Annotated in this window: 49 protein-coding genes; 19 read left to right on the top strand and 30 right to left on the bottom strand. The window is 71.4% G+C overall.

Features of this window, described 5'->3' with window-relative positions:
- On the bottom strand, positions 1 to 517 hold a 517-nt coding region (locus ABT297_RS33565; protein ID WP_350556488.1), incomplete at its 3' end, for a dihydrofolate reductase family protein.
- Between the two features lie 306 nt (positions 518 to 823).
- Here ABT297_RS33565 and ABT297_RS33560 point away from each other — a divergent pair.
- The gene (locus ABT297_RS33560) at positions 824 to 2,401 is read left to right on the top strand and encodes an LLM class flavin-dependent oxidoreductase (RefSeq protein WP_350556487.1); all 1,578 of its coding nucleotides are present in this window, start codon (positions 824 to 826) and stop codon (positions 2,399 to 2,401) included.
- Here ABT297_RS33560 and ABT297_RS33555 read toward each other — a convergent pair.
- Entirely contained in the window at positions 2,386 to 3,327 is a 942-nt protein-coding gene (locus tag ABT297_RS33555; RefSeq protein WP_350556486.1) for an SDR family NAD(P)-dependent oxidoreductase, read from the bottom strand. The genes ABT297_RS33560 and ABT297_RS33555 overlap by 16 nt on opposite strands.
- 104 nt (positions 3,328 to 3,431) lie before the next feature.
- Between ABT297_RS33555 and ABT297_RS33550 the strand changes: the two genes are divergently transcribed.
- Entirely contained in the window at positions 3,432 to 4,001 is a 570-nt protein-coding gene (locus tag ABT297_RS33550; RefSeq protein ID WP_350556485.1) for a TetR/AcrR family transcriptional regulator, read from the top strand.
- Between the two features lie 10 nt (positions 4,002 to 4,011).
- Here ABT297_RS33550 and ABT297_RS33545 read toward each other — a convergent pair whose 3' ends face one another.
- The 3 genes from ABT297_RS33545 to ABT297_RS33535 are packed head-to-tail and all read right to left on the bottom strand — an operon-like array spanning position 4,012 to position 5,879.
- A complete protein-coding gene (locus ABT297_RS33545; protein ID WP_350556484.1) occupies positions 4,012 to 4,500 on the bottom strand; it encodes an LURP-one-related/scramblase family protein in 489 nt (162 codons plus the stop codon).
- A 28-nt stretch (positions 4,501 to 4,528) separates the two neighbouring features.
- Positions 4,529 to 5,269: a methyltransferase domain-containing protein gene (locus ABT297_RS33540; protein ID WP_350556483.1), complete on the bottom strand. Its 741-nt coding sequence runs from the start codon at positions 5,267 to 5,269 to the stop codon at positions 4,529 to 4,531.
- A 37-nt stretch (positions 5,270 to 5,306) separates the two neighbouring features.
- A complete protein-coding gene (locus tag ABT297_RS33535) occupies positions 5,307 to 5,879 on the bottom strand; it encodes a histidine phosphatase family protein (RefSeq protein WP_350556482.1) in 573 nt (190 codons plus the stop codon).
- 36 nt (positions 5,880 to 5,915) lie between these two features.
- Here ABT297_RS33535 and ABT297_RS33530 point away from each other — a divergent pair, with 36 nt between their 5' ends.
- Positions 5,916 to 6,605, top strand: a complete 690-nt coding sequence (locus ABT297_RS33530; protein WP_350556481.1) for a haloacid dehalogenase-like hydrolase — start codon at positions 5,916 to 5,918, stop codon at positions 6,603 to 6,605.
- On the opposite strand, the gene ABT297_RS33525 is transcribed toward ABT297_RS33530, so the two are convergent.
- From ABT297_RS33525 to ABT297_RS33515, 3 genes are read right to left on the bottom strand one after another with little or no spacing between them, the layout of a single operon-like run.
- Positions 6,586 to 7,032, bottom strand: a complete 447-nt coding sequence (locus ABT297_RS33525) for an Lrp/AsnC family transcriptional regulator (protein WP_350556480.1) — start codon at positions 7,030 to 7,032, stop codon at positions 6,586 to 6,588. The genes ABT297_RS33530 and ABT297_RS33525 overlap by 20 nt on opposite strands.
- A gap of 30 nt (positions 7,033 to 7,062) precedes the next feature.
- Complete coding sequence (locus ABT297_RS33520) at positions 7,063 to 8,199, bottom strand: acyl-CoA dehydrogenase family protein (protein WP_350556479.1); 1,137 nt, start codon at positions 8,197 to 8,199, stop codon at positions 7,063 to 7,065.
- Complete coding sequence (locus ABT297_RS33515) at positions 8,196 to 9,305, bottom strand: M24 family metallopeptidase (protein WP_350556478.1); 1,110 nt, start codon at positions 9,303 to 9,305, stop codon at positions 8,196 to 8,198. Before ABT297_RS33515 ends, ABT297_RS33520 begins: the two co-directional genes overlap by 4 nt.
- 162 nt (positions 9,306 to 9,467) lie before the next feature.
- Between ABT297_RS33515 and ABT297_RS33510 the strand changes: the two genes are divergently transcribed.
- Together ABT297_RS33510 and ABT297_RS33505 are read left to right on the top strand one after the other, a co-directional pair.
- On the top strand, positions 9,468 to 10,415 hold the full coding sequence (locus tag ABT297_RS33510) for an anti-sigma factor RsbA family regulatory protein (RefSeq protein WP_350556477.1): 948 nt from the start codon (positions 9,468 to 9,470) through the stop codon (positions 10,413 to 10,415).
- Positions 10,416 to 10,428: 13 nt separating this feature from the next.
- Positions 10,429 to 11,340 (top strand): 5'-3' exonuclease, encoded by a 912-nt coding sequence (locus ABT297_RS33505; protein ID WP_350556476.1) that lies wholly within the window; start codon positions 10,429 to 10,431, stop codon positions 11,338 to 11,340.
- Positions 11,341 to 11,369: 29 nt separating this feature from the next.
- Here ABT297_RS33505 and ABT297_RS33500 read toward each other — a convergent pair whose 3' ends face one another.
- The gene (locus tag ABT297_RS33500; protein WP_350556475.1) at positions 11,370 to 13,826 is read right to left on the bottom strand and encodes a glycogen/starch/alpha-glucan phosphorylase; all 2,457 of its coding nucleotides are present in this window, start codon (positions 13,824 to 13,826) and stop codon (positions 11,370 to 11,372) included.
- 209 nt (positions 13,827 to 14,035) lie between these two features.
- Between ABT297_RS33500 and ABT297_RS33495 the strand changes: the two genes are divergently transcribed.
- Positions 14,036 to 14,995, top strand: coding sequence for a transposase (locus ABT297_RS33495; protein ID WP_350556474.1), 960 nt, complete (start codon positions 14,036 to 14,038; stop codon positions 14,993 to 14,995).
- Between the two features lie 46 nt (positions 14,996 to 15,041).
- Positions 15,042 to 15,584: a transposase gene (locus ABT297_RS33490; protein ID WP_350556473.1), complete on the top strand. Its 543-nt coding sequence runs from the start codon at positions 15,042 to 15,044 to the stop codon at positions 15,582 to 15,584.
- Positions 15,585 to 15,743: 159 nt separating this feature from the next.
- Here the strand turns inward: ABT297_RS33490 and ABT297_RS33485 are convergent, their stop codons facing one another.
- Both ABT297_RS33485 and ABT297_RS33480 read right to left on the bottom strand, forming a co-directional pair.
- Positions 15,744 to 16,661 (bottom strand): MHYT domain-containing protein, encoded by a 918-nt coding sequence (locus ABT297_RS33485; protein WP_350556472.1) that lies wholly within the window; start codon positions 16,659 to 16,661, stop codon positions 15,744 to 15,746.
- Between the two features lie 132 nt (positions 16,662 to 16,793).
- On the bottom strand, positions 16,794 to 19,559 hold the full coding sequence (locus ABT297_RS33480; RefSeq protein ID WP_350556471.1) for a DEAD/DEAH box helicase: 2,766 nt from the start codon (positions 19,557 to 19,559) through the stop codon (positions 16,794 to 16,796).
- A gap of 54 nt (positions 19,560 to 19,613) precedes the next feature.
- On the opposite strand from ABT297_RS33480, the gene ABT297_RS33475 reads away from it, so the two are divergent.
- Together ABT297_RS33475 and ABT297_RS33470 are read left to right on the top strand one after the other, a co-directional pair.
- Entirely contained in the window at positions 19,614 to 20,321 is a 708-nt protein-coding gene (locus ABT297_RS33475) for an HAD family hydrolase (protein ID WP_350556470.1), read from the top strand.
- A 130-nt stretch (positions 20,322 to 20,451) separates the two neighbouring features.
- The gene (locus tag ABT297_RS33470) at positions 20,452 to 20,826 is read left to right on the top strand and encodes an Hsp20/alpha crystallin family protein (protein ID WP_350556469.1); all 375 of its coding nucleotides are present in this window, start codon (positions 20,452 to 20,454) and stop codon (positions 20,824 to 20,826) included.
- A gap of 53 nt (positions 20,827 to 20,879) precedes the next feature.
- On the opposite strand, the gene ABT297_RS33465 is transcribed toward ABT297_RS33470, so the two are convergent.
- The 6 genes from ABT297_RS33465 to ABT297_RS33440 form a co-directional block, all read right to left on the bottom strand.
- Entirely contained in the window at positions 20,880 to 21,770 is an 891-nt protein-coding gene (locus ABT297_RS33465) for a diacylglycerol kinase (protein ID WP_350556468.1), read from the bottom strand.
- A gap of 116 nt (positions 21,771 to 21,886) precedes the next feature.
- On the bottom strand, positions 21,887 to 22,810 hold the full coding sequence (tatC, locus tag ABT297_RS33460; RefSeq protein WP_350556490.1) for a twin-arginine translocase subunit TatC: 924 nt from the start codon (positions 22,808 to 22,810) through the stop codon (positions 21,887 to 21,889).
- Positions 22,811 to 22,890: 80 nt separating this feature from the next.
- A complete protein-coding gene (tatA, locus tag ABT297_RS33455) occupies positions 22,891 to 23,157 on the bottom strand; it encodes a Sec-independent protein translocase subunit TatA (RefSeq protein WP_350556467.1) in 267 nt (88 codons plus the stop codon).
- A 188-nt stretch (positions 23,158 to 23,345) separates the two neighbouring features.
- Complete coding sequence (locus ABT297_RS33450; protein ID WP_350556466.1) at positions 23,346 to 23,612, bottom strand: hypothetical protein; 267 nt, start codon at positions 23,610 to 23,612, stop codon at positions 23,346 to 23,348.
- 10 nt (positions 23,613 to 23,622) lie between these two features.
- Positions 23,623 to 24,582 carry a helix-turn-helix transcriptional regulator gene (locus ABT297_RS33445; RefSeq protein ID WP_350556465.1) on the bottom strand — a complete coding sequence of 320 codons (960 nt, stop codon included), beginning with the start codon at positions 24,580 to 24,582 and terminating at the stop codon, positions 23,623 to 23,625.
- A gap of 314 nt (positions 24,583 to 24,896) precedes the next feature.
- Positions 24,897 to 25,910: a helix-turn-helix transcriptional regulator gene (locus ABT297_RS33440; RefSeq protein WP_350556464.1), complete on the bottom strand. Its 1,014-nt coding sequence runs from the start codon at positions 25,908 to 25,910 to the stop codon at positions 24,897 to 24,899.
- Between the two features lie 105 nt (positions 25,911 to 26,015).
- Between ABT297_RS33440 and ABT297_RS33435 the strand changes: the two genes are divergently transcribed.
- Positions 26,016 to 27,116, top strand: a complete 1,101-nt coding sequence (locus ABT297_RS33435) for a DUF3866 family protein (protein ID WP_350556463.1) — start codon at positions 26,016 to 26,018, stop codon at positions 27,114 to 27,116.
- A gap of 15 nt (positions 27,117 to 27,131) precedes the next feature.
- On the opposite strand, the gene ABT297_RS33430 is transcribed toward ABT297_RS33435, so the two are convergent.
- From ABT297_RS33430 to rfbA, 4 genes are read right to left on the bottom strand one after another with little or no spacing between them, the layout of a single operon-like run.
- Entirely contained in the window at positions 27,132 to 27,344 is a 213-nt protein-coding gene (locus ABT297_RS33430; protein WP_350556462.1) for a hypothetical protein, read from the bottom strand.
- Between the two features lie 29 nt (positions 27,345 to 27,373).
- Entirely contained in the window at positions 27,374 to 28,732 is a 1,359-nt protein-coding gene (gene pafA / locus ABT297_RS33425; protein ID WP_350556461.1) for a Pup--protein ligase, read from the bottom strand.
- A 35-nt stretch (positions 28,733 to 28,767) separates the two neighbouring features.
- A complete protein-coding gene (locus ABT297_RS33420) occupies positions 28,768 to 29,367 on the bottom strand; it encodes a dTDP-4-dehydrorhamnose 3,5-epimerase family protein (protein ID WP_350556460.1) in 600 nt (199 codons plus the stop codon).
- Positions 29,368 to 29,423: 56 nt separating this feature from the next.
- A complete protein-coding gene (gene rfbA, locus ABT297_RS33415; protein ID WP_350556459.1) occupies positions 29,424 to 30,293 on the bottom strand; it encodes a glucose-1-phosphate thymidylyltransferase RfbA in 870 nt (289 codons plus the stop codon).
- 73 nt (positions 30,294 to 30,366) lie between these two features.
- Here rfbA and rfbB point away from each other — a divergent pair, with 73 nt between their 5' ends.
- From rfbB to ABT297_RS33395, 4 genes are read left to right on the top strand one after another with little or no spacing between them, the layout of a single operon-like run.
- Positions 30,367 to 31,359 (top strand): dTDP-glucose 4,6-dehydratase, encoded by a 993-nt coding sequence (rfbB, locus tag ABT297_RS33410; protein ID WP_350556458.1) that lies wholly within the window; start codon positions 30,367 to 30,369, stop codon positions 31,357 to 31,359.
- A gap of 2 nt (positions 31,360 to 31,361) precedes the next feature.
- The gene (gene rfbD / locus ABT297_RS33405) at positions 31,362 to 32,246 is read left to right on the top strand and encodes a dTDP-4-dehydrorhamnose reductase (protein WP_350556489.1); all 885 of its coding nucleotides are present in this window, start codon (positions 31,362 to 31,364) and stop codon (positions 32,244 to 32,246) included.
- Positions 32,243 to 32,626, top strand: a complete 384-nt coding sequence (locus ABT297_RS33400) for a DUF2304 domain-containing protein (protein WP_350556457.1) — start codon at positions 32,243 to 32,245, stop codon at positions 32,624 to 32,626. The genes rfbD and ABT297_RS33400 overlap by 4 nt, the downstream gene beginning before the upstream one ends.
- Positions 32,613 to 33,314: a glycosyltransferase family 2 protein gene (locus ABT297_RS33395; RefSeq protein WP_350556456.1), complete on the top strand. Its 702-nt coding sequence runs from the start codon at positions 32,613 to 32,615 to the stop codon at positions 33,312 to 33,314. The genes ABT297_RS33400 and ABT297_RS33395 overlap by 14 nt, the downstream gene beginning before the upstream one ends.
- 75 nt (positions 33,315 to 33,389) lie before the next feature.
- Here the strand turns inward: ABT297_RS33395 and prcA are convergent, their stop codons facing one another.
- The 5 genes from prcA to arc all read right to left on the bottom strand — a co-directional run bounded on the left by prcA (position 33,390) and on the right by arc (position 39,275).
- Positions 33,390 to 34,226 carry a proteasome subunit alpha gene (gene prcA / locus ABT297_RS33390; RefSeq protein ID WP_350556455.1) on the bottom strand — a complete coding sequence of 279 codons (837 nt, stop codon included), beginning with the start codon at positions 34,224 to 34,226 and terminating at the stop codon, positions 33,390 to 33,392.
- A gap of 40 nt (positions 34,227 to 34,266) precedes the next feature.
- Positions 34,267 to 35,106: a proteasome subunit beta gene (prcB, locus tag ABT297_RS33385; protein ID WP_350556454.1), complete on the bottom strand. Its 840-nt coding sequence runs from the start codon at positions 35,104 to 35,106 to the stop codon at positions 34,267 to 34,269.
- 143 nt (positions 35,107 to 35,249) lie between these two features.
- Positions 35,250 to 35,465, bottom strand: a complete 216-nt coding sequence (locus ABT297_RS33380) for a ubiquitin-like protein Pup (protein WP_350556453.1) — start codon at positions 35,463 to 35,465, stop codon at positions 35,250 to 35,252.
- A 70-nt stretch (positions 35,466 to 35,535) separates the two neighbouring features.
- Positions 35,536 to 37,053 (bottom strand): depupylase/deamidase Dop, encoded by a 1,518-nt coding sequence (gene dop / locus ABT297_RS33375; protein WP_350556452.1) that lies wholly within the window; start codon positions 37,051 to 37,053, stop codon positions 35,536 to 35,538.
- 455 nt (positions 37,054 to 37,508) lie between these two features.
- Positions 37,509 to 39,275, bottom strand: coding sequence for a proteasome ATPase (gene arc, locus ABT297_RS33370; RefSeq protein WP_350556451.1), 1,767 nt, complete (start codon positions 39,273 to 39,275; stop codon positions 37,509 to 37,511).
- A 210-nt stretch (positions 39,276 to 39,485) separates the two neighbouring features.
- On the opposite strand from arc, the gene ABT297_RS33365 reads away from it, so the two are divergent.
- Complete coding sequence (locus ABT297_RS33365; protein ID WP_502885690.1) at positions 39,486 to 39,773, top strand: ferredoxin; 288 nt, start codon at positions 39,486 to 39,488, stop codon at positions 39,771 to 39,773.
- Between the two features lie 24 nt (positions 39,774 to 39,797).
- Here the strand turns inward: ABT297_RS33365 and ABT297_RS33360 are convergent, their stop codons facing one another.
- The 3 genes from ABT297_RS33360 to ABT297_RS33350 are packed head-to-tail and all read right to left on the bottom strand — an operon-like array spanning position 39,798 to position 42,500.
- Positions 39,798 to 40,367 carry a hypothetical protein gene (locus ABT297_RS33360; RefSeq protein ID WP_350556449.1) on the bottom strand — a complete coding sequence of 190 codons (570 nt, stop codon included), beginning with the start codon at positions 40,365 to 40,367 and terminating at the stop codon, positions 39,798 to 39,800.
- Positions 40,345 to 41,295: a tRNA (adenine-N1)-methyltransferase gene (locus ABT297_RS33355; RefSeq protein ID WP_350556448.1), complete on the bottom strand. Its 951-nt coding sequence runs from the start codon at positions 41,293 to 41,295 to the stop codon at positions 40,345 to 40,347. Before ABT297_RS33355 ends, ABT297_RS33360 begins: the two co-directional genes overlap by 23 nt.
- Complete coding sequence (locus ABT297_RS33350; RefSeq protein ID WP_350556447.1) at positions 41,292 to 42,500, bottom strand: site-2 protease family protein; 1,209 nt, start codon at positions 42,498 to 42,500, stop codon at positions 41,292 to 41,294. Before ABT297_RS33350 ends, ABT297_RS33355 begins: the two co-directional genes overlap by 4 nt.
- 70 nt (positions 42,501 to 42,570) lie before the next feature.
- Here ABT297_RS33350 and ABT297_RS33345 point away from each other — a divergent pair, with 70 nt between their 5' ends.
- The 4 genes from ABT297_RS33345 (at position 42,571) to ABT297_RS33330 (ending at position 45,293) form a co-directional block, all read left to right on the top strand.
- Complete coding sequence (locus ABT297_RS33345) at positions 42,571 to 43,428, top strand: RecB family exonuclease (RefSeq protein ID WP_350556446.1); 858 nt, start codon at positions 42,571 to 42,573, stop codon at positions 43,426 to 43,428.
- Positions 43,429 to 43,902: 474 nt separating this feature from the next.
- Complete coding sequence (locus ABT297_RS33340) at positions 43,903 to 44,598, top strand: hypothetical protein (RefSeq protein ID WP_350556445.1); 696 nt, start codon at positions 43,903 to 43,905, stop codon at positions 44,596 to 44,598.
- Complete coding sequence (locus ABT297_RS33335) at positions 44,595 to 44,951, top strand: transcriptional regulator (RefSeq protein ID WP_350556444.1); 357 nt, start codon at positions 44,595 to 44,597, stop codon at positions 44,949 to 44,951. Before ABT297_RS33340 ends, ABT297_RS33335 begins: the two co-directional genes overlap by 4 nt.
- A gap of 84 nt (positions 44,952 to 45,035) precedes the next feature.
- Positions 45,036 to 45,293 (top strand): hypothetical protein, encoded by a 258-nt coding sequence (locus ABT297_RS33330; RefSeq protein WP_350556443.1) that lies wholly within the window; start codon positions 45,036 to 45,038, stop codon positions 45,291 to 45,293.
- A gap of 14 nt (positions 45,294 to 45,307) precedes the next feature.
- Here the strand turns inward: ABT297_RS33330 and ABT297_RS33325 are convergent.
- Positions 45,308 to 46,315: RNA-guided endonuclease InsQ/TnpB family protein (locus ABT297_RS33325; protein ID WP_350556442.1), on the bottom strand; the 1,008-nt coding region annotated here is incomplete at its 5' end.

Below are 46,315 nucleotides of genomic sequence, written 5' to 3'. Positions count from 1 at the left end.
CCACGCCGCTGTCGAACGTGGTGGAGTCGACGAACTCCAGCGCGGTGGCGCTCTCCGGCCGGAACAAGGGCTCGCCCTTGCCCTTGATCACCGGGAAGATCCAGACCCGGTACTCGTCGAGCAGCCCCGCCGCCGCGAGCGCGTCGGTCAGACGACCAGTCCCCCAGACGAGGATGTCCCCGCCATCCCCCTCCTTGAGCTGGGTGACCTCGGCGACGAGATCGTCCCCGGAGATGACCGTCGCGGGTCCCCACACGGCGGTGTCCACCGGCCCGTTGGCGACCACGTACTTCGCGATGGAGTTGACGTGGTCGGCGTAGGGGTTGCCGCCCCTGCTCGGCCACGCCTGCGCCATACCCTCATAGGTCACCCGGCCCAGCAGCAGGGAGTCCGCCTTGAGCGTCATCTCGAACGCGTACTGCTGGGCCTGCTCATTCGAGTACTGGAACATCCACTCGTGGGGGTTGTCGATGTAGCCGTCGAGGGTGGCGTAGGTCGAAGCGATGATCTTGCGCACGGAACTCTCCTGCAGGTATCTGGCTGGGGTCGCGGGGCTCGCTTCCGTACAGACTTCGAACAGGACAGGGCAGCTTCGACAACCAGCCCACAAGTTTTTTTCAAGAGCTCTACGCCCGTTGAGTTCTCCGAACGAATCGCGGCAGCCGACTGACAGGAGAGACCAAGCCCGTGACGAGCATATCGAGTCCGCGGCGGCGCGGGGCGCGGACTCGGCGTGATGGCCGGTCCAGGGCGACAGCTCGCGGGCCAGTGCCGTGAGGGGAGCCACTTTGCCGATAGATGTTCTGCATGACATATTATCTGCATGACCGACTATGGCCACGATCTGCGCTTCGGGACCTTTCTGCCGGCCGAGGCCGCCACCGCGGCGGAGACCCTGCGGCTGGCGGTGCGCACCGAGGAGCTCGGGCTGGACATGACCAGCGTGCAGGACCATCCGTACCAGGCCCGCTTCCTCGACGCCTGGACGCTGCTGTCGGTGGTCGCCGCGCACACCGAGCGGATCTCTGTCTTCCCCAACGTCGCCAACCTGCCGCTGCGCCCGCCGGCGGTGCTCGCCCGGGCGGCGGCCAGCCTGGACCTGCTCAGCGGCGGCCGGGTCGAGCTCGGGCTGGGCGCGGGCGCGTTCTGGGACGCGATCGCGGGCATGGGCGGGCCGCGGCGCAGCGCGCCCGAGTCGATGCGGGCCCTGGCGGAGGCGATCGCGGTCATTCGGGCCCTGTGGGGCAGCGATCGCTCGGCGCGGGTGGACGGGGAGCACTACCGGCTGCAGGGCACCCACCCCGGGCCCGGCGCGGCGCACGACATCGGGATCTGGGTCGGCGGCTACAAGCCGCGGATGCTCTCCCTCATCGGGCGGCTCGCGGACGGGTGGCTGCCGAGCTCGCCGTACCTGCCGCCGGATCAGCTCGCCGAGGCCAACCGGCGCATCGACGAGGCCGCGGCCGGGGCGGGGCGGCGACCGGAGGACGTGCGGCGGCTGTACAACATCGCCGGGACGTTTCGCGGCGACGGCCGGGAGTTCCTGCAGGGGCCGCCGAAGGTGTGGGTCGAGCAGCTCGCGGAGCTGGCGGTGACCGAGGGGACGAGCGCGTTCATCCTGATGGTGCCGGCCGGCGGGGATGGCGACCTGGAACGCTTCGCGCTGGAGGTCGCCCCCGCGGTGCGCGAGCTGGTGGCCGCCGAGCGGGCCCGCCCGGCAAGTCGCGAGGCAGCGGCAATTCCGGTTGTACCGCCGGAGCTCGCCGAACGGCCCGCCGCACCGCCCGCCGAGCGGGTCCGCAACGAGACGCTCGCGACGCCGACGCCCGATGACGGCACGCGGCGCTCCAGCATCCGGCTGTGGGACGAGGCCGAGCGCCCCACCGGCCCCGCGAGCGACCCCACCATCCGCTACAGCTCCCGGCAGCGGGCGTCGGGGCAGCACCTCATCGACGTACACAATCATCTGCGGCAGGAATTGGCGCAGCTGCGCGACCTCGTCGACCAGGTCGAGGCCGGCGCCCTCGACCTCGGCCGGGCCCGATCGATCATCAACACGATGACGATGCGGCAGAACAACTGGACACTGGGCACGTACTGCGAGAGCTACTGCCGCGTCGTGACCACGCACCACACGATCGAGGACGTCAGCCTGTTCCCGCGCCTGAGGGCGGCCGACCCCGGGCTGGTGCCGGTCGTCGACCGCCTCGAGGCGGAGCACCACGTCATCGCCGAGGTCCTCGAGCGGGTCGACGGGGCGCTGGTGGCGATGGTCTCGAAGCCGGAGGGCATCGCCGCGGTGCGGGAGGCGGTCGACCTGCTCACCGACACGCTGCTGTCGCACCTGTCGTACGAGGAGCGTGCGCTGGTCGAGCCGCTGAGCCGCTACAACGTGATGTGAAGGGTGGCGAGGCTGACGTCCCAGAGCCGGGCGGCCGCCTCGGGGTCGAGCGCGTACGCGGCGACGCCGGTGCGGGTGCCCGGCCGGTTGGGCTCGGCCTCGTGACAGTCCTCGTAGTAGCGCCCGCCCACGCCGGCGGTGAGCGGCGACGCGGCCAGCAGCGCGGAGGTCGCCGCGCCCTGCTGGGGCGTCTTCCACCGGATCGGCGCGCCGCCGCCGGCCGCCGTGACGGTCCGCACGACCTCGTCGATGTCGACGTGGCGCTGCAGGTTGGTCCGGATGCCGCCGGGGTGCAGCGCGTTGACCCGGATCCCGTCGCCGGCCCAGCGGCGGTCCGCCTCGACCGCGAAGAGCACGTCGGCGGTCTTCGACTGGCCGTAGGCGAGCCACGGATCATACTCACGCCGCTCGAAGTGAATGTCGTCGAACACGACCGGGGAGCGCAGGTGCGCGCCCGAGCTGACAGCGACCACCCGGGCGCCGCCGGCCGCGCGCAGCGCCGGGAGCAGCCCGGCGGCGAGGGCGAAGTGACCGAGGTGGTTGGTCGCGAACTGCATCTCCCAGCCCTGCGACGTGCGCGCGAGCGGCGAGGCCATCAGCCCCGCGTTGTTCACCAGGATGTGCAGCGGGCCCTCCCAGGCCGCCGCGAAGGCGCGCACCGAGTCCTGGTCGGCCAGATCGAGCGGGCCGACGTGGACGTGCTTGTTGCCGGTCGTGGCGACGATGTCCGCGGCGACGCGGTCGCCGGCCTCGGTGTCGCGCACGGCTAGCGTGACCTCGGCCCCGGCTCCGGCCAGGGCGCGCGCGGTCTCGACGCCGATGCCCGAGGCGCCGCCGGTGACGACGGCGCGGCGGCCCGCGAGGTCGACGCCGTCGAGCACTTCCGCGGCGGTCGATTCGAATCCGAAGGGTGTGGTGATCGGCATGATCGCCTCCAAGCGATGCCAGCGGTACCATTGAAACGGAGGAGCCTCCAGATGGCTCAACCATAACCGGAGGATCCTCCGCTTGTCGGCAGTTGGAGTGTGACGTGACCCACCCCGAGCGCCCGCTGCGCGCCGACGCGCGGCGCAACCGCGAACGCCTGCTCGATGCCGCCCTCAAGGCCTTCTCCACGGCGGCGGCCGCCGACGTGACCCTGGAGCGGGTGGCCCGCGACGCCGGGGTCGGCATCGGCACGCTGTACCGGCACTTCCCGACCCGGGAGGCGCTCATCGAGGAGGTGTACCGCGCGGAACTGGCCCGCCTGTGCGACGCCGTCCCGCGGCTGCTGACGCAGCTACCCCCGGCCGCCGCGCTGCGCGCCTGGATGGACGGCTACATCGACTACATGGCCGCCAAGCACGGCCTCGCCGAGGCGTTGCGCACGGTCATCGCCGCCGGCGGGCAGCCCTTCGCGCACAGCCGCGACCGCCTGGTGGGAGCGATCACGCGGCTGCTGGAGGCCGGCGCCGCCGACGGGCTACGCACCGACGTGGCGCCGCTCGACGTGCTCGTGGCGCTCAGCGGCATCTCCCTGGCCGCGGGCGAGCCGGCCCGCCGCGACCAGGCCGGCCGCCTGCTCGACCTACTCGTCGACGGGCTGCGCGCCCGGACCTGAGCCGCAGCGCTCAGTCGTCGTCCTTCTCGCGCTGCAGCGCCAGCTCCAGCGCGAGGACCGCGCACAGGATCAGCAGGTGGTTCTCGCCCTGCGCGATGTTCACCGCGTAGCTGTCGCGGATGCTCAGCCACCGCTTCGACACCGTGGCCACCTCGCGGCCGCCCCGCTCGACCGTGAACTCGCGGTCGAAGAGATCCCCGGACATGTCCAGGTCGTCCGGCCCCGGCACGTCGATGGTGAACTTGTCGCGGAACGGCGTGAACAGCTTCTTACGGACCTCCGCCGCCTCCTCGCCGTCGATCTCGATCCGGTACGTCGGGCGAAGCGCGATGAGCTTGCGGTACACGGAGGCCATCTCACGCCCGGACGGGTCCTCGATGACGAGCCGGTCCCGCAGGCTCAGCACCTTGCCGTCGACGTGCAGCACCTTGCGACCGTGCTCGTCGATGACGTCGAAGTCGTCGCCGATGTCGAAGAAGCGCTCTTTGATGACATACATGCCCTCGATTGTCGGCCCGCCGCGCCACTCATGCCCGCCGGGCGAGCGCCAGGGTGGTGCGAAGGTCGAGCACCGTGCCCCCGCCGAGGTCGTCGAGCGTCGCGAGCACATCCAGCGTGCGGGCCTGACCGGCGGCGCCCCTGGCGCGGAACGGGCCGAAGGTCCGGACCAGCCGCAGGTACCGCTCGGCGCTCATCGGCAGCGGCCGGTTGGTGCGCACGAGCCGGGCGTCGGCGAACAGGCCCGACGAGCGGATGTCGTCGAAGGCCCAGTCGTCGTGGCGCGGCACCGGCGGGGTCGGGTCGGCGGCGGCGAACGCCCGGGTGTGGGCGGGGTCCGCGTAGGCGAAGCGGGCGACGCCCAGTCTGGCTCGACGGAGCTTCGCGCGGGTCGACCCAGACCAGGCGCCGAAAACGGCGAGCGTGCCGCCGGGCCGCAGCGCGTCGAACGCCAGGCGGTTGCGGCGGGCGGGGTCGAGCCAGTGCCAGGCCATCGCGCACCCGACGACGTCGGCGGGGCCTGGCCAGGCCGACTCGAACGGCGCGACGAGCACCGTCACGTCCGGGAACCGGGCGCGCAGCACGGCCGCCATGCGCTCGTCGGGCTCGACGCAGGTCAGCGCGCCGCCCAGGCCCCGCAGCACTTCGGTACCCTTGCCGACGCCGGTCTCCGGCACGCGACCGGGCGGGCGCCCGTGGTACACGGCGATCGCCTCGGCGAGCCCGGGCGCGAAGCCCGGCCGCACGTCGTCGTAGACGTCCGCCACCATCGCACATCTCCGCACCGACCCCCCGCGCGGCAGCCTTTTAGACGGGCGGGGCGTTCCAGGCGCGCAGGGACGGGACGCCGTGCTCGTGGCCGAGGACGGAGATGGCGGCCGTGCCCAGGGTCAGATGGGCGCCGAAGGCCGTCGGCTGCTCCAGCCACCGCGCGGCCAGGGCGCGGGAGGAGTGGCCGTGGCTGATCACGGCCGCGTCGCCCAGGGCCAGCACCGGGCGCAGCCTCGTCAGGAAGCGGTCCAGGCGGTCGGTCACCCGCTGCGGGGTCTCGCCGCCGGGGCAGCCCTCGCGCCACAGGTCCCAGTCCGGGTCGGCGGCGAGGATCTCGGCGGTGGTGCGGCCCTCGTATTCGCCGTAGTCCCACTCGGCGAGGTCGTTGTCGACCTCGGTGACGGTCAGGCCGGCCAGCTCCGCGGTGCGCAGCGCCCGGCGGCGGGGGCTGCTCACGACCGCGACGAACGAGCGGTTGGCCAAGGCGCGGCTCAGGGCCCTGGCGCCGGCCACCCCGGCCGGGGTGAGGTCCAGCTCGGTCGTGGACGTGTGCCGGCCGTTCGCGCTCCACTCGGTCTGCCCGTGACGTACAAGCACGATCTCACCCATCAACACATTGTGCCGGTTACGGCTACGCTGCATAACGTGGACGGGGTACTCGTGCTCTGGGATGTTGACCACACACTGGTCGACGTGGACGGGCTGGGCCGGGAGGCATTCGACCTGGCGTTCCTGCGGCGGTTCGGCACCCCGGTGCGGCACCAGCCGCCGATGGCGGGGCGGACCGACCGGGCGATCGCCATAGACATGCTGCGCCTCAACGACATTCCGGTGACCGATGCCCACCTGGAGGACCTGCGGGCGGGCGCGGAGCTGGCGCTGGACGAGCTGGCGCACCTGCTGCCGGCCCGCGGGCGGGCGCTGCCCGGGGCGGTCGACGCGCTCGCCGCGGTCGGCGCACGCACGGTGCAGTCGCTGCTGACCGGCAACGTGCGGCGCATCGCCGAGGTCAAGCTCGGCCCGTTCGGCCTGATCTCGCACCTGGACCTGGACGCGGGCGCCTATGGCTGGAGCCATGAGGTGCGGGCGGAGCTGGTCGCCATCGCCCGGCGAAACGCCCATGGCCGGTATAACCGGAATTTCGGGAAGGTCGTGCTCGTCGGCGACACGCCGGAGGACGTCGGGGCGGCCCTCGCCAGCGGGGCCGGCGTGGTCGGCGTCGCGACCGGGAGGTACACGTCGGCCGAACTGAGCAGGGCCGGCGCGCACGTGACGCTCGAAGACCTCGCCGACACCGGCCGGGTCGAGGAGGCCGTCAGGACTGCCGCACGCTAGGCCGGTGCTCGTAGGGGGTGGACAGCACCACCGTCGTGCGGGTGGTGACGTTGGCCGCGGACCGGATCTCCTGCAGCAGCCGCTCCAGCGCCAGAGGGTTCTCGACCCGCACCAGCAGCATGTAGAAGTCCTCGCCGGCCACCGAGTAGCACGACTCGATCTGCGGCAGCTTCGCCAGCCGGTCGGGCGCGTCGTCGGGCTGTGACGGGTCGAGCGGCCGGATCGCGACGAACGCGGTCAGCGCCAGCCCGAGCGCGTCGTGGTCGACCCGCGCGGTGTAGCCCTTGATGACGCCGCGCTGCTCGAGCCGGCGCACCCGCTGGTGCACCGCCGACACCGACAACCCGACCCGCTCGGCCAGGTCGGTGTAGGATAGGCGGCCGTCGACGGCCAGGGCCGCGACGATCGCGCGATCGGTCTCTTCCACGGTCCGAACATTAGCCTGCCGTGCAACCCGCTACAGAGACCGGGAGATCACCAGCCGCTGGATCTGGTTGGTGCCCTCGAAGATCTGCAGGACCTTGGCCTCGCGCATGTACCGCTCGACCGGATGGTCCGACACGTATCCGGCGCCGCCGAGCACCTGCACGGCGTCGGTCGTCACCCGCATCGCGGTGTCGGTGCAGAACAGCTTGGCCTTCGCCGCCTCCGCGGTGTGCGGCCGTCCGGCGTCGCGCAGGCGGGCGGCGGCGAGGTAGAGAGCGCGCCCGGCGGAGATCTGGGTGGCCATGTCGGCGAGCATGAAGCCGACGCCCTGGAACTCGGCGATCGGCCGGCCGAACTGCTCACGCTCGCGCGCGTAGGCCACGGCGTAGTCGAGCGCGGCCTGGGCGAGGCCGACGGCGCAGGCGGCGATGCCGAGCCGCCCGCCGTCCAGCGAGCTCAGCGCAATGTTGAACCCGCGGCCGGGCTCGCCGATGAGCCGGTCGGCGCCGACGACGGCGCCGTCGAAGACGAGCTGCGCGACCGTGGAGGAGCGCAGGCCCATGGTCTTCTCCGGCGCCTGTGCCTGCACACCGGGGGTTGCCGCGTCGACGAGCAGGCATGAGATGCCGGACGGGCCGGGGCCGCCGGTGCGCACGAACACGTTGTAGTAGTCGGCCTGCCCGGCGTGGGTGATCCAGGCCTTGGTACCGCGCACGACGTAGCCGTCCGGCCCGGGCTCGGCCCGCGTGGCGAGGGCGGCCGCGTCGGATCCGCTGTGCGGCTCCGACAGGCAGTAGGCGCCCAGCAGCTCGCCGCCGAGCATGTCCGGCAGGTGCTTCTTGCGCTGCAGGTCGGTGCCGTAGGCCACGAGCGGGTAGCAGGACAGGCTGTGCACGGAGACGCCCTCGGCGACGGCGAGCCAGCGGGCCGCGAGCTCCTCCAGCACCTGCAGGTACAGCTCGTAGGGCACGCCACCGCCGCCGTACTCCTGCGGGTAGGGCAGCCCGAGCAGCCCGGCGCGGCCGAGCAGGCGGAACAGCTCGCGCGGGAAGCGCCGCTCGGCCTCGAACGCGTCGACGCGCGGCGCCAGCTCCCCGGCGGCGATCTCGCGGACGAGGCCGATGAGGGCGGCGCCCTCCTCACTCAAAAACGCCCGATCAACGGTCACAAGACCACCAGCTCTGTGTCGACGGTGTTGAGTCGCTCGGCGCCGTCGGGCGTGCAGACCACGATGTCCTCGATGCGGGCGCCGTGCCGGCCGGCGAGGTAGATGCCGGGCTCGATCGAGAACGCCATGCCGGGCTCGAGCGGGGTCTCGTTGCCGGCCACGATGTACGGATCCTCGTGCGCATCGAGGCCGATGCCGTGCCCGGTGCGGTGCAGGAACCGCTCGCCGTAGCCGGCGCAGGCGATGAGGTCACGGGCGGCGGCGTCGACGGCCTGCGCGCTCACGCCGGGGCGCGCGGCGGCGACCGCGGCGCGCTGGGCCTCGTGCAGCACGGCGTAGTAGGCGGCGAAGTCCGCGGGCGGCTCGCCGACGCAGTACACGCGGGTGGAGTCGGAGCAGTAGCCGTCGGGCATGCGGCCGCCGATGTCGACGACCACCGGCTCGCCCGCGGCGATCAGCCGGTCGGAGACGCCGTGGTGCGGGCTGGCGCCGTTGGGCCCGGCGGCGACGATGGTGAACTCGACGGTGGCGTGGCCGGCCTCGCGGATGCCGGCGGCGATGTCCGCGGCGACCTCGGCCTCGGTGCGCCCGGGCCGCAGCCACTCCCCCATCCGCTCGTGGACGGCGTCGATGGCCCGCCCGGCCCGGCGCAGCGCCTCCACCTCGGCCGGGCTCTTGCGCAGCCGCAGGCCGCGCAGCACCGCGCCGGCGAGGGCCTGGGTGGCGTCGGGCAGCGCGTCGCGCAGCGCGAGGACCTGCTCGGCCCACATCCGGTCGCCGAGCCCGACGGACTTGACCCGGTCGCCGAGCAGGTCCCGGACGATGTGGTACGGATCGGTCCCGTCGGCGTGGTCGACCAGCCGGACGCCGACGGACAGCGCCGGCGAGTCCTCGGCGGCCGGGCGCTCCAGCCGCGGGACGATGAGCGTGGCCTCGCCCTCGGCGGGCAGCACGAGCAGGGTGAGCCGCTCCAGGGCGTGCGCGTCGTAGCCGGTGAGATATCGCAGGTCGGCGCTCGGCCCGATGAGCAGCGCGTCGAGGCCGGCCTCGGCGGCGGCGCGCCGGGCGGACTCGAGCCGGTCGGGGGAATACAGCTCCACGATCATCAGCTTAACGCTCGTTTGGTTTCCTGTGGTACCCCTATGGCGCCCGCGGCGGGATACCGCCGGACAGGGTGATCGATCGCGGGTTGTGGCGTAGTCTGTGCGCGAAGATTGAGTAAAGGCCCGAACTACCCCTCTTCCAACCGAGATGAGCTGCGCATCTCCATGAGCCGCCCCAGCGCGCCGACGTCCAGCGACCGAGTCGCCGACCCGTTCGTGCATGAGGCGTTGCTCTACGAGGGGACCAACGGCTTCCTCGACGGCACCATGAAGTTCATCTACGAGGGCTTCTCGCTCAACGAGCCCACCGCCGTCGCCGCACCGCCCGGCAACGTGGCGCTGCTGCGCGAGCGGCTCGGCGCGTTCGCCGCCGGCGTGCGCTTCGTCGACATCACCCAGGCCGGGCGGAATCCGGGCCGGCTCATCCCGTGGGTGCTGAGCCGGTTCATGGACGACCACCCCGGGCGCCGGGTGCGCATCGTCGGCGAGCCGATCTGGGTCGGCCGCAGCCCGGAGGAGTATCCGGCGTGCGTCCAGCACGAGGCGATGGTCAACGTGGCCTTCGCCGGACGCGAGGCGTCCATCCTGTGCCCGTACGATGTCGGCCGCCTCGACCAGCGGGCGATCGCGGACTCCCACGCCACCCACCCGATCATGGCCGACGACACCGGCCGGTTCCCCAGCGGCGCCTACGACCCGTACGGCATCACCGACACTTACAACCTGCCGCTGTCCGAGCCGCCGCCCGGCGCCACCACGATGCGCTTCGAGCTGGCCGGCCTGGTCGACGTGCGCCGCCGGGTCGCCGAGGTCGGGCTGGACGCCGGGCTGCCCGCGGAGCGCATCATCGACCTGCAGAGCGCCGTCAACGAGCTGGCGACCAACAGTATCCAGCACGCCGGGGGTTCCGGCACGCTGCGCACCTGGTACGACGACGAGCGGGTGGTGTGCGAGGTCCGCGACTTCGGCCACGTCACCGACGTGCTGATCGGCCGGCTCCGCCCGCCGGACGGCCGCGGCCGGGGCCTGGTCATGGTCCACTTCCTGGCCGACCTGGTGCAGCGACACACCAGCGCGACGGGCACCACGACGCGCGTTCACGTGTTGCGCTGAGTAGTCTTGCCGGGTGGACCGCCCCCTGTTGCTGATCGACTCGGCCAGTCTCTACTTCCGCGCGTACTTCGGCGTCCCCGAGGTCGCCGCGAAGGCGCCCGACGGGACCCCGGTCAACGCCGTGCGCGGGTTCCTGGACATGCTCGCCACCCTCATCCGCGGCCGCGGCCCCGACCGCATGGTGTGCTGCCTCGACGAGAGCTGGCGCCCGGCGTGGCGGGTCGCGCTGCTGCCGTCGTACAAGGCGCACCGGCTGACTCCCGCCGGCGGCGAGGACGTCCCGGCCGCGCTCGAGGCCCAGGTCCCGATCATCCTGGAGTTCCTCGCCGCGCTGGGCATCACCGCCGTAGGCGCCCCCGACTTCGAGGCCGACGACGTCATCGGCACGCTCGCCGCCCGCGAGCCGGGCCCCGTCGAGGTCACCACCGGCGACCGGGACCTCTTCCAGCTCATCGACGACCACAAGCCGGTCCGGGTGTTGTACTGCGGCCGGGGCGTCGCCAAGCTCGAGGTCCTCGACGACGCCGCGCTGCACGCCAAGTACGGGGTGCCCGCCGCCGGATACGCCGACCTCGCGGCGCTGCGCGGCGACCCGAGCGACGGCCTGCCCGGCGTCGCCGGCGTCGGCGAGAAGACCGCCGCCCGGCTCGTGGACCGCTACGGCGGCCTCGACGGGATCCTGGCCGCGCTGGAGGATCCCGCGTCCGGCTTCGCACCCGGGCTGCGCGGGAAGCTCACGGCCGGCAAGGAGTATCTCGCCAGCGCCCGCGACGTCGTCGCCGTCTCCCGCACCGTGCCGATCCCGCCGTTGGACACGAAGCTGCCGTCCGTCCCCGCCGACGCCGACCGGCTCGTCGAACTCGCCCAGCGGTGGGGCCTGGCCGGCGCGGCCAAGCGCATCGTGGACGCGCTCGGCCGCGGTTAGGGTTCAGGCGCCGGGACCGGGCGGGACACTCACCCCTGCGCGGTGACCCGGACCGGGTCCACCCGCCAGATGAGGTCGCAGTAGTCGCGCACGGTGCGGTCGGAGGAGAAGAAGCCGCACCGGGCCGAGTTCAGCACCGACATGCGGGCCCACGCGTCCTGGTCGCGCCACGCCCGCTCGACCCGCTCCTGGCACTCCAGGTAGGCGCGGTAGTCGGCCAGAGCCAGGTACTCGTCGCGGCCCAGCATCGCGTCGACGACCGGCGCGAACAGGGTGCGGTCGCCCTTGGCGAACACGCCGCTCGCGATCGCGTCGATCGCGGCGCGCAGGTCGGGGTCGCTCTCGTAGTACGAGCGCGGGTGGTAGTCGCGGCGCAGGTCCGAGGCCTGCTGCGCGTCGAGGCCGAACAGGAAGAAGTTCTCCGCGCCGACCCGGTCGCGGATCTCGATGTTCGCGCCGTCGAGCGTGCCGATGGTGAGCGCGCCGTTGAGGGCGAGCTTCATGTTGCCCGTCCCCGACGCCTCCTTGCCCGCCAGCGAGATCTGCTCCGACAGGTCCGCGGCCGGGATGATCACCTGGGCCCGGGACACGTTGTAGTCGGGCGGCAGGACGACCTTGAGGCGCCGGGAGACCACCGGGTCGGTGTTGACCGCCTCGGCGACCCCGTTGACCAGCCGGATCAGCAGCTTCATGGCGTGGTACCCGGGCGCGGCCTTGCCGCCGAACAGCACCGTGCGCGGTACCACGTCCAGATCGGGATTCTGCCGGATCCGGTTGAACAGCGTGATCACGTGCAGCAGCTTCAGGTGCTGGCGCTTGTACTCGTGGAACCGCTTGATCATCACGTCGCACAGCGCGTCGGGGTCGATGACCACGCCCGTGGACCGCTCCACCTGCGCCGCGAGGTCGACCTTGTTCGCGCGCTTCACGGCCCGCCACCGCTCCAGGAACGCCGGGTCGTCGGCCGCGCCGGCCAGCGCGCCGAGGCGGTCCAGGTCGGTGAGCCAGCCCTCGTCGCCGAGCCGCTCGGTGACCAGCGCCGACAGCCGCGGGTTGGCCAGCCGGACGAACCGGCGCGGCGTCACGCCGTTGGTGACGTTGTGGAACTTCTGCGGCCACAGCTCCGCGAAGTCGTGCAGGGTCGTGCCCGTGAGCAGCCGGGTGTGCAGCTCGGCGACCCCGTTGACGGCGGTGCTGGCCACGACCGCCAGGTGCGCCATCCGAACCCGCTTCTCCGGCTCCTCCTGGATGATCGACAGCCGGCGGACGCGGTCGAGGTCGCCGGGGTACGTCGCCTCGACCTCCTGCAGGAAGAAGTAGTTGATCGCGTAGATGATCTCCATGTGCCGGGGCAGCAGCCGCTCCAGCAGCGCCACCGGCCACGTCTCCAGCGCCTCCGGCAGCAGGGTGTGGCAGGTGTAGTTGAACGTGCGCCGGGTGATCGACCAGGCCAGGTCCCAGTCCAGCCCCTGCTCGTCGACGAGCAGCCGCATGAGCTCGGTGACGGCGATGACCGGGTGGGTGTCGTTGAGCTGGATGACGACCTTGGCCGGGAACGCGTCCCAGCCGGTGTTGCGCAGCCGGTACCGCCGGATGATGTCGCGCAGCGAGCAGGCCACGAGGAAGTACTGCTGCTTCAGCCGCAGCTCGCGCCCCTGCTCGGTGCTGTCGTCGGGGTACAGCACCTTGCTGATGTTCTCGGCGCGCACGATGTCCTCGACGGCCTCCTTGTACTGCCCGGCCCCGAAGCGCGACAGGTCGAACGACTCGCGGCTGGCGCGGGCCTGCCACAGCCGGATGATGTTGACCGTCTGCGTGCCGTATCCCGGCACCAGCAGGTGGCTGGGCTCGCCGCGCACGGTCTCGCCGGGCGTCCACTGCCGGCGCAGCCCGCTGGGATCGTCCAGCGCGGGCGCGGTGGTGCCGTAGAAGCCCACGAGCTGCCGGTCGTCCGGCGCGGGGAACTCCCACGGGTTGCCGTAGAACGTCCAGTCGTCGGGCCGCTCGACCTGCGCACCGTCGCGGAACACCTGTTTGAAGATGCCGAACTCGTATCGGATGCCATAGCCCACGGCCGGGATGTCCAGCGTCGCCATGGAGTCCATCAGGCACGCGGCGAGCCGCCCGAGGCCGCCGTTGCCCAGCCCCGGCTCGACGTCGTACCCCTCCAGATCCTCGAGGCTGACCCCGAGGTCCTCGGCGATCGTCCGCACGTACTGCTCCGTATCCGTGTACAGCAGGTTCTGCCGCAGCTGCCGCCCGAGCAGGTACTCGGCGGACAGGTAGTACACGAACCGCGGGTTGGCGGCGTAGTGCGCGGCCGCGGTGCGCGCATACCGTTCGACGAGCCGGTCCCGGACGGTGAGGGCAAGGGTCTGGTAGCCGTCGGACCCGCTGGCGGACTCGAGCGTGGTACCCCGCTGGTAGTACAGGTTGCTGATGAGGTCCCGCTCGAAGTCCTCGAGCGTGCTGCCGACGGAACGCATTCTGGGGCGAGGCCGCGCATCAGTCACTGCTTCAGTATCCCGCGCCGCCCGCCGTCGGCCCCGCGAAGTCGACACTCTTCTCCATGATCACGGAGCGAACGTGCTGCTCCCCGAGGCGGTGTCGTGGGCGGTTCGTCACTCATGTCAAGTTTGGCCGTTTGTAGGCGTGTCGAGGTGTGGCCGGGCGGCTGCACGATGACTGTGGATGTATGGCTGTTCGGTACATCGATGTGGACGTGACGGCGCAGACGGCCGCTCTGAGCGGGCTGGTTGCCGAGGACGACCCGTTCTGGCGGGTCGTGGACCTGGTCGACCAGCTCGATCTGGGCATGTTCGAGGGTGCCTACCGGGCGGACGGGTCCGGTGGGCGGCCGTACGACCCGCGCCTGCTGCTGATCGTGGTGCTGCACTGCTACCGGCTGGGGATCCGTTCCCCGGTCGGGATCGCCCGGGCGGTGCGGGAGCGGGTCGATGTGCGGGCGTTGTTCGGCACGCGGCTGCCCTCGGCGTCCACGGTCCGCCGGTTCGTGACCCGGCATCGCCGGGCTGTCAGTGACCTGTTCGTGCAGGTCCTGGCCCGATGCGGCGACGAGGGGCTGGTCGATGCCGCGGTCACCGCGACCGACGGCACCCCGGTACGGGCGGCGGCAGCGCTGACCGCGAACCGCGGCGCCGCCCGGCTCACCCTGCGTATCGCCCAGACCCGCCAGCGACTGGACGCCCTCACCCGGCACCGCCAGGCCGCGGCCGAGGCACTGGACCACGACACCGACCTCGACGACTACATCGAGGTGGTCTGCCGGTCCATCCCCGACCGGATCGCCGTCCTGCAACGACAGCTGACCCGGCTACGGCGGGCCGAGGCCATCGCCCACACCCGCGCCGAGGCCCGAGCCGCCGTCCCCCACACCGGACACGAGGAACGCATCCGCCGCGCCCGGCACCGGATCGACCGGCACGAACGCACCCTCACCGCCATGATCACCGACCAGGAAGCCAGGATCGCCGACTACCGCCGCCGGGCAGCACTCGCCGCCCACCGCGGCCGCAACCCCGACGGCCGCGTACCAATCCCCGTCGCCCGGTCCGTCCACATCAACCGGCAACGCCAAGCCCTGACCAACGCCCGCCAGCACCTCACCGAACTGCAGTCCACCCACCCCGTTTGACCCCACACCGGACCGGATCAACCTCACCGACCCACACAGCCGGATCATGAAAGGCAAACGAGGCCTCACCTGGATCCAAGCCCACAACCTCACCGTCACCGCCACCCGCGGCCAGATCGTGCTCGCCGGCGACCTCTACGACCACAGCAACGACCACGGCGGACTGCACCCCTCCCTGCGGCAGGCCCACAACAACCGCGACCAGGCCGGCATCACCAGCCGAACACGCGCCCACCTCGCCGACGCCGGCTACGCCTCCGCAGCCACCTTCACCACCCCCAGCGAAGGCATCCTGCTCATCGCCACCAGCCGCGACACCGGCCAGGCCGACGCCCACACCCGCAGCACCGACCCCGACTGGCAGCGCATGACCAACCGTCTCAACAACCCAGCCGGCAAACGCCTCTACCGACGACGAGCCGGCATGATCGAACCAATCTTCGCGCAACTGTTCCACCACGGCGGACGCCAACTACACCACCGCGGCCCAGCCGCCGGCACCGAGATCACCCTCATGATCACCGCACACAACGCCGGCAAACTCTTCGCCCACCAACAGCGCCAAACCAACCGAAGACGCCAGACTTGACACCAGCCATCAACAACTCGCGACGCCGCCTCCCCCTGTACATTTTTACTCCGTGATCACGGCGAACCAAGCGCCCAATTGACGGTCACTCTCCATCTGAATGACGACGCAGCCCTCCGCGAAGCTACGCGGAGGGCTGCGTGGTGGTGCTGGAGGCGCTCAGCGACCGCGCTGTCGGCGGGCGTCGGCGATGCCGTTCGCCGCCCGGGCCGCGAAGGCCTGGCCGGCCTTGCCGGGAACGGGCGACGAGGGCTGGGTCACGCCGGTGCTGGGGCCGCCGCCGAAGACCGGGCCGGCGGAGGCGCGCAGGGCCTCGCCGGCGGCGATCTTCTCGCGGACCGCGGCGGCCTCGGCCTGCTCGCGCTCCGACGGGACCGCCATCACGGCGCTGGCCAGGGCGATGACCACGACCAGGACGAACAGGACGATCGGGGCCAGGAACCAGTTGACGTCGACGCCGGGCAGGGGGGCGATGTCGTGCTTGAGGTGGACCTGCATCGCATACATACCGGTGTAGTGCATGCCGCAGACCGCGACGCCCATGACGGCCGCGGCGGTGATCGTGGCGATCATGCCCCGCACGACGATCGTGAACCACAGGGCGACGGTCGCGGCGACGACAGCGATCGCGTACGAGGCGATGACGAGACTGGTCTTGTACTCGAAATTGCCGTCGATGTTCATCGCTGCCATGCCCGTGTAATGCATGAACGCGACCGACACCCCGGTGATCGGGCCGCCGATGAGGACCTTCGCCAGCTTCGGCTTGCCCAGGCCCACGATGAACAGGCCGACGCCGACGGTGACGACGGCGATGAAGAAGCTCGCCACGGTGATCGGCACGTCGTAGCGCAGCGGGCTGCCCTGCACGCTGAAGCCGACCATGGCCATGAAATGCATGACCCAGATGCCGGTGCCGCCGATGGACCACGCGGCGAGCACGAGCAGCCAGGCACGGCGGCGGGTCTCGGTGGCGGCACGGGCTCGGCCGGTGCTCACGAGGCCGAGCAAGGACCCCAGAAACGACATGGCGTAGGCGAAGATCGGAGTGATCGCGCCGTATGTGAAATGGTGCACCTGACCCACGAATGTCCTCCAACCAAGGCACGCACGCGGAACGCGCGGCGAACCGGCGAAGAGCATCATGGCGGATCCGAGCGATTTTCGCCAATCCCCATCAGCCGTTCGAACGGAAAAATCGCTGCGTAATCAGGCCATGACGCTGTATGCGAGGACTCCTCGCGTCACCGCGGTCATCGCCTGCCGCGCCGTGCGCCGCACCGGCTCGGGCGCGCCGGCGGCGTCGGCGAGCTGGCCGAGCAGGTCGAGCACCTGGCGGGACCAGCGCACGAAGTCGCCGGCCGGCATGTCGCCGTCGAGGCCGTGGACGCTGCCGAGGACCTTGGTGAGGGACTCGCCGCGGGCCCAGCGGTACATCGGCCAGACGAAACCGAGGTCGAGCTCCCGGGTGAGCTGCAGCCCCCGGGAGTCCTCGTCGTCGCGCACGTCCGCCCAGAGCTTCAGCGTGGCGTCGATGGCGTCGGTGATCTCGCCGCGCGGTACCGACGCGCGGTCCTCGGCCTCTCGGCGAGCCTCGTAGACCAGCACGCTGGCGGCGGCGGCGAGCTCGGCCGGGCCGAGCTTGTCCCACACCCCGCGGCGCAGGCACTCGGCGACGAGCAGGTCGGTCTCCGCCCAGATCCGGGCGAGCATCCGACCGGCGTCGGTGACCTCGCCCTCCGTGGTCAGGTAGCCGCGGTCGGTGAGCAGCCCGCAGACCCGGTCGAACGTGCGCGCCAGCGACCCGGTGCGGTTGGCCACCTTGCCGCGCAGCCCCTCGGTGTCGCGCTCCAGGCGCCAGCGCCGCTCGGCCCAGCGGGCGTGCTCCTCGCGCTCGGGGCAGCGGTGGCAGGGATGGCGGCGCAGCGAGGCGCGCAGCGTGTCGAGCTCGTGGTCGTCGGCCGCGGCGCTGTTGCGGGCCCGGCCCGGCCGGTCCCGCCCGGCCGGCGCGAGCTCCATCCGGCGCAGCTGCGCGGCGAGGTCGCGGCGGTCCTGGGCGGAGCGGTAGTTGAACTGCCGCGGCACCCGGACCCGGCCGATCGGCTCGACCGGGGTGGTGAAGTCAGCGCCGGAGATCCGCCCGGCCCAGCGGTCCTCGGTGAGCACGAGGGGGCGCGGCTCGCCGAAGCCGCCGGTGCCCGGGTCGATGACGATCGCCAGGCCGGAGCGACGCCCGGCGGGCACCCGGATGACGTCGCCGGAGCGCAGCCGCTCCAGGGACTCCAGGACGGCGGCGCGGCGCTGCTGCACGCCCTGGCGGGCGATGGCCTTCTCGCGCTCGGCGATGGCGACCCGGATCGCGAAGTACTCCGCGAAGTCGCCCAGGTGGCAGGACATCTCCCCGGCGTACGTCGCCATGGTCTCGGTGTTGCGCTGCACCTGGCGGGCCAGGCCGACCACCGAACGGTCGGCCTGGAACTGCGCGAAGGAGCTCTCCAGCAGCTCGCGCGCCTCCGCGAAGCCGACGCTGCCGACGAGGTTGACCGCCATGTTGTACGACGGACGGAAGCTCGAGCGCAGCGGATAGGTGCGGGTGGAGGCGAGCCCGGCGACGTGGCGCGGGTCGACCTCGGGCGCCCACACCACGACCGCGTGGCCCTCCACGTCGATGCCGCGGCGGCCGGCCCGGCCGGTCAGCTGGGTGTACTCCCCCGGCGTCAGGTCGACGTGCGCCTCGCCGTTGAACTTGACCAGCCGCTCCAGCACCACGCAGCGGGCCGGCATGTTGATGCCCAGGGCGAGGGTCTCGGTGGCGAAGACGGCCTTGACCAGGCCGCGCACGAACAGCTCCTCGACGACCTCCTTGAACGCGGGCAGCATGCCGGCGTGGTGCGCCGCCAGGCCCCGCTCGAGGCCGTCGAGCCACTCCCAGTACCCGAGCACCTGCAGGTCCTCGTTCGGGATGTGCCGGGTGCGCTCCTCGACGATGGAGCGGATCTCGGCCCGCTCGTCGGGCCCGGTCAGGCGCAGCCCGGCGGCCAGGCACTGCTGCACGGCGGCGTCGCACCCGGCCCGGCTGAAGATGAACAGGATCGCGGGCAGCAGCCCCTCGCGGTCGAGCCGCTCGACGATCTCCGGGCGATACGGACCGGTCCAGCGGCCCCGCTTGCCGCGGCGCAGGTCGCCGCCGGCGAGCTCGACGCGGCGGAGCATCTCCCGGTGATACCGCAGCAGCTCGGGGTGCACGTCGTGCTTCTGCGCGGCCTCGACGTCGTGGAACAGGTCGAACATCCGCTTGCCCACGAGCATGTGCTGCCACAGCGGCACCGGGCGGTGCTCGCTCACCACGACCGACGTCTCGCCGCGCACGGTGACGAGCCAGTCGGCGAACTCCTCGGCGTTGGACACGGTCGCCGACAGCGACACCAGCGTCACCGACTCGGGCAGGTGGATGATCACCTCCTCCCACACCGCGCCGCGGAACCGGTCGGCGAGGTAGTGCACCTCGTCCATGACCACGTACGACAGGCCCTGCAGCGTCGCGGAGCCCGCGTACAGCATGTTGCGCAGCACCTCGGTGGTCATGACCACCACGGGCGCGTCGCCGTTGATGGCGTTGTCGCCGGTGAGCAGGCCGACCTGCTGCACGCCGTAGCGCCGCACCAGGTCGTTGTACTTCTGGTTGGACAGCGCCTTGATGGGCGTGGTGTAGAAGCACTTGCGCCCCTGCCGCAACGCCAGGTGCACGGCGAACTCGCCGACCACGGTCTTGCCCGCCCCGGTCGGCGCGCACACGAGCACACCGGTGCCGCGCTCGAGCGCCTCGCACGCCTCGGCCTGGAACGGGTCGAGGTCGAAGCTCAGCTCGTCGGCGAACTCGGTGAGCGCGGGGTGCCGGTTGGCGTCCTCGGCCCGCAGTCGCGCCGCCTCATAGCGGCCTGCGGGGCTGGAATCAATGTCCTCGGTACCGCTCACGCTCCCAAGGCTAGGCGAAGCCGGCCCGGATCCGCTCCTGGGTATCGTGCTGGCGTGCCGGAAAGCGACGAGTCACTCACTTCCCGACGACCGATTGAGGCGGTGCTGCTGGACTTCCACGGCACCCTTGCGCAGGTGGAGGACCCCGTTCGCTGGGTAACGTCGGCGGCGCGGAGCATGGGCACGACACTGGACCGGGGCAAGGCGACCGTTCTGGCCGACCGGCTCACCACCGCCGGCCGGGCGGGCGGGCCGAGGCCGCACCGGGTGCCGGCGCACCTGGCCGAGGTGTGGGCCGATCGCGACCTGTCCGCCGAGGCGCACCGCGCCTGCTACACCGGCCTGGCCGCGACCGTCGACGAGTCCCTGGCCACGGCCCTGTACGAGCGGCTGCTGCTCGCCGACGGCTGGGAGCTCTACGCCGACACGGTGCCCATCCTGCGGGCCCTGCGCGCGGCCGGCGTCCCCGTCGCCGTGGTGAGCAACATCGGCTTCGACCTGCGGGCGCTCGCCGCCGACCTGGGCTTCGCCGACCTCGTCGACGAGTTCGTGCTCTCCTACGAGGTCGGCCGCACCAAGCCCGACCCGGCGATCTTCTGGCGGGCCTGCGCGGCGCTGCGGGTCGACCCGGAGCGGGCCCTGATGGTCGGCGACACGCCCGCCGACGCCGGCGCCGCGGCGGCCGGCTGCAGCGTTCTTGTCCTCCCGGAGAGTGAACCGGGCAAAATGCACGGCCTGGGTGGCATCCTGCGGCTGCTGTAGCGGCCGTGCGTGAAAATCACCCTGAACCGGAAAACATTGTCGCAACATCGGCTCTGCGCTTGTCGCGCCGTCCCGCCGCGACGACAGTGCAGGCAACGATACGAACTCTCTTCGTTTGCGGAGGTACACCATGCCGTTGAACCGCTGGGACCCCACGAGCGCCCTGGCCCGCCTCGAGCAGGACCTGGGCAACGCCGCCCGCCAAGCCCACTCCTCGTCGGTGAGCACCGCGACCGACGGCGACGACCTGGTCATCACCGTCGAGGGCATCAACCCGGCCGACGTCCACGTCCAGGTGGCCGGCGGCCTCCTGACGATCAATGGCCAGAGCGGCGGCAGCAGGTCGGAGAGCCACGACGTCGGCGGCGCGCACTTCTCGTCGAGCTCGTCCAGCTCGAGCTCGTTCAGCCGTAGCTTCTCGGTCCCGGGCGACGTCGCGCAGTCCGACGTGTCGACCGAGCCGACGGGCAACGGCGTCAAGATCCGTATCCGCAACGCCGCCTGAGCCACACGGGCACCTTTCGGACGCCGGGGACGCTCCCCCGGCGTCCGTGCCGTTCAGGCGAGCAGGGTCAGGGCTCCCGGCACGCACGTGATCGTCACCGGCAGCGGGCAGATCCGCTCCCCATCCGCGTAGGCGGTGACCCCCTCGCCGGCCAGCTCCACGGTGCGGGCCCGGTGCGTGGAGACCCGCCGGTCGAGCACGTGGGTGCCCTTGAGCACCTTCGGCCGCAGCCGCATCAGCGTGAGCCGCCCGAGCGGCTCGGCCACCACCACGTCGAGCAGCCCGTCGGTGGGGTCGGCGCCCGGCGCGATCCGGAACCCGCCGCCGTAGCTCTCCGTGTTGCCCACGGCGACGAGCACGGAGTCGAGCTCAGTGACCGCGCCGTCGAGGCTCATCCGGTACCGCCGGGGCCGCAGCGCCAGCAGTTCCTCCACGATGGCCCGGTTGTACCGCTGCGCCCCTCTCGGCCACCGCATGCGGTTGGCCCGCTCGTTGACGAACGCGTCGAACCCGGCGGCGAGCACCGCGCCGAACCAGGCGGTGGTCCCGTCCGCCCCGCTCACCCGGGCGAGGTCGATCGCGCGGCTGCGCCCGTCGCGCAGCGCGTCGGTGATGACCCCGGCCGCGGCCACCGGCGAGGCGGGCAGCCCGAGGCGCACGGCGAAGTCGTTGCCGGTGCCGGCGGGCACGATCCCGAACGGCACGCCAGTCCCGGCGACGGCCTGCAGCCCGAGGTGCACGGTCCCGTCGCCGCCCATGGCCACGAGCGCGTCGCACCCGTCCGCGACGGCCCGATGTGCCCGCTCACGCGCCTGCGCGGCACTACCCGCGCCGAGCACCGCCACGTCCGCCCCGCCGGCCCGCAGCCGCTCCTGGACGGCGGGCAGCAGCCCGGCGCGCCGCCCCTTGCCGGCGGTGGGGTTGGCGAGTAGCGCGATGTTCACGGCGCAGACTGTAAACGTTCAAGGCTCGGGCCCGCGCATGGGCGGACACGAACGGCGCCCCGGGCACAGGCCCGGGGCGCCGTTGGTAGCCGAATGCGATGTTCCGTGCTGCGGTGTTACGTGATGTCGTCGAACCCGCGTCCCAGCGGTTTCGGCCGCTCGACCGGTGTCGGCGCGTCGACCTGGTCGTAGCCGCCAATCGGGGTCGCGGCCTCGACCGGCTCGACGTCATAGTCGTCCAGCGAGGAGACCTCGTCGTCGCCGATGTCGGCATACGCCGGGCGGTTTCGGCCCCGGCGCTTGTCGTTGAACATCGCGAAGCCGACGGACGCGAAGTACAGCGACGAAAGGGCCAGCGCCAGCGCCGTCATGCCGAACGGGTCGGCGGTCGGCGTCGCGATCGCGGCGAAGACGAACGTGACGAACACCGCGATCCGCCACCAGCCGAGCAGGCGCTTGCCGGTGACGATGCCCGCGATGTTGGCCAGCATGACGCCGAGCGGGAACTCGAACGCCAGGCCGAAGACCATCATCATGCCGGTGACGAAGTCGACGTAGCGGGTGATCTCCAGCTGTGTGGTGATCTCCGGGCCGTTCATGTTGAGCAGGAAGACGAGGCCCTCGGAGACCACCAGGAACGACAGGTAGGCGCCCGCGGCGAACAGCGGGCCGGCGAGGCCGCCGAAGACGTAGGCCCAGCGGCGCTCGTTGCGGTGCAGGCCCGGCGCGACGAACGCCCACAGCTGGTAGAGCCACACGGGGCCGGCGATGATGAGCCCGACCCACAGCGAGATCCTCAGCTTCAGCAACAGCACGTCGGTGGGGCCGAGCTGGACGAACGGGCATTTCCAGCCGGCCGGGAGCGTGTTGTTGCCCGAATCCTCGATCGCCCTCTGCATCATGAGAGTGCAGTAGGGCTCCTGGATGAAGGTCAGCACCGGCTGAGCCAGCCACAACGCGATGATGGTGCCGATCAGGATCGCCAGGCAGGCGCGGAAGAGCCTGGTACGCAGCTCCCGCAGATGCTCCATGAGGGTCATGGAGCCATCCGCGGCGCGCGCGAAGTTCGACGGCTGCTTGTTACGCCGCCGCGCGATGATGCTCACGACCGGAGCGCGCCTCAGCGCTCACGTGCGTGGTCGACCGGGTCCACCTGCGGCTTCGGCGACGGCTGGCCGTCAGCGATCTCGCCGCTGAGCGGCTGCCGGCCCGACTGCGCCTCGGCCTTGGTGTCCACGTCGTCGTCGGCGAGGCCCTTCGTCTCGGCCTTGATGATCCGCATCGAGCGCCCGAGCGCGCGCGCCGCATCCGGCAGGCGCTTGGCGCCGAACAGCAGGATCAACACCACCACCAGAACGATGATGTGCCACGGCCTAAGTGCACCCATTGAAGCCACCTCACTGTATTGAAGCTGCCTCACCCATCCTACTGACCACCGGCGGGCGAAGGCAGAGGCCGGTTAGCGGGCAGGGGTCCGGCCGCTGAAGACTTGACGAGTGTTGACGCTGTCCCACCGGATCGTCAACCACCCATCCGGACAAAGGTACGCTTTGCCCGGTTGATCCGGCAGGCTTGTTAACTGTTTTCCGCGCCGCCGTCGCGACTCGCCTGCATCGCCAGGGACTTCTCCTGCATGGCCTCGAGCTGCGGCAGCATCGTCTCGACCGTCTGCTGCAGCGCGAGCAGGCGGGGCTCCACCCGCCGCTGGCCGTCGGCCAGGCGCGCCTGCATGGCACGGGCGGCGTTGTCGAACTCCCGGAGCCGGCCCCGCACGCTCAGCGCGACGCCGATGAGGACGATGAGCGCGACGACGACGATTCCGCCCGAGATCCACCAAAGCACGTCATCGACTTTAGTGCACGTAGGCGGCCAGCGCGGCCTGCGCCTCCGCGGCGACCGCCTCGGCGAGTCGCGGCGGCGACACGACGGTGACCTCGGCGCCGAGGCCGAGGACGAACCGGCGGGCCCAGTCGAGGTCGGACGCGCGCAGCGAGACCGTCCAGTGCTCGCCGGGGCCGCGCTCGACCGCTTCGCACGGATACTGCTCGGTGATCCACCTCGCGCCCCGGCCGACCCGCAGCGTGACCAGGGGCAGGTCGGGGGTGGGGGTGAAGAGGCTGCCGGTGCGCGTGTCGGTCGGGCGGGCCTGGTGCGGCACCCGGGCGGGCTCGTCGAGCTCGACGGAGGCGTCGATGCGGTCGACCCGGAACAGCCGGACGGCCTCGGCGCGGCGGCACCACGCCTCCAGATACGCCCACCGCCCCACGACGAGCACCCGCATCGGGTCGACCACGCGCTCGCTGGTCTCGTCCCGGGTCGCGCTGTAGTACGTGATGCGCAGCGCGTGCCGGCGGTCGACGGCGCCGCGCAGCTCCTCCAGGCGGTCGGTGTTGCCGGGCAGCCGGACCTCGACCGGCGCGTCGGCGAGGTCACCCGCGGCGCTCTCGATCTTCGCCAGGGCCCGCCGGACGCCGTCGCCGGCGGTCACGCCCGGGGTCTCGGCGAGCATCCGCAGCGCCACGATGAGCGCGAGCGCCTCGTCGGGCGTGAGGCGCAGCGGGCGGTCGATCCCGGCGTCGTACGTCAGGGTGACGCTGTCGCCAGCCGGCCCACTGCCGAACGCCATGTCGATGAGGTCGCCCGGGCCGTATCCCGGCAGCCCGCACATCCACAGCAGTTCGAGGTCCTCGCGCAGCTGGCGGTCGGTGATCCCCTGGTCGGCCGCGGCCTCGGCGATCGTGACGCCGGGGCGCGCCTGCAGATAGGGCACCAGGTTGAGCAGCCGGCCGAGCCGGTCCGCCGAGGTCGTCACGCGCCCTCCTCGCTTCGCCCGTCGGTTGCGTGACGCGAGGACTGAGCCAGTCGGTGACCGGCCCCTACGCTTCGCTCCGGACCGGTCACGCCACAACCTCCGCTCCGCTCCGGCAGCGGCATGACCTGAAGCTGAGCCCATGGTGACCGGCCCCTACGCCCGGTCTGGCTCGATGAGGCTTCGCACCGACCGACCCAGACCAGGCGCCGCTCCGCTCCGGACCGGTCACGCCGCAACCTCCGCTTCGCTCCAGCAGCAGCATGACCTGAAACTGAGCCCATGGTGACCAGCCCCTCCGCTCCGCTCCGGACCGGTCACGCCGGCACCCCGATCCCCGCGGTGGTCTGGTCGCCGGTGGCCGGTGCGTAGGAGGCGGCGACCGCGCGCAGCCGGCGGACCACCTCGTCGCGCAGCTCGGGCGGGTCGAGCACGACGACGTCGGCGCCGTAGCCGACCAGCCAGCCGGCGAAGAAGTCCACGTCGGCGTAGCTCAGCGTGAGCCGGTCGCCATCGGGGCCGCCGACGCACCGCTCGGCCCAGCGCCGCACGCCGGCCGCACGACCGTGGCGCACCAGGACGGTGGCCCGGCCGGTGCGCTCGACGGGTCCGCTGGAGCGGGCGACGTATCCGATCAGGTCGGCCTTCGGCGGCTCATACGCACCGCGCCGGCCGAGGCGCCGCACGCCGCTGACGATCCGCGAGAGCCGGAAGCAGCGCTCGGCGCCGCGGTCGAGGTCGTGGCCGACCACATACCACCGCCCGCGCCAGCACACCACGCCCCAGGGCTGCAGGCGGCGAACGCCGGCGCCGTCGCGCTCGGGGACCTCGTAGGAGAACGTGACCGCCTGCCGGTCCCGCACCGCCGCGGTCAGCGGCTCGAACGCTGGGTCGACCGTCACCACGGCCTCCACCCCGAGCGTGGCGTGCGGGTCGACGTCGATGCCGCCGGCGCGCAGCTTCGCCAGCCCCGAGGACGCCGCCGCGGCCAGTCCCGTCTGCTGCCACAGCCGCGCGGCGACGCCGACCGCGGCCGCCTCGTCGGGGGCGAGCGGAATGTCGGGCAGCGCATACTCGCGCCGGGCGATGCGATATCCCTGCTCGTTGTCGAAGATGCTGGCGGTGCCCATCTCCAGCGGCACGCCGAGCTCGCGCAGCTCGGACTTGTCCCGCTCGAACTTGCGCTGGAACGCCTCGTGGTCGCGCTCGTCGTCGGGATCGTGCTCGTATCCCGGCACGATGGCCGCGATCTGCTCGGCGGTCAGGAAACGGCGCGTAGCGAGCAGGCAGATCACCAGATTCACCAGACGCTCGGTTCGGATCCTCGACACGGAGCGAACCTACCAGCCCGAACTCCTGTTCTGCGTCGCCCACCCGGTGCGCGTTCGCACGGTCACGAGGGAAGTGCGCCGTGTCGCTGCGTTACGGTATGCGCCGTGATCCGCTGGCGCTGGGGTACCGTCGTCGCCGCCCGCCGCGAGTGGCGCGGCAGTCTTGAGCTCGACGTCACCGTCGAGGCCCGACGGGCGGAAGATCCCGATTCGGTACGCGCACTGGCCTACCCCGCGCTCGTGGGCACCCCGCGCCCGGGCGACCGGGTGCTGCTCAACCTCAACGCGCTCGCGCTGGGCCTCGGCACCGGCGGGTACGCCCTGGTCGTGGCGATCCCCGACCGCCTGCCCGAGGACGCGGACGCCCCCGGCCACGTGGTGAAGGCGCGATACACGCCGCTGCAGGCGATCGTCCTGGCCGCCGACGAGGAGGCCTCTCCCCTGCGCGCGGCGCTGGCCGGCGCCACCGACCTCGGCGGCATGCCCGTCGTCGTCGCCGACCTGCACTCGGCCCTGCCCGCGGTCGTGGCCGGCGCCCTCGCGGATCGCCCGGACGCCCGCGTCGCCTACGTCATGACCGACGGCGGCGCCCTGCCCGCCTGGTTCTCCCGCACGCTCGACGCCCTGCGCCCGCTGCTGGCCGGAACGGTCACGACGGGCCAGGCCTTCGGCGGCGACCTCGAGTCGACGAACGTCCACAGCGGCCTCCTCGCGGCCCGCCACGGCCTGCGCGCCGACCTGGCGATCGTCACGCAGGGCCCGGGCAACCTGGGTACGGGCACGAGCTGGGGCTTCTCCGGCGTGGCCGCGGGCGAGGCGGTCAACGCGGTGGCGGCGCTGGGCGGGCGGCCTGTCGCGGCCCCGCGCATCTCCGACGCCGACCCCCGCCCCCGCCACCGGGGCGTGTCCCATCACAGCCTGACCGCCTTCGGCCGGGTGGCGCTGGCCCCCGCCGACCTGGTCATGCCGGCCGACCTGGCCCCGGAGCTGGCCGCCGAGGTCCGCGCGGCGCTGGCGACCCTGAGCCCGCCGCACACCGTGGTCGAGGTGCCGTCGGCGGATCTTTCGGCCGCCCTGGCCGCGTTGCCGGTGAGGCTGTCGACGATGGGCCGGACCCTGGCGGAGGACAAGGCGTACTTCCTGTCGGCCGCGGCGGCGGGCCGCCACGCCGCGAAGCTGACCGGGGACATGTCCGCCACGCCGTGACGGCGGCAGCGAGCCTCAGGCGTAGATGACGATCAGCGCGAAGAACGCGATGATGAGGACGAGCACGAGGGCGAGCAGCCAGGTCGGGTACTTCGGGCCCTCGGTCCGGTTGCGCTCGATCTCCTCGCGGATGCGCTGCAGCCGTCGGCCCTGCCGGCTCCTGGCCGGGCGGTCCGGGTTGAAGTCGGCGTTGAGCTTCGGGGGCGGCTGGCCCGGCATGTCATCCATAACGCCGGCCAGCCTAACCCCTGTCAGGCTCACATGCTGGCGATGAGCCGGTCGACCCGCTCGTCGTAGGCGCGGAACGGGTCCTTGCACAGCACGGTGCGCTGCGCCTGGTCGTTGAGCTTCAGGTGCACCCAGTCGACGGTGAAGTCGCGGCGGCGCTCCTGGGCGTGCCGGATGAACTCGCCCCGCAGGCGGGCGCGGGTGGTCTGCGGCGGGGTCTCCTTGGCCTCGAAGATCTCCAGGTCGGTGGCGACCCGGTCCACCGCCCCGCGCTTCTCCAGCAGCCCGTAAAGGCCCCGGCCGCGGCGCAGGTCGTGGTAGGCGAGGTCCATCTGCGCGACCCGCGGGTGCGACAGCGGCAGATCGTGCTTGGCCTGATACCGCTCGATGATGCCGAGCTTGGTCACCCAGTCGACCTCGCGCTCGACTTCCTTGTGGTTGCCGGTCTCGACCGCGCCCAGCACCCGGCCCCACAGGTCCATGATCCGCTTCGTCGGCGCGTCGGCGCCGCGGCGGTCCAGGAACTCGGTGGCCTTGTCGAAGTACTCCTGCTGGATCTCCAGCGCCGAGATCTCCTTGCCGCTGGCCAGGCGAACCCGCCGCCGGCCGGTGATGTCGTGCGACACCTCCCGGATGGCGCGGATCGGGTTTTCCAGCGACAGGTCACGCATCGCGACACCGGCCTCGATCATCCGCAGCACGATGTCGGCGGTGCCGACCTTGAGCAGGGTGGTGACCTCGTTCATGTTCGAGTCGCCGACGATGACGTGCAGGCGCCGGTAGCGCTCGGCGTCGGCGTGCGGCTCGTCGCGGGTGTTGATGATCGGCCGGGACCGGGTGGTCGCCGACGAGACGCCCTCCCAGATGTGCTCGGCGCGCTGCGAGAGGCAGTAGACGGCGCCGCGCGGGGTCTGCAGCACCTTGCCGGCGCCGCAGATGAGCTGGCGGGTGACCAGGAACGGGATCAGGATGTCCGCCAGGCGGCCGAACTCGCCATGCCGGCTGACCAGGTAGTTCTCGTGGCACCCGTAGGAGTTGCCGGCGGAGTCGGTGTTGTTCTTGAACAGGTAGATCTCGCCCGCGATCCCCTCGTCGTGCAGGCGGCGCTCGGCGTCGACCAGCAGTCCTTCGAGGATCCGCTCACCGGCCCGGTCGTGGACGACCAGATCGGGCACCGAGTCGCACTCGGGCGTGGCGTATTCCGGGTGGGAGCCCACATCCAGGTAGAGGCGCGCGCCGTTGCGCAGGAAGACGTTGCTGGAACGGCCCCACGACACGACGCGCCGGAACAGATAGCGGGCGACCTCGTCCGGAGACAGGCGGCGCTGCCCCCGGTAGGTGCACGTGACCCCGTATTCGGTCTCAAGGCCGAAAATTCGCCGGTCCATGTACAGACATTAGCCGCCGCGGACCGGATTCGAACCTATTGGGACCGCAGACTTTCGGTATAGCCCTGACAGGTGGCGTAGTCGGGCAGGCGGCCCGCGTCGCGCAACTGCGCCAGCGTGGGCGCCGCCGCGTCGCGCGCCGACAGGGTCGGGTCGGCGGCCGGCCAGGCGATGGCGAGGTCCGGGTCCAGCGGGTGAATGCCGTGCTCACCCGCCGGGCTGTACGTCTCGGAGCACATGTAGGTGAGGGTGGCGTCGTCGGTGAGGGCGCAGAAGCCGTGGCCGAGGCCCTCCGAGAGGTACACCGCCCGCCGGTCGACGTCGTCGAGCTGGACGCCCTCCCAGCGGCCGAACGTCGGGGATCCGACTCGCAGGTCCACGACGACGTCGAGCACGGCGCCGCGGGTGCAGGTGACGTACTTGGCCTGCCCCGGCGGGACGTCGGCGAAGTGGATGCCGCGCACGACCCCGCGCGCGGAGACCGAGAGATTGCCCTGCGCCAGGCGCAACGGGTGGCCGACCTCGGCGGTCAGGTGGTCGAAGCGGTAGATCTCCGCGAACAGGCCGCGGCGATCCCCGTGCAGCACCGGGGCTATCTCCCAGGCGCCGTCGATCGAGAGCTGTCGGATCTTCACGTGCCGGCTCCGTAGCGTGTCGGTCATGTAGGCGGTGCGATTCTGCGGCTCGCCGATCAATTCTTCCAATCGAGCAGATGGAGCAGGTATTCGCCGTATCCGCTCTTGCGCAGCGGCTCCGCGAGCTCCCGCAGTCGCTCATCGGTGATCAGGCCGGCCCGCCAGCAGACCTCCTCGACGCAGCCGATTTTGAAGCCCTGCCGCTCCTCGATGACCCGGACGAACTCGGCGGCCTGCACCATCGTGTTGAACGTACCCGTGTCCAGCCAGGCTGTACCGCGGTCCAGCACGACCACGTGCAACTCGTCGCGCTCCAGGTAGGCGGCGTTGACGGCGGTGATCTCCAGCTCGCCGCGGTCACTCGGCTTGAGATCGCGGGCGATCCGCACGACGCGGTTGTCGTAGAAGTACAACCCGGGCACGGCGTAGCGGGACTTCGGCCGGGCCGGCTTCTCCTCGATCGACAGTACCCGGCCGTCGGGGGCGAACTCGACGACGCCGTAGTCCTGCGGGTTGGCCACCGGATAGGCGAAGACGCGCCCGCCCTTGACGTCGGCGTTGTCGGACAGGCGCTGGCCGAGCGCGGCGCCGTGGAAGATGTTGTCGCCGAGCACCAGCGCCACGGTGTCGTCGCCGATGAACTCGGCGCCGATGATGAACGCCTGGGCCAGGCCCTCGGGGCGGGGCTGGGCCGCGTAGCTGATCCGCAGCCCCCACTGCCCGCCGTCGCCGAGCAGCCGCTGGAACTGCTCGGCGTCCTCGGGCGTGGTGATGACGAGGATTTCGTGGATGCCCGCCATCACCAGCGTGGTGAGCGGGTAGTAGATCATCGGCTTGTCGAAGACGGGCATCAGTTGCTTCGACACGGCCTTGGTCAGGGGCCACAGACGCGAGCCGGTCCCACCGGCGAGGATGATGCCACGCACTCGGCCACCTTACGGGCTGCGCACAGCCAAGTTCGACTCGGCCGTGGCCCGGTTCGATTAGACTCCCGATCCCGTGAGAATCCTCGTCACCGGCGGTGCCGGTTTCATCGGCTCGCACTATGTTCGCACCCTGTTGAGCGGCGGATATCCCGCGTATTCCGGTGCTGTCGTGACCGTCCTCGACAAACTCACCTATTCGGGTAACCGCGAGAATCTCGCCCCGGTAGCCGATGACCCGGCCCTACAATTCGTGGAGGGCGACATTTGCGACGCCGCGCTCGTCGGCGAGCTCATGCCCGGCCACGACGCGGTCGTGCACTTCGCCGCTGAATCGCACGTCGACCGCTCGATCCTTGGCGCCGGCCCGTTCGTTACTACCAACGTGCTGGGCACCCAGGTACTGCTCGACGCGGCCCGCGCGGCCGGGGTCGAGCGCTTCCTGCACGTCTCGACCGACGAGGTCTACGGCTCGATCCAGGAGGGGTCCTGGACCGAGGAGTGGCCGCTGTCGCCGAACTCGCCGTACTCGGCCTCCAAGGCCGGCTCCGACCTGCTGGCGCTGGCCTACCACCGCACCCACGGCATGGAGGTGGTGGTGACCCGCTGCTCGAACAACTACGGCCACTACCAGTTCCCCGAAAAGGTGATTCCGCTGTTCGTCACCAATCTGATCGACGGCGCGCAGGTGCCGCTGTACGGCGACGGGGGTAACGTCCGCGACTGGCTGCACGTGTCCGACCACTGCGCCGGCATCCAGCTCGCCCTGGAGAAGGGGCGGGCCGGCGAGGTCTACAACATCGGCGGCGGGCGCGAGCTGACCAACCGCGAGCTGACCGAGACCCTGCTCGCGGCGACCGGGCGCGACTGGGCATCCTCGGTTCGCTACGTCCAGGACCGCAAGGGCCACGACCGGCGGTACTCGCTGTGCATCGACAAGATCAGCAACGAGCTCGGCTACACCCCCCAGGTGACCTTCGAGCAGGGCATCGCCGAGACGGTGGCCTGGTACGCGGGGAACCGCGCCTGGTGGGAGCCGCTGAAGGCCCGCGCGGCGCTGGGCGCGTGATCGTGACCCGCTTCCTGGTGACCGGGGCCGGCGGCATGCTCGGCCGCGACCTGCTCGAGGTGCTGCACGGGCGGGACGTGACCGCCGCGACCCGGGCGGAACTGGACATCACCGACGCCGCGAAGGTCCGCGACCTGGTCGAGGGGCACGACGTGGTCCTCAACGCCGCCGCCTGGACCGACGTCGACGGCGCGGAGTCGGACGAAGCGGGCGCGACCGATGTCAACGGTACGGCCGTCGCCGCCCTCGCCGCCGCCTGCGCCGCTACCGGGGCGCGGCTGGTGCACGTCTCCACCGACTACGTCTTCGCCGGCGACGCGACCAGCCCGTACACCGAGGACGCGCCGACCGCGCCGCTGAACGCGTACGGCCGCAGCAAGCTCGCCGGCGAGCGGGCCGTGCTCGCCACGCTGCCCGGCACCGGCTACGTGGTGCGCACCGCGTGGCTCTACGGCGCGCACGGGAAGAACTTCGTGCGCACGATGCTGCGCCTGGCCGGCGAGCGCGAATACGTCGAGGTCGTCGACGACCAGGTCGGCCAGCCGACGTGGTCGCGGGACCTCGCCGAGCGGCTGGTCGCCCTGGCCGGCGCGGCCCTCGAGGGCGCCGCGCCCGGCGGGGTGTACCACGGCACCGCTTCCGGCCGGACCTCGTGGCACGGGCTGGCCGAGGCCGTCTTCGCCGAGGCCGGCCACGACCCGGCCCGCGTGCGGCGCACCACGAGCGACGCGTACGCGCGCCCCGCGCCCCGCCCGTCGTACAGCGTGCTCGGCCACGGCCGCTGGGCGGTCGCCGGCCTGGCGCCGATGCGCCCGTGGCGCGACATGCTGACCGCGGCACTCGCCGATCCGGCGTTCGCCGCCCGGCCGAAAGGAGGCCCGCCATGAAGCTCACGGTCGTGACCGGAGTGACCGCGCTGGCCATCCTGGCGTTCATGGTCGAACTGCTGCGTCGCCGGCAGTTGCAGGAGAAGTACGCGATCCTGTGGCTCGCGGTCAGCGTCCTGATCGTGCCGCTGGCGTTCTTCCCGTTTCTCACCGACAACCTGGCGAAGCCGCTCGGCATCGTCTCCGGCGTGAGCCTGGTGCTGTTCCTCGGCATCGTCTTCCTGCTGCTGGTGACGGTGCACCTGAGCTGGGAGGTCAGCCGGCTCGAGGAGGAGACGCGCACGCTGGCCGAGGACCTCGCGCTGCTGCGCAGCGAGCTCGGCCAGCCACGGCCGCAGGACCTGGCCGCCCAGGAGGTAGCCCTGGATGATCAACCGTAAACGCGTTCTGATCATCATCCCGGCCTGGAACGAGGCCGACTCGATCGCGGACGTCGTGCGCGAGGTGCACGGCGAGCTGCCGTCGGTGGACGTGATCGTGATCGACGACGGCTCGACCGACGACACCGCCGTCCGGGCCGCCTCCGCCGGCGCGATCGTCGCGCGGCTGCCGTACAACCTCGGCGTCGGCGGCGCGATGCGCACCGGCTACCGGTACGCCCACGACCACGGCTACGACGTGGCCATCCAGGTCGACGCGGACGGCCAGCACGACCCGCGGTACATCCCGAAGCTCGTCGACGCCCTCGACGAGCACGACCTGGTCATCGGCGCCCGGTTCGCGGGCGAGGGCGGCTACAGCGTCAAGGGGCCGCGCAAGTGGGCGATGAAGATGCTCTCGGCGGTGCTGTCGAGGCTGTCGAGGACGCGGCTGACCGACACGACGTCGGGACACCGGGCGTGCAACCGGCGCGTGATCGAGTTCTTCGCGCACTGGTATCCGGCCGAATACCTCGGCGACACGATCGAGGTCCTGGTCCGGCTGGCCCGCAACGGCTACAAGCTCACCCAGATCCCGGTCGCGATGCGTCCCCGGATGGCCGGCACGCCGAGCAACTCACCGGTGAAGTCCACGATCTACCTGGGCCGCGCGTTCATCGTGTTGCTGCTGGCGATCATCCGCGCCTGACCGTACGAGTGCGAGCAAGGCCGGGTCACCCGAGGGCGGCCCGGCCTGTCGCGTCGCGTCCGGCTACCGGACGGGCTACTCCGCGTCCGGCTTCGGCGCCTCCTCGGCGGGCTCGGCCGGGCCGGAGGCGTTGTCGGCCGGGGTGCCCGGGGAGGCCGGCGGCTGGGGCTTGTCCTCCAGCCCGCCCTCCACGTCGGTGCTCTTCGCCGCCGACGTGTCCTCGAGGATCGCGGTCAGCGCCAGACCGGTGAGGCGGCGGAACGTGCGGCCGGGGCGGTTGCGGTCCAGGACCGCGACCTCCAGCTGGTTGGCCGCCAGCTTGCGCGGCTGGCCGCCCTCGCCGCCGACGCTAGCCAGACCCTCGACCGCCAGCTTCAGTGCCTCAGCGAGCGTCTGGTCGGGCCGCAGGCGGGTTTTCACGGCGCCGGAGATGGCGTCGGACTGCCCGCCCATGGTGACGAGGCCGGGCTCGTCCTGCACGGAGCCGTCGTAGGTGATCCGATACAGCTCGTCCTCGTCCGCGGTGGCGCCGGCCTCGGCGACGCAGATCTCCACCTCGTACGGCTTCTGCTCCTGGGTGAAGATCGCGCCCAGGGTGCGCGCGTAGGCGTTGGCGATCTGCCGGCCGGTCACGTCGCTGCGGCCGTAGGAATACCCGTGCAGGTCGGCGAGGCGCACGCCGGCGGAGCGCAGATTCTCGAACTCGGGATAGCGGCCGACGGCGGCGAAGCCGATCCGGTCGTAGATCTCGCTGACCTTGTGCAACGCGGTCGACAGGTTCTCGGCGACGAAGAGCACGCCGCCCTCGTAGCTGAGCACCACGACACTGCGACCACGGGCGATGCCCTTGCGCGCGTATTCCGAGCGGTCCCGCATGATCTGCTCGGGCGAGGCGTAGAACTGCATGGCCACGGTGGCGAGTTCTCCTTCTGCTGGTGGGAGGGCTGAGGGCTCAGGAGCCGGGGTTCTCGGCGCGCTCGGCGATGATCTGCTCGGCGACGGCGCGGGTCTCGTCGTCGCTGTATCGGCGGGTGCCCTCGACGGTCGCGGTCATGATGACCGGGAAGATGCCCCGCAGCAGGTCGGGCCCGCCGGTCGCCGTGTCGTCGTCGGCGGCGTCGTAGAGCGCCTCGATGGCGAGCTTCACGGCGTCCTCGGTGGTCACGCCCGGGCGATACCGCTTCTTGAGCGAGGACTTGGCGAACAGCGAGCCGGAGCCGATGGAGTCGTAGCCGCGCTCCTCGTAGACGCCGCCGGCGACGTCGAAGCTGAAGATGCGCCCGGCCTTGTCGACGCTCTTGGCGTCCAGGTCGAAGCCGGCGAACAGCGGCACGACGGCGAGGCCCTGCATCGCGGCGCCGAGGTTGTTGCGGACCATGCTGGCCAGGCGGTTGGCCTTGCCCTCCAGCGAGAGCATGCTGCTCTCGATCTTCTCGTAGTGCTCCAGCTCGACCTGGAACAGGCGCATCATCTCCAGGCCGAAGCCCGCGGTGCCGGCCATACCGACCAGCGAATACGCATCGGCGGCGAAGACCTTCTCGATGTCACGCTGGGCGATGAGGTTGCCCATGGTGGCGCGCCGGTCACCGCCCATGAGCACGCCGTCGGCGCAGGTGATCGCGACGATGGTGGTGGCGTGCGCGCTCACGTCGGCGGCCATCCCCGGCGGCAGCGGCCGCCGTCCGGGAAGCATCTCGGGGGCCACCTCGGAGAGGAACTCGCTGAACGACGAGGTCCCGGCGGCGTGAAACGCGGCGGGCAGGCGCCCTGAGTGGTCAAGACCCGTCGGCAACGGAGCTCCTCCCGATGGAGTGATCGACTGTGGTGGGCCAACAATACGCCGCCGAGAGGCTCACAAGCGGCGCGCCACAACGCTGTGGGCGAACAGGCGCCGCCCGCCCGGGGTCACCGGACGGGCGGGCTGGCGAACGGCGGCTACTCGCCGCCCTTCTGCACGTATCCGCGGACGAACTCTTCGGCGTTCTCCTCGAGCACGGAGTCGATCTCGTCGAGGAGGTCGTCGACATCCTCGCCGAGCTGCTCGACCCGCTCGGCCGTCTCCGGGTTGACCTCGGGCGCGGCGACGTCAACTTCCTCGTCACGCCGAGACTTGCCGGACTGGGACTGCCCGCCCGTATCCCTCGTAGCCATGCCTCATCCTCCTCGGGGGGACCACCGGATCATCCCCGCGTACGCGGGGACCACGGATCGCTGTTCAAGGCTACCCGGAAGTGATCGCCTCCAGCAGATCCTTCGCGCTCGGGCACTTGTCGAACAGCGCGCCGACGTGTTTCTTCGTCCCTCGCTCGGGCTCCATCATCGGCACCCGCACGAGCGACTCTCGGCCCACATCGAAGATGACCGAGTCCCAGCTGGCCGCCACCACCTCGTCGGGGTACTTGGCCAGGCAACGACCGCGGAAGTAGGCGCGGGTGTCGTCCGGCGGCTCGACGATCGCGCGCTGGACCTCCTCCTCGGCGAACAGCGTCGCCATCGAGCCGCGGGACACCAGCCGGTGGTAGAGCCCCTTCTCGGGGCGCACGTCGGAGTACTGCAGATCGACGAGCTGCAACTTGTGCGACGACCAGCCCAGCGACTCCCGCTCCCGGTAGCCCTCCAGCAGCCGCAGCTTGGCCACCCAGTCCAGCTCGCCGGCGCAGAGCATCGGGTCGCGCCCGAGCTTGTCCAGGGCGTTCTCCCACCGGTCGAGCACGTCGAGGGTGATCTCGTCGGTGTCGGCGCCCTGCCGCTCCTCGACGAAGACCCGGGCCCGCTCGTAGAACGCCCACTGGATGTCCAGCGCGGTGAGCCGCCGGCCGTCGCGCATGCGGATCAGGTGCTTGAGCGACGGGTCGTGGCTGACCGCCTTGAGCTCGCTGACCGGGTCAGCGATGCCCAGGTCGGCCGCGAGCGCTTTCTCCTCGATCATCGCCAGGATGAGGGAGGTGGTGCCGACCTTCAGGTACGTCGAGATCTCCGACAGGTTGGCGTCGCCGATGATGACGTGCAGCCGCCGGTACTTGTCCGCGTCGGCGTGCGGCTCGTCCCGCGTGTTGATGATGGGACGCTTGAGGGTGGTCTCCAGCCCGACCTCGACCTCGAAGAAGTCGGCGCGCTGGGAGATCTGGAAGCCCGGACCGGAGCCGTCCTGGCCGATGCCGACCCGCCCGGCGCCGCAGACGATCTGCCGGGTGACGAAGAACGGGGTGAGGTGCATGACGATGTCGGCGAACGGGGTCTGCCGGCGCATCAGGTAGTTCTCGTGCGTGCCGTAGCTGGCGCCCTTGTTGTCCGTATTGTTCTTGTACAGGTGGATCGGCAGCGTGCCGGGGATCGTCGCGGCGCGCCGGGCGGCCTCGGCCATCACCCGCTCGCCGGCCTTGTCCCACAGCACCACGTCGCGCGGGTTGGTCACCTCGGGCGTGGAGTACTCCGGGTGGGCGTGGTCGACGTAGAGCCGGGCGCCATTGGTCAGTATCACGTTGGCAAGCCCGAGGTCCTCGTCGGCGAGCGCCTCGGCGGGGTCGTACAGCGCGCCGGAGTAGGTGAAGCCGCGGGCGTCGCGCAGCGGCGACTCCTCCTCGTAGTCCCATCTGGCCCGGCCCCCCTTGGTGAGCTCGGGCCGCGCCCCGTACGCGTTGACCACCTGGGAGGACGTGACCATCGGATTCGCACCCGGCTGGCCGGGCACGGACACGCCGTACTCGACCTCTGTGCCCATCACGCGCCGCACACTCATGACACAACCCTAGTCGTACGGACGGCCACCCGGCCCACACCGCGCGGGCAGTTTCTCGCCTGGTGCGCGCTTCGCGCGAGCGCTGCCGGCGGTTACCCCACCCCGGAGCCCCATGCCGACGCCTGGTGCGCGCTTCGCGCGGCCGCCGCCGGGCGGTTCCCACCCCGAAGCCCATGCCGACGCCTGCGGCGCGCTTCGCGCGAGCGCTGCCGGCGGTCCCACCCCCCGAACCCGGCGGCTGTGTGTAAAAAAGGGCTACCATCGCAGCCATTTCTTACACGTAGCTTCGCGGACGCAGCGAGGTATGCCGCCGGACACCTCGCCGGCCGCGAAACAGAAACCGGAACGGCCGCCGCCGCGGTGTCGGCGTCAGCGCCCGTCCCCGGCTCCGAACCCGAGCGAAGCCGGAGCGGGCGGGACCAGGTGGTCGCCGCCCGCTCTCGGATGGTGCTCGCTTACAGATACTGGCCGGTGTTGGTGGCGGTCTCTATCGACCGGCCGGCCTCGGCGCCCTTGCCGCCGGAGACGAGCGTGCGGATGTACACGATCCGCTCGCCCTTCTTGCCGGAGATGCGGGCCCAGTCGTCGGGGTTGGTGGTGTTGGGCAGGTCCTCGTTCTCGCGGAACTCGTCGACGCACGAGTCGAGCAGGTGCTGCAGGCGCACACCCTTCTGGCCGCTGCTGAGGAAGTCCTTGATCGCCATCTTCTTCGCCCGGTCGACGATGTTCTGGATCATCGCGCCCGAGTTGAAGTCCTTGAAGTACAGGACTTCCTTGTCGCCGTTGGCGTAGGTCACCTCGAGGAAGCGGTTCTCCTCGGTCTCGGAGTACATCCGCAGCACGACCGCGTCGATCATGGCCGCGACCGTCGCGTCGGGCGAGTCGCCGTGTTCGGCGACGTCGTCCCGGTGCAGCGGTACGTCGGTCAGGATGTACTTCGAGAAGATGTCCTTGGCCGCCTCGGCGTCTGGCCGCTCGATCTTGATCTTCACGTCGAGCCGGCCCGGGCGCAGGATCGCCGGGTCGATCATGTCTTCCCGGTTGGACGCGCCTATGACGATGACGTTCTCCAGCCCCTCCACCCCGTCGATCTCGCTGAGCAGCTGCGGGACGATCGTGTTCTCCACGTCGGAGGAGACGCCGGAGCCGCGGGTGCGGAACACGGAGTCCATCTCGTCGAAGAACACGATGACCGGCGTGCCCTCGCTGGCCTTCTCACGGGCCCGCTGGAAGATCAGCCGGATGTGCCGCTCGGTCTCGCCGACGTACTTGTTGAGCAGCTCCGGACCCTTGATGTTGAGGAAGTAGCTGGTCCGCTTCTCCTCACCACGCGCCTCGGCGATCTTCTTCGCCAGCGAGTTGGCCACCGCCTTGGCGATGAGGGTCTTGCCACAGCCGGGCGGGCCGTAGAGCAATACGCCCTTGGGCGGGCGCAGCTTGTGCTCGCGGAACAGGTCGGCGTGCAGGAAGGGCAGCTCCACCGCGTCGCGGATCTGCTCGATCTGCGGAGACAGGCCACCGATGTCGGTGTAGTCGACGTCGGGCACCTCCTCCAGGACCAGCTCCTCGACCTCGCTCTTCGGGATGCGCTCGTACGCATATGCCGAGCGCGGCTCGATCATGAGCGAGTCGCCGGCGCGCAGCGGCGCGTCGGCGAGCGTGTGCGCCAGGTGGACGATCCGTTCCTCGTCGGCATGCGAGATGACGAGAGCGCGGTCGCCGCCCTCGAGGACCTCCTTCAACATGACGACCTCACCGGCCCGCTCGAACCCGAGCGCGTCGACGATGTTGAGGGCGTCGTTGAGCAGGACCTCCTGGCCTCGGCGCAGCTCCTCGGTCTCGATCGCCGGGGAGACTGCCACGCGCAGCTTGCGCCCACCTGTGAAGACGTCGACAGTGCCGTCGTCATGGCGGGCGAGGAAGACGCCGTAACCGCTCGGCGGTTGCGCCAGGCGGTCCACCTCTTCCTTCAGCGTCACGATCTGGGCCCTGGCCTCTTTGAGGGTGGCCACGAGCCGCTCGTTGTTTTCGGTCAGCCGGGCAATCTGCGCCTGCGCTGCGGCAAGCCGCTCCTCGAGCTGTCGCACGTGTCGCGGAGTCTCCGTCAGCTTGCGCCGCACCAGGGCGAGTTCCTCCTGAAGAAACGCGACCTGCGTGGAGAGATCGTGGGCGTCCTTCTCCCATCGTGCGGCGCGCGTCTCCGCGTCGTCGCTGCGTGCCACGTCCCACCTCCCCGGGGGCTTTGAACGTTGTGCTCTAACACTAACTGCTGATCGGCGGTTCGGGCCCCCTCGAACACGTGCGCCATAGGGTGTTTACAAATCCGGGACACTTCCAGCGCCCCGTCCGGGACCTTTTCCGGGGCCCCTGCGGCGTGTGTCACGGTCCCCTGCACGCTTCGCGGGGCGTCGGGTAGCGTCATGGCTGTGAGCGTGGAGACTTCCGAGGACACCCTGCAGGTGTGGGTCGACCAGGACCTGTGCACCGGCGACGGCCTGTGCGTGCAATACGCGCCGGAGGTTTTCGAGTTCGACGTCGACGGTCTGGCCTATGTCAAGGGCCCGGACGGCGAGCTGCTGCTGGCGCCCGGCAGCCGGGTCGACGTGCCCGCCAATCTGCGGCTCGAGGTCATCGACGCGGCCAAGGAGTGCCCCGGCGACTGCATCCACGTGCGCCGCCGGTCCGACGACGCGCCCGTCGCCGGCCCCGACGCCGAGTGATCCCAGACCCGCTCCGGCCCCGGACTACAGCATCGGCTTGCCGACCAGCGAGCTGACCAGGCGCGCGAACTCCTCCAGCCGGGCGATCTGACCCGCACCGCCGTCGTCGAGCGTCTTGCCGAAGCGCAGCGCGTCGTGGCGGAGCACCGAGCCGGCCTCCTCCGCCGCCACGTTGGCCTCGTCGAGCGACGTGAGCAGCAGATACACGTCCACGCTGTCGACCCGATGGGTGCCGTTGGGGTTGCGGCTGATCCGCCGCCGGCAGCCGACCTCGGTCACCGCGGACAGCGCCACCACCCGCAGTGACGACGTCATCGAGCCCGGCGGCGCCTCCTCCGGCGGGATGTCCTCGCCGTGCCAGAGGATCAGCCGGTTGCCGTCGCAGACCACGACCTCCTGCCACACGCCGTTGACGTCGTTGACGAACCGCTCGAGGGTGAAGCCCAGAACGCTCTGACCTCGCAGTACACCGGCCATGGCGTCCAACGCGATGTCCGGATCGCGCAGATATGCCCGGGCCGCCGACTCGAGGTCCGGATACGGCGACCAGTCGGGAAAGACCGCGGGTAGGTCACTGAAGCTCGGTCGGCTCATGCCCTTCGGCCTCCTCCTCTGCCCGGGCGGCCGCGGCGGCCGCCAACCGCCGAGCCGCATAGGCCTCGGCCCCCTTGCTCGGCTTGCGCCGGCGCGGCGGTGCGGTCACGCCAGGAGCGAGCTTCCGGGCGCTGACCAGGAACGCCGTGTGCGCGATCATGCGGTGATCGGGCCGCACGGCCAGGCCCTCCACGTGCCAGTCGCGCACGAGGCTCTCCCACGCTCGAGGTTCGGTGTACCCACCATCCTCGCGCAAGGCCTCCACCAACTCCGACAATTGGGGCGTGGTCGCCACATATCCGATGAACACCCCGCCGGGGATCAGCGCCCGCGAGACGAGCGGCAGGATCTCCCAAGGCGTGAGCATGTCTAGGATTATCCGATCAAAACCGGTGTCTTCACAGCCGGCCACGTCACCGACACGCAGCGTCCAGCCCGGCACCGGGCCGCCGAGGAACGCCTCCACGTTGCGCCGGGCGATCTCGGCGAAGTCCTCCCGCATCTCGTACGAGGTCACGGTCCCCTCGGACCCGACGGCGCGCAGCAGCGAGCAGGTCAGCGCGCCCGAGCCGGCGCCGGCCTCCAGCACCCGGGCGCCGGGGAAGATGTCGCCCATCGCCACGATCTGGGCCGCGTCCTTGGGGTAGATCACCTGCGCGCCGCGCGGCATGGACAGCACGTAGTCGGACAGCAGCGGGCGCAGCGCCAGATAGGCGGTGCCGCCGGTGGAGGTGACCACGCTGCCGTCGGGCGCGCCAATGAGCTCGTCGTGGGCGAGCCGCCCGCGGTGGGTGTGGAACTCCTTGCCCGCCTCCAGCACGATGGTGTGCATCCGCCCCTTGGGGTCGGTGAGCTGGACCCGGTCGCCCGGGCGGAAGGGGCCCCTCCGGACGGCGGACGGGGTCTGGACAGGGCTTTCCACGGTCACGTGCTGTTCCTCCGGACGGTCGGCCTGCGCGGCCGCCGGGTCGGGGCCACCAGGGAGACGAGGTCGGCGCCGCGCAGGACGCCGTGCACATCCTCCCCGGTGACCACGAGGTAGTCGCCGCCCGGGTCGTCCTTGATCGCCATCAGCAGGTCGGTGCCGCGCAGGTGGCCGGTGAGCACGTGATCGCGGTCGATGCGGCGGGTCACGTCGCCGATCGGCACCCAGGGCCGCCGCTCGGCCGGCACCGCGCGCGCCGAGGCGCCGTGCACGAACCCGACCAGGCTACCCCCGCCGTCGACCACGGCCACGACGGGCGAGCGCTCGGCGGCGATCGACGCGATGCGGTCGGCCTCCGACAGCGGCGTGTCGGCGGTCACCGCGACGATCGGCCGGGCCAGCTCGCGGGCGCTGAACGGGGGCAGGCCGGCGGTCGCCTTGGCGTGCCGAATCGCCTGCCCGGCCCCGACCCACATGGTGAGGGCGACGAGCAGGGTGAAGAGCATGCCGAAATACCCGTGCACGATCCCGGCGTGCCACAGCAGCAGCGCGACCCCGGCGGTCGCCAGCGCCAGCACCCGCCCGGCCCACCCGGCGACCTGCCGCCCGACGTCGGCGTCGCCGCTGAGCTGCCACACCAGCGCCTGCAGCGCCCGCCCGCCGTCCAGCGGCAGCCCCGGCAGCGCGTTGAACAGCGCGACCACGATGTTGGACAGCGCCAGCTGGAACGCGAACGTCTCGGCGACGCCGCCGGGCGGCAGCACCACCGCGGCGGCGGCCGCCACAAGCCCGATCGCCAGCGACACCACCGGACCCGCCATCGACACGTACAGCTCCACGCCCGGGCGCGGCGCCTCACGCTCCATCTCGGTGTACCCGCCGAGCATCTCCAACGTGATCCCGCGCACACCGATGCCGCTGTGCCGGCTCGTCACGGCGTGCCCGAGCTCGTGCAGCAGCACCGAGATCAACAGGCACACGACAAACCCGAACCCGACCGCCAGCCCCGTGGTGATCGGCAGCCCCGACCGGCTCGCCATGTATTGGCCATACATGAGCGTGATGAGCCCCGCCAGCAGCAGCCACGAGGGCGCCAGGTAGATCGGGACTCCGGCCAGCCGGCCCAGGGGGATGCCAGCGCCACGCTCCCGGGCCTGCGGGCGGGCAGCCGGCGACGCCGACGCGGATGCCGTGCGGTGTTCGTCCATCGCACCAGATGCTACGGGCTCGCGGGTTCGAAACACGTTTTCGTCGTACCCCCCGTCTAACCTCTTGGGCATGACGGTGCCCGTTACCTCCGCCCTGCCAACCCTGTCGCCGTCGCGCGCCGCGGACTTCAAGACCTGCCCCCTGCTGTATCGCTTCCGCAGCATCGACCGCCTGCCCGAGCGCCCGACCCCCGACCAGGCCCGCGGCACCCTGGTCCACGCCGTGCTCGAGGCCCTCTTCGACGCCCCGCCCGGCGAGCGCACCCCGCAGCACGCCGCCGACCTGGTCGCGCCGCAGTGGCAGCGCCTGGTCGAGCAGGAGCCGGAGCTGGCGGACATCTTCGCCGGCACCCCCCTCACCCCCGAGGAGTTCCTGTCCGGCGCCGGCGACCTGCTCTCCGGCTACTTCGCCGTCGAGGACCCCAACCGCCTGGAGCCCGCCGACCGCGAGGCGTATGTCGAGGCCGAGGTCGACGGCCGCCTGGTCATCCGCGGCATCATCGACCGCCTGGACGTCTCCCCCGCCGGCGACCTGCGCGTGGTCGACTACAAGACCGGCGGCGCCCCGCGCGAGGCCTTCGAGGCCCGCGCGATGTTCCAGCTCAAGTTCTACGCCCTGGTGCTGTGGCGCACCCGCGGCGTCGTACCGAGGGTGCTGCGCCTCATGTATCTGCGCGACCGGGAGGTCTGCGACTTCGCTCCCGACGCCGACGACCTGGCCCGCTTCGAGCGCACCCTGCTCGCCCTGTGGCAGGCCATCGACCTGGCCACCCAGAACCGCGACTTCCGCCCCAAGCCGAGCCGCCTGTGCGGCTGGTGCGCCCACCAGGCCCTCTGCCCGGCGTATGACGGCACGCCCCCACCCTTCCCGCAGATCGCCCCGGCCCCGAGCGAGGACCAGGCCGAGCTGGTCGTGGAGCGCGACTGACGGCCCGCGTCGCAGGCAGCTGACTCCGGTCCGCACAACGCACGACCGTTCCTCCCGTGAGACACCGGTCGGGCCTGGCGGCCCTTCCTGCCATGTCCGCGGTGCCAAGGACGCGCGGCCTACGGCCGCAGCAACCGGGCGGTCACCGAAAATCCGACATATCATGCTTTAGCGCGGCCATGAGCCGGGCCTTCGGCACTGGCCACGCCTGCTGCCCTTTGTCGACCGGCCGGCGCGCGTCGCAGACGGACCTTGTCAGGCGCGGCCGGCACAACCTCTCCGCGACCATGCCGCACCATCGGCCGAGCGCCCAGTTCGCCGTCATCCCGGAGTGAACGTGTACCAGGAGCAGCACGTTCACTCGATCATGGAAAACCCCGTCGCGACCCGGGCGCGGCCGACCACGCTCGACGCCCTCCGCACCAGCCGACACTGCCACTAGCGCCAATTGGTTTGTTGTGGAAACCTATCTGTATGACTTCCGATGCGGTTCCTGCCGGTGGCGATGCACGCCGGCTGCTGGCTGAGGTGCGCGACCTCGCGCGCCGGGTCCGGCTTGACCAGCGGGTGACGTGGCTGCCGCTGCTGGTGCTGGCCCTCGTGACGTTCGGGGCGATCCCGGTGTACAGCTTGGGCCACCCGGTCCTCAGCGACTGCCGGGCGTTGAGCGACGGCCAGGTGTGCAAGGTCTGGTTCCAGGCCGTGGCGTTCTACTGGTGGGCGGCGCTGGTGCTGGCATACGTGGTGATCGCCGGTGGGTACGTGCGGGTGGCCCGGTCCCGGGGACTGGGCACCCGGATGCTGCCGTACGTGCTCACCGGCGTCGCGCTCGTCGTGCTGTCCGCCGCCGCCACGGGGGCTTTGCTGCTCCTCGACCCGCTGCCGTACCCCGACAGCCCGTCCGCCTTCGTCGTGTTCCTGATGCACCTGATCGATCCGACCGGCGCGATCGGGTTGGCCCTGCTGGTGCTGGCCTGGCTGGAGCGGCGTGTCGCGCTGCTGCTGTTCGCCCTCGGGTACCTGGCGGTGGTGCTGTCGCCGCCGATCGCCGCCGGGTGGGGGACCAGCTCCTGGTGGGGACTCCCGACACAGTGGGTGATCAGCGGCGGCCTGTTGCTGCTGGGCAGCGCCGGCTTCGCGCTGGCGCAACGACTGCGGCGGACCCGGTGACCGGACCGGTCGACGCCCCGCCCCCGGACGAGAGCGAATCCCCGCATCCGGTCACCGGGCTCGACGACGTGGTGCACCAGCGGGTTCGGCTCGGCATCCTCACCCTCGCGCACGAGGCCCACCGGGTCGAGTTCGGCTACCTGCGCACCCAGCTGGAACTGACCGCCGGCAACCTCTCCCAGCACCTCGGCGTCCTGGAGACAGCCGGTCTCGTCGAGGTCGAGAAAGGCTACGCCGGCAAACGCGGCCGCACCTGGATCACCCTCACCGCGGCGGGCAACACCGCGCTCGCCGAGGAGATCGCGCGACTCAAGCAGCTCATCGCCCGGGTCGAAACGCCGAGCGAGCAGTAGCGACACCAACCGGCGGGCGGCCGACCGGCGGCTCCACGCTGCCGCCAGTCCGTCCGGTGCTGTCCACGACACGAGGGGGCTTCATTGACCACTACACCATCGATCGGCCGGGAACGCCTGACCCGACGCGGCGTCATCACGGCCGCACTGGCCGCCGGGCTGACCGTGCCGCTCGGCCTCGCGGGGCGCGCGGGAGCGGCTCCCGTCGCCACCGGCCCGGTCGCCTCGGGCCCGCCGCGGATGGTCCTGCCCGCGCCGACCGGGCCGTACCCGATCGGTATGGTGGCTCTGCACCTGCTCGACCGGTCCCGGCCGGATCCGATCTCGATCGGCCGTTCTTGACATCCTCCACCCGCCTAAAGGCGGGGGATTCCAGCGGTCGCCCGCTGGGTTTCCTGCTTCGCCGACGACTGCCCCGTGCGAGAGGACTCTCGTTGAGGTCTTACACCGCCTCCACAGGCGATCACGGAGAGCCCCTCCGCGAGAATGTTGCGGGCCGCGTTCACGTCGCGGTCGTGGACGGCGCCGCATCGGCAGGTCCACGACCGTACGTGCAGTGGCATCCGCTCAGCGTGCGCACCGCAGACCGAGCACAGTTTGGACGATGGGAACCAGCGGTCCACGACGACCAGGTTCCGGCCGTGCCATTCGGCCTTGTACTCCAGCAGGGTGCGGAACTGCCGCCAGGCCGCGTCGGAGATGGCGCGGGCCAGGCTGCGATGTTTGACCATGTTGCGGACGGTCAGGTCCTCGATCACGATCGTTTGGTTCTCACGAACGAGCCGAGTGGTCAGCTTGTGCAGGTGGTCGCGGCGCCGGTCGGCGATCCGGGCATGGACGCGGGCGACCTTGACCCGGGCCTTCGCCCGGTTCGCAGAGCCCCGCACCTTCTTGGCGAGGCTCCGTTGGGTGCGGGCCAGCCGCGCCCGGTCGCGGCGCTCATGCTTCGGGTTGGTGACCTTCTCCCCGGTGGACAGGGTGAGCAGGCTGTTCAGCCCGGCGTCGACACCGACCGCACCCGTGGCCGGGACCTGCTCGATCACGTCGTCGCAGAGCAGGGACACGAACCAGCGGCCGGCCGGGTCCTGCGACACGGTCACGGTGGATGGCGACGCCCCGTCGGGTAGGGGCCGGGACCACACGATGTGCAGGGGTTCGGTCATCTTCGCCAACGTGAGTTGGCCGTCGCGGAACCGGAACGCGCTGGTCGTGTACTCCGCCGAGCGGCGCGACTGCTTCTTGGACTTGAACGTCGGGTACTTGGCCCGCTTGGCGAAGAAGTTCGTGTACGCCACTTGGAGGTGCCGCAGCGTCTGCTGCAACGGCACGCAGGAGACGTCGTTGAGGAACGCCAGTTCCTCGGT

Source organism: Dactylosporangium sp. NPDC000555 (genome assembly GCF_040300025.1).
Lineage (GTDB): Bacteria > Actinomycetota > Actinomycetes > Mycobacteriales > Micromonosporaceae > Dactylosporangium.
The sequence above is the reverse complement of the archived record's forward strand: the minus strand, read 5'-3'. Positions and strand labels throughout refer to the sequence as shown.

Bases quoted from the DNA above. Each gene is read 5' to 3' on its own strand.
- ABT297_RS33510 (WP_350556477.1), top strand. From the start codon at position 9,468: ATGAGCCGCCCCAGCGCGCCGACGTCCAGCGACCGAGTCGCCGACCCG.
- ABT297_RS33500 (WP_350556475.1), bottom strand. From the start codon at position 13,826: ATGCGTTCCGTCGGCAGCACGCTCGAGGACTTCGAGCGGGACCTCATC.
- ABT297_RS33490 (WP_350556473.1), top strand. From the start codon at position 15,042: ATGAAAGGCAAACGAGGCCTCACCTGGATCCAAGCCCACAACCTCACC.
- dop (WP_350556452.1), bottom strand. From the start codon at position 37,053: ATGAGTGTGCGGCGCGTGATGGGCACAGAGGTCGAGTACGGCGTGTCC.
- ABT297_RS33535 (WP_350556482.1), bottom strand. From the start codon at position 5,879: ATGGGTGAGATCGTGCTTGTACGTCACGGGCAGACCGAGTGGAGCGCG.
- ABT297_RS33430 (WP_350556462.1), bottom strand. From the start codon at position 27,344: ATGGATGACATGCCGGGCCAGCCGCCCCCGAAGCTCAACGCCGACTTC.
- pafA (WP_350556461.1), bottom strand. From the start codon at position 28,732: ATGGACCGGCGAATTTTCGGCCTTGAGACCGAATACGGGGTCACGTGC.
- tatA (WP_350556467.1), bottom strand. From the start codon at position 23,157: ATGGGTGCACTTAGGCCGTGGCACATCATCGTTCTGGTGGTGGTGTTG.
- ABT297_RS33345 (WP_350556446.1), top strand. From the start codon at position 42,571: ATGACGGTGCCCGTTACCTCCGCCCTGCCAACCCTGTCGCCGTCGCGC.
- ABT297_RS33540 (WP_350556483.1), bottom strand. From the start codon at position 5,269: ATGGTGGCGGACGTCTACGACGACGTGCGGCCGGGCTTCGCGCCCGGG.
- ABT297_RS33545 (WP_350556484.1), bottom strand. From the start codon at position 4,500: ATGTATGTCATCAAAGAGCGCTTCTTCGACATCGGCGACGACTTCGAC.
- ABT297_RS33380 (WP_350556453.1), bottom strand. From the start codon at position 35,465: ATGGCTACGAGGGATACGGGCGGGCAGTCCCAGTCCGGCAAGTCTCGG.
- ABT297_RS33395 (WP_350556456.1), top strand. From the start codon at position 32,613: ATGATCAACCGTAAACGCGTTCTGATCATCATCCCGGCCTGGAACGAG.
- ABT297_RS33515 (WP_350556478.1), bottom strand. From the start codon at position 9,305: ATGATCGTGGAGCTGTATTCCCCCGACCGGCTCGAGTCCGCCCGGCGC.
- ABT297_RS33555 (WP_350556486.1), bottom strand. From the start codon at position 3,327: ATGCCGATCACCACACCCTTCGGATTCGAATCGACCGCCGCGGAAGTG.
- ABT297_RS33495 (WP_350556474.1), top strand. From the start codon at position 14,036: ATGGCTGTTCGGTACATCGATGTGGACGTGACGGCGCAGACGGCCGCT.
- ABT297_RS33400 (WP_350556457.1), top strand. From the start codon at position 32,243: ATGAAGCTCACGGTCGTGACCGGAGTGACCGCGCTGGCCATCCTGGCG.
- ABT297_RS33560 (WP_350556487.1), top strand. From the start codon at position 824: ATGACCGACTATGGCCACGATCTGCGCTTCGGGACCTTTCTGCCGGCC.
- ABT297_RS33360 (WP_350556449.1), bottom strand. From the start codon at position 40,367: ATGAGCCGACCGAGCTTCAGTGACCTACCCGCGGTCTTTCCCGACTGG.
- ABT297_RS33340 (WP_350556445.1), top strand. From the start codon at position 43,903: ATGACTTCCGATGCGGTTCCTGCCGGTGGCGATGCACGCCGGCTGCTG.
- ABT297_RS33470 (WP_350556469.1), top strand. From the start codon at position 20,452: ATGCCGTTGAACCGCTGGGACCCCACGAGCGCCCTGGCCCGCCTCGAG.
- tatC (WP_350556490.1), bottom strand. From the start codon at position 22,810: ATGACCCTCATGGAGCATCTGCGGGAGCTGCGTACCAGGCTCTTCCGC.
- ABT297_RS33350 (WP_350556447.1), bottom strand. From the start codon at position 42,500: ATGGACGAACACCGCACGGCATCCGCGTCGGCGTCGCCGGCTGCCCGC.